Origin of the sequence: Brevibacillus jepli, from assembly GCF_047229145.1 — a bacterium.
Taxonomy (GTDB): Bacteria; Bacillota; Bacilli; order Brevibacillales; family Brevibacillaceae; genus Brevibacillus.
On record NZ_JBFEFW010000020.1, the window covers coordinates 57,672 to 112,874 of the forward strand.

The following is a 55,203-nucleotide window of genomic DNA, read 5'->3' on the forward strand; positions in this document are numbered from 1 at the left end:
CGTGGCTCTGGATAATTTTCATTTCATGCGTCAGTAAATCGTCGATGCGCTCTGTTTCATACAGCGGCACGTTGATGACAGGTTCCATCTATCGTTCGTACTCCCTTTTGTTCTTGTCTTATGAATTCCGAAAAAAGCGACCTGACACGTGGCCCAGGTCGCTTTTTCTATGGTGCTGGTTACTCACCGTTTATTTTTGAGGGCCGCCGCTCAGGAATGAGAGACAGAACAGGCAATCCCCTTCTTTTCGCAGGCTGCCGAAATGCACATTGCAGATATGAAACCCTTCCGCGTACAAACGAGCGAGGTTGTCATACCCTTCTCCGACCACTGCCTTTGCCTTTTTGGCTTTCTCCTTCGCGACAGGGCTTGTTCCCTTCTGTTTTGCCTGGGAGTCGCTCTTTTTCCTGTCTAGTCGGTTGCGAAGGTGCTGGTTTTCAACGAGTAATTGGGCGTTTTCCTCCATCACAACGACGATGACGTCTTTCAATTCACCAATCTCTTTATAAAGGTCCCCAATACGTTCTTCAAGGCTCGTCATCTTGACGAAGATTTCCCGTTTGTCCACTAGCTCACCTCTCCCCTACCCCCACGCTTTATTCAAAGGTGGGGAGCCCTATCGCAATCTCATCCAAACCGAATTCAGTGACGCGCTTGTCGATCGAAAGCTCCACTTGGACAGATTGGTCAAGTACATTTACGGAAACTACTCGTCCATTCCCCATAGGGGTCGTGACCAGTTTGCCGACATCCGGCATTTCATCCCGCGAGCTTTCATAGTTGTCGTTCTCGTATTTTAAACAGCACATCAACCGGCCGCAAAGACCGGAGATTTTGGCTGGATTCAACGAAAGATTTTGGTCCTTGGCCATTTTGATCGAGACGGGCTCGAAATCGCCGAGGAACGTCGAACAGCAAAGCAACCTGCCACAAGGCCCGATCCCGCCGAGCATTTTGGCTTCGTCACGCACACCGATCTGGCGAAGCTCAATCCGGGTACGGAATACGGAGGCGAGGTCTTTTACCAGCTCGCGGAAGTCAACCCTGCCGTCAGCGGTAAAATAAAAGATGATCTTGTTGCGGTCAAATGTGTATTCCACATCGACCAGCTTCATATCGAGCTTGTGCTCCTTGATCTTCGTCTGGCATACAGCAAAAGCATTCTTGGCGGCTTGCTTGTTTTCATCCACCTGCTTTGCATCTCGCTCGTCTGCCATTCGAATGACCTTTTTCAGCGGCAATACAACATCAGACTCCGCTACTTCTTTCTTGCCAATGACGACCTTGCCAAATTCGACCCCTCGCGCCGTTTCAACGATGACGGTGCAATCTTGCTCAATCGGCAGTCGGTCAGGGTCGAAGTAATATATTTTGCCCGCTTTCTTGAAGCGGACCCCAACAACCTCGTACAAGGGTTATCCCTCCTGGAATTGAAGAACCAACCGCTCAAGAGCCAACTGTGCGTTGGCATTTCGCTCTATCCGATTTTTCGTCTCCATGACCAAATCTATCCCACGCAAGAGCTCAGCTTTTGTCCATACCAGTGCTTGTCCTTGCAGCACATCCTGTTGGTCGCTGTTAATGAGATGGGCATGCCTGCCTACTTGCAAATACAGGATATCGCGCAGCCAAAGGATGAGCAAATCTAAAAAGAGGGGTAGTTCCTCTTTACTTTTGTCGCTCTTTTGCAACATATCATGGATCGTAAAGAGTGCAGATGAATTGCGCTGTTTGCACTCCTGCACCAATTGTATCACTAGATTTCTTAGCTGTGCAAACGATTCTGATTGGCTGAGTGCCATGGCTTCTTCCACATTTGTCGTAATGTGGGAAGCAACCTGCGCCATTCCCGCCAAAACGCCCTCTGCACGCAGCTTTTCAGCTATCGCATCTGCAGAAAGTGGCGAAAATTGAACGATTTGGCATCGGGATAAAATCGTGGGAAGAATCGCATGGCTGTGCTCTGTCAAAAGCAACGCCAGTACACCAGCGGGCGGTTCCTCCAGAAATTTGAGAAGACTGTTGGCAGCCTGCGTCGTCATTTTATCAACGTGCTCAATGATGTATACCTTGCGTGACGACTCTACAGCTCGCATCGCCATTTCTTTTTGCAGCGAACGGATCTGGTCGATTTTGATAGAAGCCCCGTCAGGCGTGATAAACAGCACGTCCGGGTGATTACCACCCTCTATGCGCCTGCATGTAACACAGGCCCCGCAGGCGTCTGCCTCCCTTTCCGGACAAAAAAGGGACTTCGCCAGATGCAGGGCCATCTGCTTTTTACCTGAGCCTTTGGGACCCGCCAGCAAGTAGGCGTGTGCCAGTCGTTCATTGCGCAAACTATGATACAGCAGTTCCTGTGCTCGTGGCTGCTGAGAAAAACGGGTCCATGTCATGATGGTTTCACACCCACTAAAAATACAAATTGATCAGCATACCGCGGATTTCTCCAATCCTGGCTAACAAATCAATCGTGGGTGCCTGCTCGCTCAAGAGCTCATCTGTCAGTCTGAGCAGCTCTGCATCCACCTCTTTGACGATTTTGTACAGCCTGCTGCGGCCTCGCCGATTCATTCCTCGTCTGTCGTCCAAGGCAATACCGAACTTCACTGCCTCTTCCATGAACTGCTTGACGAGATTTTTATAAGCATAGAAGTCGCGAACGGCGCGGGAACGAGCAAGAATCTGTCCCTGCCTGTCTATGTCTGTCAGTAGCCGGGTTAGCCGTTCCTGCGACATACGTTCGTCTTCTCCTTGAATCATCGTGCCAAAATTCAGCTTTTCTAGCTGAGGATTCTTGCGTGAATCCGTCGTTTTTACCAAGTCCAGTTTAGGCCGTAACCCATCACTGATTTTCATATCGCCACCTCCGTTGCCCGATCCATTACAGGTTTAACCCCGTGAGATCAAGTATATACGAAAGTTGCGAAAAAAGAGAGCAGGAACCAAGGTTAAAATGAGTGGAACTCTCCGACATCGAGTACGAATACTGCCGCACCACCCACTTGTACTTCCAGCGGATATGGCATGAACGAGTCTACGGCATTACTAAGAGGAGAGACGGGAGTGACCATTTGTTTGCGGGATTTGCAATTATGCGCAATGATGTCGATTACTTCCGGCACGCTTTCGTCAGACGTACCGATCAAAAAAGTTGTGTTACCGGCTCGTAAAAAGCTACCCGTACTGGCAAGCTTCGTAGCACGAAAGCCTTTTTTCACCAGTTGTTGAGACAGACGACCACTATCTTTATCTTGGACGACCGCAACTACCATTTTCATCGGCTATCACCCTTTCTCCCATGATCAGATCCCACTTTGATTTCTTCATTGTATGAAAAATACGTAGGCTTGGTACGATATTTTGCTTAAACATATTATACAGCATGTACATCTTCCTGGGGTACTGGGAACCTATAATCGGTCTAGCAGTGCCTGGAGGGCAGATTGATATACTTGTTCCATCGGCTGCTCGGCATCAATCACGACAAAGCGCTCTGGGTCGCTTTCCATCACCAGCTGATATCCTTCTCGAACCAGCTCGTGGAAACGCATCCCCTCCAGATCGAGACGATTGACTTCCCGACCGCGGGAGGCGTTGATCCGCGCTAATCCAGTTGCCGGCGCAACATCAAAGAACAATGTCAATTCCGGTATGCAATCACCAACAGCGAATCGGTTGATTTGGTAAACGGCATCAATGCCCAGACCTCTCGCATGCCCTTGGTAAGCAAGACTGCTGTCGATAAAGCGGTCGCATAGTACCAGCTTGCCCTCTGCCAAAGCCGGTAGTACTTTTTCCGCCAAATGCTGCCCACGTGCTGCCGCATACAAGAGAGCCTCTGTTCTTTCATCCATCTGCGTGTGGGCCGGATTCAAAATAATTTCCCGAATCTTTTCGGCGATATCAATTCCGCCGGGCTCTCGAGTCAAAAGTACATCGACTCCCCGCGCTTTCAATTCTTCGTATAATTTGGCGATGACGGTGGATTTCCCTGCCCCTTCTCCGCCTTCTATCGTAATAAACCGGCCTTTGTTTCCTGTTGCCACTTCCATGCTCCTTCCACCCCTGTTGTAGCAGGCCAATTGCTTGATTATCGTAAAACCTGTATCGTCTGCAGCTGGTCGTCTTGTACGCCATGGAATCGCGTCTGCCCTCTCGACAGCTCTTTTAACATCGCCAAGCTCTCTGCATCGATCCGCTCGCCTGGCACCAGTACCGGAATCCCTGGCGGATACGGAATCACCATCTCTGCCACAATTCGCCCCAGAGCCTGCTCCAAAGGAATGGACTCCCGCGCGCAATCAACGGCTTCGTGCATCGGTAATGCCTGCTCGCGCAAATAATGAGAAGATACGACTCCCGTCAAAAGAATGCGCTCCTCTCCCGGTTCTACTTGCGGCGCCATCGATTCCAGCAGTCGCCACAGAGCATCCAAATCACGAGAAGATGTCCCTGTTGAAGCTGCGAGGAGAACATGAGAGTCATCAGCCAGCTCCGAGAAAATCCCGTGCTTCTCCATCCTCTTCTGCAGCTCAAATCCACTGAATTGTCCCGTTCGCAAATGGAAAAACAGCTTCAATGGATCGAGCGTAGCGTAAACGCTATTCGACGACAAGCGCGGCCAGTCCAGCCAGTCCAATCGATCAAGCCGCTCCCGTAGCTTGTCCAAGAGTGGCAACAATCGATTCCACTCTTCCGCAGCCTCCAACGCTATATGTCGCCTGGCTAAATCGAGCGAAGCCATCAGCACATACGAAGGACTGGAAGACTGGAGCATGGCGAGATGCCGGAATAGCCGCTCACGATCAATCCGCTCCCCCTGTACGTGCAGCATGGAGGACATCGTCATCGCAGTCGCCATTTTATGTGTAGATTGCACTGAAGCATCGGCGCCTTCCTGCATAGCTGAATGTGGAAAGGCAGGATGGAACCCGTAATGTGCACCGTGTGCCTCGTCTATCAAAAGCGGTACGTCAAACTTATGCACAGTAGCCGCCATCTTCGCTAAATCGATACCCATTCCATAATAAGTGGGATTCGTCAAAAAAACTGCCTTGGCATCGGGATGGGCGTGCAGAGCTCGCTCGACATCTTCGCGCCTTACACCTGCAGCGACTCCTGTTGCCAGATCGACAGCAGGAACGAGGAATATCGGTGTTGCTCTCGCCATCATAATGCCGTTAAAAACGGACTTATGGCAATTGCGTTGTACGAGAATTTTGTCGCCTGGCCGACATACGGTCATGATCAGGGCGATATTCCCAACCGTACTGCCTCCGATTAAAAACTTAGTCTGTTCCGCATGGAAGGCTTGCGCTGCCAAAGCCTGCGCTTCTGCAATAACACCCTGTGGCTGATGCAGATCATCTGTCCCGCTAATTTCCGTCACGTCCAGCTCCAGTATGTCTTGGAACCGCTTTGTGGCATGGCTGTCAAAGCTGTGGCCCATTTTATGTCCTGGAACATGAAACGAATGCGGCCGATGCTTGGCGTGCCGTTCAAGCTGTTCATAAAGGGGCGCACGCTTTTGTCGCTCCCGAAATTCAGCATCTCTCTCCAACACGCGCGACTCACGTCCTTTATTTTAATACCACTATTCTAGCATGTTTTGGGTCTGTCGTGAGTCCAAGAAAACGGTCATGACCGTTTTCTTGACCGCAAGCGGTTGCATCCACTTTTATGAAAAACGTCGAGACGTTTTTCACAGAAAAAAGACACCGGAATGCACCGATGCCTTTTTTCCTTCATGCATCTTTTCGCAACCAAATGCGTCTCATCTGATGAATAAAAAACGGATACTTTTCATCCTGTACATCGGTATTCACCATTTCCTGTTCACACCTTTGACAGATAAACTGCTCACAAATGGCGATTCCGTCATTCTGCTCCTGTTCACAGACGATACATCGCTGAGCAACTTTTTCCATAGTGAAAACGCCTGCCCTTTTCCTCAATATACCAACCATTATACCCCATTATAATCAGCATCATTCCCAAACGTTCGTGTTTTCGCCGATAGCTCGGTAACCTTGGAAATAGGACTGGGCTTCCTGTATAGGGAAGCAAGCTGCTGCATCAATGACGTAGGACTGCCTCATTCCGTAAACGAGCTCGGGCAACGGAAGCTCAGCGATGACCGTTCCGGCGCTATTGCCAATCACGAGCAAATCTGCATCCTTTACAGCTTCCTGCCACGAATCGCATAACGTCCAACGTGCCATTCCTTCGTTCGGAATTGGCTTGTCCTCCCCCGTATAGACCGTCACATCTTTTTCATCCAACCAATCAGCCGGCATCTGCTCCCATAGCGCATACGCTCCCCATAGAACAATCCGTTGTATATTCGCTTTTTGCAGAGAGACTCTACATTCTTTTTCTAACCACCTGCATATGAGCGACGAGTCTGGCCGAGAGGGGAATAGCCAACCCTGACCGACTCGTTTGTCCATCCCAAGTGCGCGACTGACCTGCTGCAAGGAAACACCTCTCTCGTCGCATCTGTTACCCAGCTCGATATAAAACTGCTCCTTCCACGCCAAATATAGGGGCAATTGTCGAAGCGCTTCATCTACTTCGCGCATCCCGCATACCATGGACACCAGGGAGTAGCGACCGAGCAATCGGCAGAGGAAACGCATCCATCTACCATTTGGGTCACCTCCAAGCAACACACGCTCAGGGGTGAATAAAGCCATCCGAACGAGCTCATATCCCTCAGCCTTCCCGAATTGTGAAAGCAAAATATTCGCCCAGTCGTATGGAACCTCGCTTCCGTAGACGAGCGTGAGCCACGAACCCGTACCCGGCTGCTGTTTTCTTTCCCTTAACAGCTTGCCGTCACTTTCTTTTGTCAGTAGAAACCCATCGACAACTTCTTGCGTGGCATCTGTACTGCAAACAACCAGCTCAATTCCACATGCTCCGAGCTCATTGCCGAATCTGGTTACGACCTCCTCAGAAATGACCCACAGCCTCATGCTTTCCTTACACAAGCGACCTCCTCCTCATCATGATCAAACAATTCATATTCCATTTCATTCCTTTTATCCTGCCCATAAATATAAGAAAAAGCCGTCAGTCCCCATGCCAGACGAACGGCTTGTTTCATTTGTTGTACGAGCTTTCTCAAGATTTGCGACTGTGCGATAATGGAAATGCAGACTTTCACTCACCTAGACCGTCGTAAAAGGAAGTGACTTCTTTGAAGGAAACCGCAGCCCATACGATCTATAGCTACAAGCTTCTCTATCGTTTTCGCTGGCAACTCGTCGGGTATTTATTTCAACTGTTGTTAATAGGCTTGTCCCTTATCTCGCACTCTTTCTTGCTCCAAGTTCCAGCTTATAAGCTAATTGTTACTCTGGCGATCCTACCTGTAATACCGATCTGTCACCTTGTCTTATTTCGACTGTATGCTCATCTGCGTGGCCATAAGCCAAAGACTACGGCTAACATGCTCGTCTCTCCATGGTGGGGAGCAGGCTATCCGCTTCCCGTGCCGCTATCTGTTTATCGTGCCAGTGAGCTGACGGTAATCGGCGGAAGCGTTGCTGTGGCGGCCGGGGCTTACGTGTGGCTTTCCCAAGGATACGGGCTCACCTTAGTCAGCGGAACGTTGATTGTCGCATTGCCACGACTCTTCGCCCTACTTGCTTCCTTTCGTCAGCCTAGCCACAGTCGGGTGAAATACGAGGATCGAGGTGTTGCCTTTTTGCTTACAGATGGGTAATCGAAGCCACATACGTTTACATAATCCATAGCTTGATCACTACTAACGCAGCCAATCCAGGCAAACGGAGAAGTCCAACGAGCAAAGCCGTTACCGGGTTGATCGGAATGTGAAAGTTAGCCAGCTCTCCAACCAGATTGGTGAAAAACAGCAGTAGTGCGCCAATCACGACTTGCATGATCCCGAATCCAATCCACCTGATCGGGCCCGTGACAGATTTGCTGGCGGCGATCACCAGCAAAACTCCAACTACAATCAGAGCTATAATCCACCCTGTAGTCATCGGCTTTCCTCCTATGCATGCCTACGATTCAGCTCGCGTTTTGCTTGCGCCAACAAATACATATAACGCTTTTCGGTCACATGCAAATAATAAATGGCATCATCTATGCCGCCATCCGGTTCACTGATCTCCACGAGATGGCGGGCATGCTGCCAGTCCATTCGCGCCTGATTGACGGCTACATCCAAGCTATCTTCATTCCACTCCACCACGTACCGCGCTTTTTTTCTCCACCTACTCACCTGCATCCCCCTCAGTTGAAGTAGTAAAGTACGCCTGTCATGTTGTTCACCGCATGCAGCAAAACGGCTCCCCAAATGGATTGATACCGATGCCGGACAAACCCGAGTAAAAGTCCAATGACAAAAAGAGGAGCGAACAGAGCAACATCCATATGCAGAAGACCAAACCAGAGACTGCTCAGGATGATGCCCAAGATTGACCCAATTCTCTGAACCAGATAAGTCTGAATGACACCGCGAAACAAAATCTCCTCCGCAATCGGTACCAATATGCCAATGACCAGAAGTGAAGTGAGAGCCGCCAGAATATCCGTTTCCTTCGCTTGCACGATCTCTTTTTCGATCTGTTGCTCCCGCTCCGATGAGAGTGAGAGTCCAAACCAGTCTGCGATCGGATTGGTCACCACTGCATCCAACACCAGTGCAATCAAAAGAAACAACACAGCGAGCATCACAAGCATCCGGCCCAGTCGTACCGGTCGGCAAACGCCGATTTCCCCCAATCGTCCACGGAACCACAGTGGGATCAAAATCAAGAGGAACAATTGAAAAATAGCTGATTCCAACACGCCTCCGATCGTGCCTGTGGAAAAAATGGTACCTTCCAGCACGAGCCCGTACAACAGCAGTACCCCCGTTTGAAACATATGCAACCATGCCACAATATGCAGCACGTCATTACCCGTAAGCTCATGATATCCCCATAGCCATAACGTCTGCCTTCTCTCTTTGAGCAGGCTTACAATGAAACCAACGGTCGCAATTACGCTGAGTACGGTCACTGCAAAAACAAGTAATCCTAGCCATACTTCCGGTTGCCCGACGGTGGAAGCGACCCACTTTCCGTCTTCTCCCTTCTGAAAACGAATCATGGAAAACTCCGCAGCAAACATGAGCCAATACCCAATAAACAGCATGATTGCCCACGGAGTGGACTTTTGTCGCTGAACTCCACTCGCAAGCGACAGCCCTGGTCCTGTCAGCATCTCCTCACGCTCCTATTTCACTGTATGTCTCGTCCATTCAAAAAAGTCCGCCATTTCCTATCATTGTTGCAAAGCTTTTGCCTCTGCTTCGGCTACTTGCTTGATATATTCATTGCGCGTCCGCAAAAACCGCCTCATATACGCCTCCAAGAACAGCCAATCTGCGAGTTTTCCCAAGATACCCAATGGGGATGTGTAATCAAAGATATCAATCATCCTCGTCAGATTGTCCGTTACAGGAATGAACTCATGCCTATGATGAAAGCGTTTGAATGCCCCAGCGACCATCTCATCCACGAAATAACGCGGCTCGTCCATCTCTGTTATTTTCGCCGTCAAATTCTGCTTAATGCCGAAGTGAACAGCTTCCCAGGTAACAGACTCTCCCAGGTTAATCAGTCCGCTCGTTACTCCACCAATCGCCTTCTCCCTCGTACTGGCAGTCGATTCCATGTGCAAATCGATGCTTCTCGCTGCATCGAAGCAAGCTTGTTGCGGAGCATGTATCAGAAACTCCATGCGAATAACCGGCATGCTGCCTCCTCCTAAAAAGAAAAAAAGACAGGCAGACCCCGTCTTCTTCTCTATGTTTATCTTACTATTATCTAGGATGTAAACAATCGTCCTTTATAGATCGCGTCTGCCTTCCAATGCTTTGGTCAACGTGACTTCATCGGCATACTCCAAATCTCCACCGACTGGCAGGCCGTGAGCAATACGTGTCACGCGAATGCCAAAAGGCTTAATCAAACGGGAAATGTACATCGCTGTCGCTTCCCCTTCGATATTCGGATTGGTCGCCAAAATGACTTCCTTCACCTGTTCGTCACCGAGGCGCTTCAACAGGTCCGGAATGCGAATATCCTCCGGTCCGATCCCATCCATAGGAGAGATCGCCCCGTGCAGGACGTGATAGTACCCTTCGAACTCCCGCGTTTTCTCCATTGCCACAACATCTCGCGGCTCTTGCACCACACAAATAATAGAGCCATCGCGACGTTTGTCCCGACAAATATGGCATGGGTCCAAATCGGTAATATTGTTGCACACTGAGCAGTAGTGAAGCTGACGCTTGGCATTGACCAATGCCTTTGCCAAGTCCAATACGTCATCCTCTTTCATATTGAGCACAAAAAAGGCAAGTCGCCCAGCCGTTTTGGGACCAATGCCGGGCAGCTTCATAAAACCTTCAATTAGCTTTGAGACCGGTTCTGGATAAAACATCGCCTATTCCTCTTTTCCTGCCCATTTTTAGAACAGGCCTGGGATGTTCATGCCTCCGGTAAATTTGCCCATTTCTTTCCCCATCATTTCATCTGCTTTGCGCAATGCATCATTCACTGCAGTCAACACCAGGTCTTGCAGCATTTCTACATCTTCAGGATCAACTACTTCTGGTTTGATCACGATGTCTTTGATTTGCTTATGTCCATCCACTTTTACAGTGACAGCACCGCCACCTGCAGAGCCTTCCACAAATTTATCCTTCAAGCCTTCTTGCGCTTTTTGCATTTCTTCCTGCATTTTTTTCACTTGCTTCATCATTTGTTGCATTTGTTGCATGTTTTTCATTGGGGTATCCTCCCTAAATGGTTATGGTTTATGGATTAATCTTTTACTTCAACAAGGCCTTCACCCACGAGCTTGATAGCTTCCGCTAAAAACGGGTCCTCTTCGGGCTCATCAGAAGCATCCTTTTGCCCAACCTGCTGGTCCACACTTTGCCATTCTTCCTCCATGACGGACAATAGCTGCATCGGCCTTCCCAGCACAGTTGACATTACACGCTCAACGACGCTCCTCAGCTCTGGCTCCATCGTCTTATCGCAATGGATGGCACTTGAGAAGGTAACAACTACAGCTTCATTGCTGGCAGCTATTGGTTGACCATTGACTAGCCATGCTTGGTACTGGATTTTGATTTTTTTCAGTTCGGTCAAAATCTGGCTCCACTGCCCACGCACCTGTCTAGTCAAGTTCTCATCCTGCGCCTTGGCTACTTCCCTGACTCTACCCAGTGGGGTTCGCGAGCCACCTGAAGCCGCAGCTATACGCCTAGGCTCAGGCTTGCGAGTTTCCTCGGCCGCTTGCTGACCCGGTATACTAACCTGTCCTTGCATCACTTGAACGAGACGCTCTTCCAATACGCGAATACGATTGGACATGGCCGTCAGTTCTTCACTGTTGATCGGTGAGGTTCCGACTGACTCTGTTGCATTCGTATTTGGTTGGCACATTTTCACGAGGGTGAGCTCGACCAGTACTCTCGCGTAGGTCGACCATTTTAATTGCGATAAAGCCTGATTGCAAGTCTCAATCGCTGCGTAAAGCACCGGAAACGAGTACAGCTTCGCGACTTCCGCGAACTGATCGTCAATCATGGTCCGCTCCACAATCTCTTCCAGCTGCGGTGCTGTCTTCAATAACAGCATATCGCGATAGTAGTAGAGGAAATCGTGCAGGAACTGTTCCGGATCCTTACCTTGCACCATCACTCGATCAAATTGCTCCATGACCTGTGCGACATCGTTTTCGGCAATATGTCGAGCAAGCACAGAAAAGTAAGATTGGGCAACAGTGCCCGTAATCTGCATAATATCACTAGCACGAACCTCGTCCTTGCTATAGCTAATCGCTTGGTCCAACAAGCTAAGCGCATCACGGGCTCCACCTTCAGCCATCTTTGCTACGAGCTGCAGAGCCTGTTCCTCCACCCGCACCCCTTGTGATTGGCAAATCCTTTGCAAGAGATCAACCATCACTTTCAGCGGGATTCGGTGAAAATCAAATCGCTGACAACGAGAGATAATCGTCGCTGGCAGCTTGTGCGGCTCTGTCGTCGCCAAAATAAAAATGACGTGGGACGGCGGCTCTTCGAGGGTTTTTAACAAAGCGTTAAATGCCTCTGTCGTCAGCATATGCACCTCATCAATGATGTACACTTTATACCTGACGTCGCTAGGGGCGAATTTCACTTTGTCGCGAATGTCGCGGATCTCTTCAACACCACGGTTGGACGCAGCGTCGATTTCCAGCACATCCGTTACAGAACCGTTGGAGATGGCTCTACACGTTTCGCATTGATTGCATGGCTCGCCATCGATTGGCTGCTCGCAGTTCACTGCTTTCGCCATAATTTTGGCTGCACTTGTTTTTCCCGTACCTCGGGGACCGTTGAATAAATAGGCATGGGACAGCCTATTTTCGCGTAAAGCATTACGCAAGGTTGTCGTAACATGCTCTTGTCCGACTACATCTTGAAAAGTTTGTGGTCGGTATACGCGGTATAGCGCGGTATAAGCCATGTTCGTGTGACACTCCCCATCTGCACAGTCCTCTTCTATATCCTATACAGTATACACGATTGCCACCGTTCGTACAAAGTGAACGGCCATGTCTCACAGAAAAAAACGCCCCGTTCACAATTGTCCGGGACGCACTCTACGCTTAATACGGCAGCATGATATGGAAGGTCGTCCCAAAGCCTTTGGAGGAGACACGGATTTGTCCACCAACATCGTGAATGATTTTTTGGCAGACAGATAATCCGAGTCCTGTCCCTTCCTCTTTTGTCGTAAAAAACGGATCAAAAATCTTATCGATAATGTAAAGCGGGATACCTGGCCCTGTATCGTGGATGTCTATGCTCACTTTGTCGCCATCCTGATCGATATGATGAGAAATCCGAAGTGTCCCTTGCTCTCCCATTGCTTCTATTCCATTTTTGCAAATATTAATGAACACCTGCTTCAAAAGCTCGGTATCGCCGACAACCATCGGAAGCTTGCCGCGAGAGACAAACTGGACATCGATTCCGTACAGATTCGCCTGCGACTCGACAATCGGCAAAATTTCTTCGAAAACGGTATTTAAGTCAATCATGGAATATTGAATGTTACGTGGCTTGCTCAACAACAGGAATTCACTAACTAATGAATTGATTCGATTGATTTCGGTGAGCATGATCTCGGTGTACGTTTTTTCCCTGTCCATGCCGCTGTCACTGAATGACTTGAGGAACATCTGCAGAAACCCTTTAATGGAGGTAAGTGGATTGCGGATTTCGTGCGCGGTACCGGCTGCAATCTGCCCGATCATTGCCAAGCGTTCATTCCGCTCGAGCTTTTGTGCAAAGGATCGCAGATTTGTAATGTCTTTAAAAAGGATAAACGCCCCCACTATCTTCCCTGACTCGTCTTGGAGCGTGTTGGCATCGACAATCAGCTCATAGCGTTGGTTGTCATTTGTCCAGGAAGTCGCGACATTTTGCAGCTTTACGCCTTCTAGCAGTTCTTTTTTTATGAACCGATGCGGTTCCGGGATGCCGCTAAATACTTGATCGACGTGCTTATTGATGACATCCATTCTCTCCATACCCAGCAGCTTGCACGCCGTCTGACTGGCTTCGATGATGATCGATTTTTCATCGAGGAGAAATAACCCCATACTCGTATCATAGGTCAGTTTCGTCAGCAATCGTTGCGACAAAAGCTGATCACTTTCTTTTATCAGGTGGGGAAAATGAATCATGTAAAAAAGTTCTTCAGCTTGCTGAGCCATTATCATGACAGGTGTGTTCCTACATCTTCCTTGTTGATCACACCATTCTAGTTCTACCTCGCCTTTGGTTCCCACCTCTTCTTCCTTTTGCAAATACTCTTGATAAAGGTGTTCCATGGAACCTCGATGGGGAAGAAGTGTTCTGATAGGCTGATTGACAAGTTGATCGCGTGAATATCCGGTTACACGAAGCAGTTGTTCGTTGACCTCCATGATACTACCCGCTTGATTCACCAGTAAAACGGCAGTAGGCAGTTGATGCATGAACCGCTGCAATCGTCCGGACGAGCCAACGAGATGTAACGAAGAAAGTGCACTCATAGCTTGTCCCTCCTGGCCTATGACGTATTTGAAAGGAAAGAAATTCAATCACTTTCCGTTCTATTAAGAAAATTCGTGAAAGCACTCTCAAAACCTGCATCTATCCACCTGGAATGGATAGAAATGTTTCGCTAGTTATCGTCAAATTCCAACAAAAAATAATTGGATCGTAAAATAAAAATAGCATGCTTCCCTTAGGAAACATGCTATCTGTACATGCGTGATAAGTACCGTGCACCTATCTTCGATAATTCTCATCCAAGCGTTACTTATGGTAGCAGCTCAGAGCAGGCTACCCTGCGGCACACGCGATGATCCACTTATGGCTGCTTCCTTCCGGACCTGACCAGGTTCATGGGTTCGCGTTGCACAGGACCCGCTCCTCAACACCGCCGCCATAAGGCAGCCTCACATAAGAAAACCTAGGATAGGAATTCAACCCTGCTATTGCGGATTGCAGGTTACAGGGCACCGCAACCTCCCCGTCTAGCACGGTAGAATTAGAATACCAAAGTTAGTAGCCGATAGCAAGGAGTAAAGCTATCCAGTGCTAGGAAATCTCCCTATCCTTGCTAACTCTTCCCTTACAATCCGTCGGTTGTGTAATCTGGACAGCCCCATCCTCAAAAGCCTTCTTAAAAACCGCAACGATGGAGGGATCGAACTGCGTTCCTTGGCATCGCATGATTTCTTCGTACGCCTCCTTTGCAGACATGGCTTTGCGATAGGAACGTGTAGAAGTCATCGCATCAAACGTATCTGCTACGGCTAGAATACGCCCAATCAATGGGATCTCTTCCCCTTTGAGCTGATCAGGGTAACCATTGCCATCCCATCGCTCGTGATGATGCCTTACCCCTGGACTGACATGTGACAGGTTTTCGATCTGCTCCACAATTTCTGCACCGATCATGGAATGTCTTTTCATGCACTCATACTCGTCCGGCAATAGCTTACCGGTTTTTAAAAGGACGTGATCGGGTATGGCTACTTTTCCGATATCATGCATTAAACCAGCATAGCGTAAATCATCGCGCGAAAACGCAAGCTGCTCGTGCTCTTGTAAATAATCGTGAATGATAAGTGCGTAGTGCGTAACCCTTTCTGTGTGTCCTGCTGTATAGGGGTCCTTCATCTCTACTGCCAAATAAAAGCTGCGAACGATTTGATCCAGGCTCTTTTGCGAATGTTCCAGCTCTCGGGCAATTAATGCATGCATCTGTTCTGCCATGGTGTTGAATTTATTTTCAAGCAACGTGATTTCTTTCATGCCCTTTATCGGAACACGTATGGAAAAATCGCCTTGCAACAACGAGTCAGTGGCAGACACCAGGTTATAGATCGGCTCACCAATCCATTTTGATAATCGATGAGACACATAACAGGAAAATAAAACAATCAAGAAGAGGGTGAAAAAAAAGATAAGATTTAATCGTTCTAAACGTTCATTAATACCCTCTCTGGGCAACCACTCAAAATAAACACCACCGCTTTTTTCTGATACGCTGCGATATGCGTAAATGTCCTTGCCTTCGATAAGCAAAGACAAGACCCCATCTTCTTCTGAATGCTCCGACTGACTGTGTACCATTTCATAATGAGGAAGCACCGAAACATGGTTGCCGAGCATGGTTTTATCCGTATGAATCAAAATGGTTCGGGAGGGTGAAAGGACCATCATGTCATACTCTTTGGGCACAACGTACGTACGAATCCAGTCTGTCAGCTTATCCAGTTTTATTTCCACTAATAAAAGCCCCGCAGATAGATGATTCGAATCATCCAGGCGCTTCCCGACAAAAAATGATTTTCGGCTCCCCGCATGCCCTTTCATGGCAAGCAAATCTACCTTGTTTTCTCCGATCCCCCATTGTTCCCGTTCTAGCAAAGGCAAATGGTTTTCTTCACTCCACCTTTTGTCCTCGCTTAAGGATAGAACATTCCCATCGTCACCCAGAAAAACAATATCTCCTACTACTTTTTGGTTGCGAGCGAAACGTTTGAATAGATTCTGTACGGATTGTTGCGTTGTCCATTCACGCCTGAAGCCATTCCTCTTTACATTTACAGAAGATGGTTCCTCTGACATACGCAAGGCTAGTTTATTTGCCAATTCGTCGGTATCCTTTTGGATAGACTGAAAAAGAGACATAAGTCGTTCATCGACAAGCCCCATATTGGCATCCATGTTCGTCTCGTACAGTTCAAATACTGCCTCTTGGGCTTCTGCATAAAAAAGGAAGCAGATAAGAAGAGTAGGGGTAAGAATTAACAATAAAAATGTGGAAAATAATCGATCCCTCCACTTCAGGTACACAAGCCTCCTCCTTTTTTCTGAGCTGTTCACTTCACTATTTCCCGCTAGGATCAAACGTAAAACTTTGTTCGAATCAAAATGGCAATCTTCTTCCTCCATAGACAAACGGACGCCTTCGTAATATCCTAGCTAAGAATTACAATCAAATGTAAGGAGATACTTCATATGAGATACATCCTCCTGGTTTTTCTCGGGGCATGTAGCTACGGCATACTATCCACCATAGTAAAACTTGCCTACAAACAAGGATATTCGCCCGCAGAAGTAATCGGTGGTCAAATGTTCTTGGGCTTTGTACTCACGTGGATACCCGCACTTTTCTTCATGCGGACCAAGCCTACCATTCGCCAGCTGTTATTATTGGTCGCAGTTGGTCTTGCTGTCGGTTCCACGGGAATTATGTACTACAACGCCCTGCAGTATATCCCTGCCTCCATCGCCATCGTCCTCTTGTTCCAATTCACGTGGATGGGAGTACTCGTTGAAGCTGTGATGGCTCGGCGGCTGCCTGGAAAAGAGACGATTTTTTCTCTCGTATTGCTGTTGATAGGAACCCTTCTTGCAGGAGGACTCTTTGAAAGCGGCGGATTGGCCCAGTTTCATATCCTGGGTGTCGTATTCGGTCTTCTCTCGGCCGTTTCTTTTACGTTGTTTATTTTGTTCAGCGGGAAAACCGCCATTGCTGTCAATCCGTGGATTCGTAGCTCCAGCATGGCGACTGGCTCTTTTCTGTTGGCCAGCCTGATTTACCCACCCGTTTTTCTCTTCAATGGGGCATTGTTTGACGGGTTATTTCCATACATATTTTTGCTCGCCTTTTTCGGTATTTTGATCCCGACGGTTTTTTTCAATTATGGTATGCCCCACATAGGACCGGGAATGGGAGCTATATTAGGAGCAGCTGAGCTGCCTATGGCTGTGCTCTCCTCGTATATCATTTTGAATGAATCTGTTTCGATGCTCCAAGTAAGTGGTGTCGTGATCATTTTACTCGGAATCATCTTGCCGGAATGGCTGCGCCAGCGTAACCTTCGCAAAAACACAGCATAATCGTTGCCCGTAACCCATCCACTGTGCCAAAGCTACTGCATGGGGGTGGGTTTTTCTATCATAAAAAGCAAAAAACCTCTGCTGCACACAGAGGATAGCTGACTCCTTTATTCTTTTATGAAAGATTACTCTTGTCGATCACGATCGATCATCAGAGGCTGCGGCGCAGCTGCCATGCTTTTTTGTTTTCTCCAAACGGTAAATCCATAATAAGCAGCAGCAATAAGAACCAGTACACCTAAGACAGAGAAAATCACGGTTCGATTATTCAACAAGGCCACATAGGAAGTAAGCATCTCCACCTTATTTCCCATGAAATGACCGACCAAAAACAAGACCAGCGTCCAGACAAATCCGGTTGTATACGAAAACAGGGCATACCGTGGAAACGTCATTTTCCCGATCCCGACCAAGTAAGGAACCACATGCCTGACGACAGGAAAGAAATAGCTGATACATAGGGCATAGCTTCCGTACCGATCGAGCAGCGACTGCGCTTGATCTACGTATTTGTTCATTCCTTTTTTCCGACTAATCCAATTCAGTGCTGGTGCACCTAACCATCTTCCCAGCACATATCCCAATGAAAGCCCAGAAACGACACCCAGATAGGTCGCGATAAATGCAGGAATAACATGCAGAAGCCCCATCGAGGTCAGCACTCCCGCAGACAGCACGATCACCTCGTCAGGAATCGGCATACCGACAATCCCTAGCCATAACATAAAGAAAAGTGCAAAATAGCCAAACTGACCCACAGACTCGGACAGCATATCGACAATCATCTTGAAATCCTCCTATCCGACACCCTTGCCATCATCCTTCCGACAGATGTAAACAAACGCAGGTGGCAGATTAAATGGAACCATCTTCACAGAAACTTGCTCAAACACAGTGGAAAGCTGCTTCTTCATTTGCAGCGAGTATTGAAAGGCGACAAATACTCCGCCTGGTTTTAGCGCATGATATACCTGTTCCATGATCTGATCTCGCAGCTCTTGCGGAAAGTTGGCAAATGGCAATCCGGACAAAATACAGTCGGCCTTGCCCAATCCCGCTTCCGTAAGAACCCGATTTAAATCTACCGCATCCTCGTGGAATCGTACATCGGGAAATAGTGGCTCCAGCCTTTTGCGCATTTTGGTCTCTTTTTCAAAGGAAACCAGGACGGCTTCCGGTCGTTTCATTTGCTCTATCCATTTTGTAAAAATACCAGTTCCTGCTCCTAATTCCACAATCGTATGTGCCTGGTCCCAATCGATGGGCGCAACCATTTGTTTGCAAAGCGCACGGGAGCTAGGAGTGATACTGCCAACTTGACCTGGTGACTGCAAAAAATTAAAGAAGAACATCAACCGATCCTTCATGCTGGATGGATGATGACAATCGATCATCATGTCTATATGCTCCCTTCTTTCGCTTGTTTAATCTCCATCATATCCAAAAAACATTACGAATTATCAACCAAAAACGAAAGATTTTCTTACTACTATAACAGTAAACCATTGGAAATTAAAATTCCTCCGTCTATAGTCGGATGAAAGATCACGCTCATGATGGTTTTTGACACCCTAGCATTGCGCTACAATGACAGTAGATCGAGTTTACCATCTCATCAAGGAGGACTTATCTATGGATTATAAAGGTGTAAAAGTCATAACGCACGCTAGTACTTTTTTTGCACCTATTCTTGTGCCCATTCTGGTCTGGCTGCTCGTACAAAATCGTGAAGCCAAGAACATGGCGTTGCAAGCTTTGCTGTTCCACATCATCATGACGGTGCTCATCAGCATTTCCTGGTTTTTCACATTCTTGCTGATCGGAATTCCGTTCTTGATTGTATTTGGACTGATGGCGATTTACTACCCGATTAAAGGGATCATTTACTCCATAAATGGCCGACCGTTCTACTACCCGTTTGTTGGTCGGATTGGCAGATAAGCCTGTTACAGATCAAAGACCAGCTTCCTAATTAAAAGGATAGCTGGTCTTTTGATATCGTAGTGTCTTTCTTCGATTCGGGATTAGGAGCCTACAGTGAGGCGCTCATTGCAATGCTTCGGACTTTCGATTTCATCGAGCATGGCTACAGCGTAATCGGCATAGCTCACATAGCTCTGTCCGCTAGCGTTTACTAACAGATGATCTTTTCCAAGTCGGTACGTACCTGTTCTCTCCCCTGCTGGGTCAAAAAAGGCAGATGGACTGATATAGGTCCATTGAATATCGTTTGACTCTTCCAATACACGCAAGTATTCTCCATGCTTTTGGGCAGTTGCCAAGTAAGCTTTAGGGAAATCAGGAGTTTCCACTAGACGCAGTGTTTTCGCCTCGTCTACGAACAAACTACCTGCACCACCTACGACGAGCAAACGTGTAGAAGGAGCCCCCTTCAACGCTTCAATCAAAACCTTCCCAGATTCTACGTGCAAATGTTCTTGACCTGCTGGAGCACCAAAAGCATTCACTACTACGTCAAAGCCGTTCAAATCTGCAGCAGTCAGGGCAAACACATCTTTCTCAATCACGGCTACGTCAGTATTCTCCATTTTGGATGCATCACGCACAATCGCTGTCACTTGATGTCCACGATCCAGCGCTTCTTTCATAATCATCTTTCCTGCTTTACCGGTTGCTCCTACAATTGCCATTTTCATGATTACATTCCCTCCGTTTTGTATGTGTTATTGGTTAATTGGTTTTATATAGTTGTAACAACATTAGTTACAACTGTTTTAAAAAGAATAGGCGTTACATTGCACCGCCTTGTTGTAATCATTTTAGTTACAACGAAACAAAATGTCAACCCTGTTTATTCATCCCACGAAAAAAGCACCCGCATATCCAACAATACGCAGGTGCTAGATGTTACTTCTTTTTCGTTGGACCATTCCAGGTAATGAACCCGCCTTGTAGATGGGCCATCTGAGGAACGCCGTGTTTCTTCAATATTTTTGCCGCTTGCTTACTGCGCATCCCGCTGCGGCAGTATAGCAACACATCGTTTTTGGCCGAAATTTCTTTTACGCGATTACTGAGCTGAGACAACGGGATGTTCACCGCTGTTGGAATATGACCACCTTTAAATTCGTGTGGCTCACGTACGTCGATGAGCAGTACCCTGCTTTTTTGATTGACGCGTTCCTTGAACTGATCTGGCTTAAGATTCTCTAATCCCTTCACAGGAAGGAAGCGAGAGACCAAGTACCAAATAATGATCGCGTAGGCTAACAGCAAAAGAATCGTAGTGAAACTCATAGGAAACTCCTCCCCAAAATCGGTTTAACGGCTCTTCACCAGCAGTTCTACCGCTTCTTTCACCAGCTTGCTCGTATCTCCTCCTGCAGCCTGCTCTTCTAACAAACAACGTTGAAGGTTTTCAGCCACAATCTGAGCAATGGCCTTGTCTGAAGCATTGCGGACGGCGGAGAGCTGCGCTACGACATCTTTGCAGTTTTTCTGCTCGTCCATCATTTTCAGCACACCGCGAACCTGTCCTTCGATTCGGCGTAAACGTCTTTTGATATCGTCACTGTAGTTGTAATCCATATGAATTCCTCCTGTTTCAACACAAGGCATACGTATACAGGTATCTTATGCGAAATACAGGCATTGTCAAGCCAAGCGCCTGTTTACTTTAAATGAACAGATTCACTTTTGCCTGTGTCGCATCCCCCAAATAAGCGGCTACGCCTGCATACTCCATTCCGTCGAGTAATTCCTCTTGCTTGAGTCCGAGCAAGTCCATCGTCATCGTACAAGCGACCAGCTTAACTCCCTGCTCCTGCGCAAGCTCGATGAGCTGCGGTAGCGTGAGTGCATTGTGCTTTTTCATGACGTGCTTGATCATCGCAGGTCCCATGCCCATCATGTTCATTTTAGACAGTCCGAGCTTCTTGGCACCTCTTGGCATCATCCAGCCAAACGCTTTTTCAAGCCAGCCCTTCTCTACCTTTACGATCTTGTCCTTACGCATCGTGTTCAGTCCCCAGAAGGTGAAGAAAATCGTGACATCGTGATCATATGCCGCAGCACCGTTCGCGATAATAAAGGCTGCTATCGCTTTATCCAAGTCACCGCTGAACAGAACAATCGTCGTTTTTTCTTTTTGCTTTTCCATGATAAGAACACTCCTTCTATATACATATACTTGTATAGGTATAAAAATAGGCGAAAGAAGCTTTTGCAACGAAAAGCATCTTTCCTTACAGAATATCGCTCCAAATCTTGATAGCCGTTCCACAGATCAGAACAATCAGTCCATATCGCAAATACTTCACATCACTCTTCGCGCTGACCATGCTGCCCACCGGCGCCCCCAAAACACTTCCGATAACTGTATACAAAACGGGCAGAAGCGGAATTTGCCCACCTGACAGCTTCCCGATCACACCACCAATTGCGGAGATGAATACAATGGCCAAAGAAGAGGCAATAGTCACCCGCGTAGGAATTTTCAGCACGGTCAGCATGATCGGAATGAGGATAAATGCTCCTCCTGCACCTACGATCCCAGATACAATCCCCACTGCAAATGCAGCTCCGGCAGCAAGGAAGCGGTTGTAGCTAACTTCTCCTGTTACCCCTTCCGATCCCTTGTTTTTCACCAGCATCAAAATCACGGCGATGATCGCCAGTATCCCGTACACCAAATTAATGCTGTCGTTCGACAAGTATTGAGAGAGTGCCGCACCGATCAGACTTCCTCCCAAGATGCTTACACCCATATCTCTAATGAGTCCTTTATGAATCAGGGGAGAGTTTTTCCCGTTTCTTTTGCGGAAAGCCAATACCCCAGACAGCGACGCGAAAAATACTTGAAACATGGATATCACAGAAACTTCCTGGGCGGTAAACTGCGCGACACCTAATGCCGGTGGTATAAACAGGAGCATCGGATAGCTGATAATCGCCCCGCCAATCCCGAGCAATCCGGAAAAAAAGGAGCCGACAAAACCGAGTGAGACCATAAGCAAAAGCAGCAAAACGTCCATATATCCTCCTTGTATTCCTACCTAACACATCGGAATGCTCAACCCACTTTTCAAATGAATCATCTTCAGGTAAAATCAATACCAAGTAAATAACTATGAATAAGGTGATTTAAATGGTTCGCTTTTGGAAATCCATTTTTCAGCATCGCTGCCCTACCTGCAAAGAGCCGTTACACTCGCAGCAAAATGCCTTGTTCAATGAAAAACAATGCCCCAACGGCCACTACAAAGAAGAAATTTATACGCACCTCGGCGTACGGATTGTCTATGAAAATCAGGAGTAAGCGAACACTGTAAATTGTGCCCGCTTACGTCCCCCTTACAGCTTTTTCACAATAAATTTATACACACCGTTCTCAACCTCATGTGAAACCAGTTCATTTCCGGTTTGCTTGACCCAAGCCGTGAAATCATTCAAAGAACCTTTGTCAGTCGAGAGTACCTCCATGGTTTGACCCGCCTGCATTCCGTCTATTGCTTTTTTGGCTTTTACGATCGGCATTGGGCAAGCCAGCCCTTTTGTATCTACTACAATATCCGCCATGTTTCATTCCTCCTGTTATATAAGTGAGCGTTCAAAAAGTCGACTTTTCTCCATTATTTATCGTGAATGGCGCAGCGATTTGGCCCTACTTCCATCTCTTGCTGTTCCTCTTCGCTCGGTTGTAATTTTCCCATGTTCACTTGACGAATTTCTTGATACGCATTCGGCTGCGGCGGTAAATGATGCGTAACGATATGCCGGAATTCAGCTTCATCCGCAATCGTGAGCCCTGGATTATTGCGATACAAATCTCCCAAGCGAGCAGATACGACACCCATTGGTCCAATTTCGGTATAGCTGCCAAAATGAGCAGGCAACACGACTAAATGCTCAGGAAGCTCTTTATATCGATTATACAAGGTGTTGTGCAGGTCTCCTACCCAATCTTCTGCCTTCCCAGCCAAATCCGGCCGCCCGATCGAGGCTACGAACAGACTGTCTCCCGTGAGAAAATACGTATCATCGACAATCAGTGACGTACTCCCTATGGTATGTCCGGGGGAATAGACCGGCAGGATCGCGATATTGGTTGTGCCCACCTGGATTTCCTGCCCTTCCTCTAGCTTACGATAGGAGTACGTAACTTCTTCCGCATCTTTTTCTGGAAGCCAATACGCTGCATCCAAACGATCTGCCAGCTTCTTTCCACCGGAAATATGGTCGGCATGCAGATGGGTATCAATCGTGTGCTTGATCGACCATTGATGCTTTGCGGCAAAGGCTTCGTACGTATCTGTCATCCGTAGTGTATCAACGACAGCAGCTTCTTCCCCAGATACAATCATGTAAGACAAGCAGCCTTTTCCAATGCGGACAAACTGATAGATTGCACCGCCATCACGGAGGTCACCCACCTTCACTGGCTCCAGATGCTCACTCCACGCCTTCATTCCTCCTTGCAGGTAAGAAACATCCGTAAAACCAGCTTCTGCTAGCATCTCTGCGACAAAAATGGACGAGCCCTCTTTCGCACAGACGACCAACACTTTCTGTTTCACGGGGATTTTCTCGCGTACAGCGTCGACCCCGTCCAGCAAATCAAAGTAAGGGATGTTCATGCTTACTACACGATGCCCTTCGATTTGCCAAGCCTCGTAATCGCTTGTATTGCGTACGTCGAGAATAAACAATTCCTCCTGTGCAAAAAGAAGCTGCGTTAGCTCGTGTGCTGTCATCGCCTTCACGCTTGTTTTTTGTTCCATCATCTTTATCTCCCCCTTATTGTTTTTCTGCCGGGCCATTCCAGCCGGACATACCGGGTACCACATTAGTGATTTTCGTAAAACCTTTTTCGGCCAGCAACTGACAAGCCATGTCGCTGCGTTTGCCGGATCGGCAGATGATATAGATGTCGTCATCGGGCTGTAATTCATCTAAGCGCTTTTCTAATACTCCCAGGGGTATTGAAATGGCTACAGAAATGCGGTGAAAAGCATATTCTGCCGGTTCTCGTACATCAATGAGCGTCAGCTTCTCTTTCGCTTCCAGCTTTTTCTGCAGTTCTTCATTGGAAATGGTCCGCATGAAGTTCGTCTCCTCCTTCACCTCATGGATACTTGCTTTTCGCAGGAAGTGCTTTAATACTTCCCCCTCCTGAATCGTGCCTAAATAATCATGTCCCGTATTGTTTGCCCAGCTCTTCAAGTCCGCTATGGACCCTTTATCTGTCGCTTGTACCTCCATCACTTGGCCAGAAAGCATCTCTTCCATCGCTTTTTTCGTGCGTACGACCGGCATCGGACATGCCAAGCCTTTGCAATCTATCGTTTTATCAGCTGTAAAAGTCGGTTGTGCAGACATTTTGTCTACCTCCTACGTTTTTGGTGAAAAGATGATGAGGTAATCATATACGTATACCCCTATGGGTATTATAATATGTGCCGACATTATCTTTGTCAATAGGGTAGGCGTGACCGACCTATTCCTTGATACGTATTTTCTTAGAAATGATCTTGTATCGACATGGAGGGGCCCAATGAAACTAGCTGAACGGATAAAGGAAAAGAACATGAAGTCAACAGAGCTGTCTATTTGGGGACCGTATTTACGGGAAGAATGGGAGAAGCATTTCGCAAGCCATCTTACCGAAGAAGATAAAGACAAGATTTATCTCAAATATAAAGACGGCTACCAGGGGTACCTGTGGCATTTATTTAGCAATAAACAGAGAGACTGTCTTGAACGCGAGGAAGCGAATGAAGCCTTTCAAAAAGTAGCCCCTGAGTCGTACTATGTGTTTTACCAGCTTTCTAACGAAGTGTTGATCTTGGAAAATGCCGCGGAGTTTATGGTGGAGGACTTGGAAGAGGAATACGATGTTTACGTAGTTGATAAGGATTTTACGTGGACGTATGTGAAAACCCATGAAACTGAGTGGTGTGGGCCTTATTTTTGCAGGAAGTAGATTAATTAAAAGTAAGAAAGGAAGCATTCTAGATACCCTTATGGGTATCAATGCTTCCTTTTTTGATTCATGGGTTGATCATCATTGATGAAGATACTGCAAACTTTTTTCCATGATCTCTTTAAATGGAGGAGCAACTACCTTGCTTACCCCAAATAAACCAGGTAGTTCTGTCTTCGGGTCATCAACAGCTACGTAAACCAACAGCTTTGGATCATCACTGGGGGCAAATCCGATAAAGGATAGGGTATATTTCCCTTCGATGACTTTCCCTTGTTCGTCGCGTTTTTTTACTACCCCTGTTCGCCCAGCCACTGAATGTCCTTCTATGGAAAATGCTTTACTCGATCCCGCTGTGCGGCTAACAACCGATTCCAAAATCTCTCGAACCTGTTCAGCTGTTTTCTCTGATATGATTTGACGGCCCTTTTCCTTGTTTGCATGAACCTGCTTAGCCATGTGTGGTCTCAACAACTCGCCACCGTTGGCAATGGCGCCGACTGCTGCTACCTGCTGAATCGCCGTTGCAGAACCAGCCTGTCCCGTAGCAGCCATTGCAACATTGTATGGGGTGTCCATTTTTGGCAGTTCGCCAGCCTCTTCCCCAAAAATATCGGTGTCCGTATCGGCTCCAAAGCCAAATCGTTTTAAATATTCCTGAAGCGAATCCTTTGGTAAACGTTCATAGCCGAGCTTGGCGAATGCGACATGGGAGGAGCGCTGGATTCCCTCTTCATACGTAATCTTGCCCCACCCGATCCCATTGTTGTGGTCTTTTATGAGCTTTCCTGGAGTGATCTCGTACGTTCCAGAGTCATACGTCTCATAGCCATTATACTTGCCCTCTTCAATAGCCGCCGCCAGCGTCACGATTGGGAACGCGACAACCGGGTCAGGATTCGCTCGAACTGCTTCTGCCAACCTGTCAGTGTCTTCATCATTACTTCGATTCCCCATAGCCAGTATCTCACCGGTATTCGGATCGGTTACGATGATCGTCATGTTTTCTGGAGAATAGACTGCGTTTGTTTTATCTAGTGCTTCATCGACATACGCACCAATTTGGCGATCGAGTGTCAGGACAGTTCCTGAAGGCATTATGATTTCCGAAGCGCTTGTCTTCTGACTCGCATCTGTATTCCCTTGCTGTACGATTGGTTCGGATCGACTTAGCTGGGAAGGAATCATCTGATATCCGATCAACAAAAATGCACATGATGCGACGATGCCTCCGATCACCCTTCGATACATTTTTCGGCGTTTCAATCGGGTGAGCAGCTCCTTCTCTTGACGGATATGTCGCGCGATGTCACGTCGTTTGTCCTCATCCATCCGTAGTGTCGGAAATGACTGAAGGATTGTGCCTATCTCATTTTCTTTAGAAGATTGCGTCATGCAGATAGACCTCCCTGCCACTATTGCTGATTTGTTTTTGCAGCTCCTTGATCGCGCGATGCAGTGTCGTACTGACTTTTGCTTCGCTCCATCCCAAAATGATTGCTGCCTCTTCTGTAGATACGCCCTCGATCAAACGCAGAATCAAAACTTCCCGATACGTCCTTTTGAGCTGATTCATTACTTCATATACCTCCTGCAATTGTTCCTTCAGCACCAATGCTCTCTCAGGCGTACGCTCTTTGGAACGGAGGAATCGGAGGACGTTTTCTGGGAACCAGTCCAACATTTTTTGCTTTCGCCTATAATCGATTGCTGTATGGCGTGCGATAGTCAAAAGCCACGTCTTGGGCTGTGCTCGCCCCTCGTAATCGGGTAGCGCTCTGAGTGCCTTCGCAAAAACTTCCTGAACCAAATCCTCTACATCTCTTCGCCCGGTAAAATATGCGATGTAGCTGTAAATATCATGGCCATATTGCTCGAACCATCGCTCTATTCGATCATCTGCATCCATTGGTCCGCTCCTTTTTTTGATTTCGTATACTTATTAGACGAAAAAAATTGATTTGCTTACAGTTTTTGTTATACAAAAATAAAAAAGAAGCATATCTCTGCCGCTGTGGCAAAAATATGCTTCCTTTCGTTCTCTTCAATCGAAGAATATAAGCGGAGAGAGTGGGATTCGAACCCACGCACGCCTCACGACGCCTAACGCATTTCGAGTGCGTCCCCTTATGACCACTTGGGTATCTCTCCATATTTGGTTTGTCAGAAACATTATTTACTATAGCAAAATACAGTCAAAAATGCAAGACTCATTCCCCTTGATTTGCACGGCTCATTAGGCCAAACTAAGAACAGCACACACGATTGGTATTCGATCAGAAGAAAAGCGAGGAACATAAATGAAACGAGAACGTTTGGACAAAGTGCTGGCTAATATGGCGATTGGCACGCGCAAGGAAGTGAAAGCACTGGTGAAGCAGCGACTGATCGTTGTGGACGGTGTTGTCGCTACTGACCCGGGGATGCATGTGATCGCCGAGGAGCAGGAGATCCTTGTGGATGGAGAACCACTTAATTTCAAGCGCTGGGTATACGTTTTGCTGAACAAGCCACCAGGGGTAGTTTCTGCAACAGAAGACAATGTACACGAGACCGTAGTCGATTTGCTCCCGTACGAATGGGCAATCAAAGTGCATCCGGTAGGCAGACTGGACATCGATACAGAGGGACTGTTGCTTTTGACCAATGACGGTCAGCTCTCCCATAGCCTCTTGTCTCCGAAAAAGAAAGTAGACAAGGAGTACTTCGCTCGCATCGATGGCCGGGTAACGGAGCATCATGTGAACGAGTTTGCCAAAGGTGTGGAATTAGAGGACTTTACTACACTGCCTGCCAAGCTGGAGATTATCTCTTCGGGAGAATCCTCGGAGATTCGCGTTACGATTATGGAAGGAAAGTTCCATCAGGTCAAACGGATGTTTGCTGCTTTCGACCTGCATGTCACGTATCTGCAACGAATTCGTATGGGCCCGCTTCATCTTGACCCGGCACTTGCCCCTGGTGAGTATCGTGAACTGACCGAAGAAGAGCTGACCATGCTGCAAAATGTTAACAAATAAACGGTCATGACCGTTTATTTGCAGACCGCAAGCGGTCACATCCTATTTAATGAAAAACCGCCTGGTTTCAGACGGTTTGTCTAGACAGCCCGGTCATTCCTGTACCGGCTGTCTTTTTTTTCGCAATCCACGAAAGAAGTCCTTGAGCATTTGCCCGCATTCGTCTGCCAGAACTCCCTCTACTACTGGCACCTGATGATTGAAACGCGGCTCTTCCAGCAGGTTCATTAATGTCCCGGCACAGCCCGCCTTTGGATCGCGAGCGCCGTACACCACCTGTTCGATACGGCTCTGAACGATTGCGCCCGCACACATTGGACACGGCTCCAACGTCACGTATAGCGTACATCCGATCAAGCGCCATCCTCCCAGGCGTTCACTTGCCTCCCGTATCGCGATCATTTCCGCGTGCAGCGTAGGGTCTTTTTGTGTTTCCCGCAGGTTGTAGCCGCGACCTACAATTTCCCCGTCGCGCACGATGACTGCACCGATCGGAACCTCGCCAATTGCGGCCGCTTTCTCTGCCTCTTCCATTGCTTGTTTCATATAAAATTCATGTTCATGTAATGGCATCACGATTCCCTAAAGCTCCTTCAAAAGCAGTCTTATATCCCGAACAAACACACCATTTTGCCCAAAAAAGTTGATTCAAGAAGTTTTTGTCCCTACCCGTTCACATACTATCTGAGAGATTACATACATTAATGATGTAAGGAAGAAGTATACAAATGATCGTTAGCCTCTTTCTGGAGGGATGTGAGTGGGCTTAACCTCTGCAAATACGTTGTTTGATCGCTTTCACAGTCCGACTAGAGGGCTACTGGCAAAAGAAGAAGTGTTTTCCCACATCGAACATACCATCTCGTCAATGAGTGGTCCATTTGAAATTATTGTGGGGGCCGACTCTCAGTTAAAAAGCCGCGGGACATTTTTTGCTCTTGTCATCACGGTAATCCGTCCCGGCCATGGGGGCACCTTCTTTTATCACAAATTTCAGGAACGCCGGTACTCATCCCTGCAGCAGCGTATATTCCAGGAAGCGATGTACGCGGTCGGACTGGCCACAGAAGTACGCCAATACTTGCGGGACCACCACTTAGATACTCCCATCCGCTTGCATTTTGATATCGGCATGAATGGTCCTACCCGTAAGTTTATCCAGTCTTTGTTGAGCTTAGCAGAAACCAATCATTTCCGTGCCGAGATCAAACCGAACTCCTTCTGTGCATCCACGATCGCTGACAAGTACACCAAGTAACAACTCCTTTTCAACAAAGCACACTGGCGGATTGCTATACGGCATCCGCTGGGCTTTGTTTGCCCTTATCCTACTCGGTTCAAACTATTCGGGACAAGCTTTTTCTTCTCCTGCACAGAGCCATTTCGGTGATTGACAATGTACGAGACGTGAGCTATTATAAGCTTTAATTGAAGCGTTTTCACAAGGCGTGTTACTGGTAATGCAGGCATGAGCCGAGAAGATCTTTTTCTTGCTAAAAAGGTTTTTTCGGCTCTTTTTTCTGATTAACGTCATGGTTCATCGGCGTTTGTCATTAAATTGGATGTGACCGCTTGCGGTAAGCAAATACGGTCATGGACCGTTTTTTGTCTATCAAAAGGTGGTGGAATGGATTGTCCCGTGAAAAGGAAAAAACATACGCAATTACGCGTGTGTTGAACCATAACGTCGTACTCGTGGAAGAACCCGGATCCGGACAAGAAATTGTCCTGTTCGGAAAAGGAATCGGATTTGGCGCAAAGCCCGGGATTACCATCCCTGCCCATGACTCGCGTGTGGAAAAGCGCTTCAGGCTCGAGAATGAAAATCACCAGAAGCAATATCAGAACATCCTGAGCCAAGTAGATCCTGCTGTCGTAGGAATTGCGGAAGAAATCATCGCTCTCATTGCGATTGAGATTACGCCAGAATTAAATGAACACGTCCACGTCGCCTTACCTGACCATATTCAATTTGCCATCTATCGGCTCAATAACGGGATGGAGATCGTGAATCCCTTCCTGTTTGAGATCCAGACGCTGTACACGAAAGAGTACGCGCTGGCGAATCGGGCAGCGGACATGATCAAAAAGGCATTCGACCTGGACATTCCAGATAGTGAAATTGGATTTCTGGCCTTGCACATTCACTCCGCAATCAGCTACGTACCTGTAAAAAAGGCAGTCCAATTCACCAACATCATCACTGAATTGGTGAGCTTGATCGAAGAGCGAACAGCCATCACGATCGAACGCAGTACCATTGATTATGTTCGACTCATTACCCATTTACGTTTTGCCGTTGAGCGCATCCGTCAGCAAAAGTTCATCAAAAACCCACTTCTGGACAGAGTCAAAATCACCATGCCAGAAGCCTATCAATTGGCAGCGGAGCTCGCTCAGTATATCTCGACCCGTCTCGAAATTTCTGTACCAGAAGACGAGGTTGGCTACATGGCTCTGCACCTTTATCGCTTATTAGAGCACAATTAAATAATAATCCTGCGTGTTACTAGCTCGACTAGGCATGAGCGGTGAGATCATACGGACATAGTAAGTATGTCGTCGTATGAATTCAACCGTCTCATGCCTTTTTTGGTTCAGACGCAAAAGGAGGATATTATGCTACGTAGTCTTTTTTCCCGCAAAAAACAACAACAAGAGGTAACCTTTCTCGCCCCATTAACAGGTACCGTATTACCATTATCCGAAGTTCCCGATCCTGTATTCGCAGGCAAAGTCGTTGGCGATGGTGTAGCGATTCTTCCAAGTGCAGACACGCTCGTCTCCCCGGTCGATGGCAAGGTCACGCATCTTTTCCCTACCCACCATGCGATTGGCTTGTCGACTGAGGATGGACTTGAGATTTTGATGCATATCGGGATCGATACGGTTAAATTAAATGGCCAAGGCTTTACCCCATTTGTCGCTGTAGGCGATCAAGTGAAAGCAGGCGATAAGCTCATCAAGTTTGACAAGGCCGTTCTCGAAGATGCAGGCTGTCCGATCGTAACACCAATCGTCATTACGAACGGTGATCGGGTAGCTGAACAAAATGTGGTGGCAAAAGCAACTGTGCAAGCAGGCCAAGAGCCACTCATGACTGTCGTCTTAAAATAACGCGAAGCACATGGTTTAAGGAGGTACATCATGGTTCAATTTGAAGTAACCGTCAATGTCGAGGGCGGGCTCCACGCGAGGCCAGCAGCTCTACTCGTGAATTGTTCATCTCAATCTCAGTCAAAGATTACGCTGAGCAAAGGAACGAAGCACGCAGATGGCAAAAGCATTCTTGGCATCATGACTCTAGGTGTCTCCCAAGGCGACACACTGACCGTCCAGATCGACGGGGCGGATGAACAAAACATGGCGACTGCCATCCAGCAACTATTGGAGCAATCCAAGTAAAACATATAGTGTAAACGACGGACAGGAAGGTGAAGGATGTATGTTAAAAGGAATCCCGGTTTCCGCTGGCATTTCGATTGCCCCTGTTTTACGCCTAACACACGAAACAGCCATCACGCAGGCAGAGTTAACCACTCCATTGGATACAATCCAGGAGCTAGAACTTCTTAACCAGAGCGTAGACCAGGCACGCGAACAACTAGAAAAGCTAAAGGAACAGACGGAGGAACAATTAGGCCCAGAAAAAGCGGCTATCCTCTCTGCTCATATCGCTTTTTTGGATGACCCGGCATTTGTCGGGGAGATGAGTGCGCTCATCGAAAATCAACAGCTGCAAGCATCTGCCGCGGTCTCGCAAGTAGCCGATCAGTTCATCGCTCTCTTCGAAAGCATGGATGATGCCTACATGAAGGAGCGAGCTGATGATATTCGAGATGTAAGTCGTCGTCTGGTCAGAAACATCACGGGCGGTGACACTGCCGTCTCCTACCCGGAAGAACCTTTTATCCTGGTTGCTTGGGATGTTACGCCATCAGAGACACTTCAGCTCCCGCTCCAGCATGTACGAGGAATTGTCACGGCAAAAGGCGGCGCTACCTCTCATGCAGCAATATTGGCACGCTCCCTGGGAATTCCCGCTGTAATGGGCGCAGGCGATACCTTGATGGAAAAGGTGGAGTCTGGAAGCATGCTGATCATTGACGGAACATCAGGACAGCTGATCGTTTCGCCTGACACAGATACACTTGCCGCCTATCAGGAAAAGGCCGCCGAGGAAGAAAAGGAACGTCAATTGTACGAGGCCATCAAGGAGCTTCCTGCTGAAACAACGGATGGTCACCGCGTTCACCTGATGGCAAACATGGCTGTACCGGAGGAATCCGATGCACTGATCGCATCCGGTGTCGAAGGAATTGGGTTGTTCCGCTCCGAGTTTTTGTTTATGGACCGCAGTACCCTACCGGATGAGGATGAACAATTCGCTGCATACAAGCATGTAGCCTCTGCTTTTGGCGATAAACCTGTGATCATTCGCACCTTGGATGTTGGTGGCGACAAGCACTTGCCGGCACTCGCGCTTCCACAAGAGGAAAACCCGTTCCTTGGCTTCCGTGCCGTACGCATCTCGCTTGCCAGACCGGAATTGTTCCTGGTGCAATTACGCGCACTTCTGCGTGCCAGTGCATTTGGTCGCTTGCTGATCATGTTCCCGATGATTTCCCATATGGAACAGCTGCGTGAAGCCAAACGACTGCTTGCGCAAGCCAAATCTGAGCTGCGGGCAGACGGAATTGCTTTTGACGAAAAGATCGAAGTAGGCATGATGATGGAGATTCCTGGCGCATGCCTGCAAGCAGATGCATTCGCCAAAGAGGTAGACTTCTTCAGCATCGGCACGAATGATCTCGTCCAATACACGCTTGCCGTAGACCGGATGAATGCCAATATCGCAGAGCTGTACAGCTACTACCATCCAGCCGTTTTACGACTGATTTCTAACGTCATCGACGCTTCCCACCGTGCTGGTATCTGGACCGGACTGTGTGGAGAAATGGCGGGAGATCCATTAGCTACCAAGCTGTTACTCGGATTGGGACTCGATGAGTTCAGCGGTGCTGCTTCCGTCATGCCAAAAGTCAAGGAGCGTATCCGTTCTACCAGCCTAGAGGAAGCAAAACAACTGGCTGAACACGTTCTTACGCTTTCCACTGTCGATGAAGTTGTTCAATATTTGAAAGACAAAACCTTATAACAGGTTTTGTCCCCCGTGTCATGTAAACGCTTTCATTTAAGTTGATCAGTATGGTCTCTCTCCGGCTTATTCCTTGTGCCCTCATCATTTTGCCTTTCATCCGGAGAGCGGCTTCCCTGATAAATTCATCTCATTCCAAGGAGGTTTTATCCTATGCTCGCTTTTCTGCAAAAGATTGGGAGAGCCCTCATGCTCCCGGTCGCCACGTTGCCAGCCGCAGCGATTTTGCAAAGCTTTGGTCTTCTCAAATTCGAGAAGGACCTCAATCTCGGCGCCTTTGGTGCATTTATGGACTCGTACATCGCTCCACTTTTGGCTGCTGGCGGTGCTGCCATTTTTGACAACCTGGCATTAATCTTTGCTGTCGGTGTAGCCATTGGCTTGGCTGGAGATGCTGTTGCTGCTTTGGCTGCTGTCATCGCCTACGTCGTATTGACTAAAGTACTTGCAGCTGTTCCTGCTGCCATGCCTTTCATCGCGGACGATTTAAAACTGAACATGGGTGTCATCGGCGGTATTATGGCGGGTGGTATTGCAGCATTTTTCTACAACCGCTACCATTCGATCAAGCTGCCAGAATGGCTAGGCTTCTTTGGCGGAAAGCGTTTCGTCCCTATTGTCACTTCCCTTTCCATGGTTGTCATCGGCTTGATTTTCGGGATCATTTGGGGGCCCATCCAGATTGCCCTTGACTCATTGGGATCTTGGATCGTAGGTCTCGGGGCAACCGGTTCTGCCCTCTTCGGATTCTTCAACCGATTGCTCGTTCCTTTTGGTCTGCACCACGTACTCAATGCCATTGCCTGGTTCCAAATCGGTGATTTTACCGATGCGACTGGAAAAGTAGTACACGGCGACTTGCATCGTTTCTTCGCGGGAGACCCATCAGCTGGTATGTTTATGACCGGTTTCTATCCGATCATGATGTTCGCACTTCCTGGAGCTGCTTTCGCTATTATTCACTCAGCGCGTCCTGAAAAACGCAAAGCCGTTGCTTCTATGTTTATCGGCGCTGCACTCGCTTCGTTCCTGACCGGGATTACCGAGGTCGTTGAATTTGCGTTTATGTTTGCCGCTCCTCTGCTGTATTTCGTTCACGCTATATTGACAGGTGTATCTGGGTATATTGTGACCTCTCTGGGTATCAAGCACGGCTTTGGTTTCTCAGCGGGGCTGATCGACTACGGCATCAACTTCCATCTCTCTACCAATGCATGGATGCTTATCCCAATTGGTCTGGCATTCGCTGTCGTCTACTACTTCCTGTTCCGTTTTATGATCGTGAAATTCAACCTCAAGACGCCAGGACGTGAAGATGACGAAGATATCGCATCAACAACTACTGGAAGGAACAATTCCATGCAGGAAAAAGCAATCCAAGTACTTGCCCAAATTGGCGGTAAAGAAAACATCGTCAGTGTAGACGCTTGCATTACTCGCCTGCGCCTCGTCGTAAAGGATGACAAGAAAGTAAACGACAAGGCCTTGAAGGACCTCGGGGCAGCAGGTGTTATGCGTCTGGGTCAGGGCAGCGTACAGGTTGTATTTGGAACCCATTCCGAGCTGTTAAAAGAAGAGATCAGCAAGCTGTAAGGAATAAAAAGAATGCCCGGTCACGGTGAAGTCCGTACCGGGCTTTTCTCTGTTTCCTGAATGGGTAACGTGCGCGACCCGGTATCATTCCCATTATGTGTTGTCCTGTATGGGTATCGCTCATTGTTTTCCAGCTCTTTTTCAAACATCACCAAGCGCTCGAGAAATCCCTCGCAAGCAGCCATGCTCTGCGGCGCCATCATTTCGATTTCGTAAGCAACGGTTCTTCTCCATATCTCCAGCTGCCTTCTATTTGCCTCCCAAGCATTCAATCGATTCCACCCCTTTGTTAAATCAACAAACCAACCGTATAAAAAGGTCATGTATCTCACATCTTAGTTTCTTGGCCAAAACAGGTAGATGGTTGGCCTTGAAGTCATAGGCTCCCTTCTCGTACTTCAAGTATGTCGAAGCATTCCGAAAACCGAGTGCTTCCGCCATTTCTTGCAAGGTCAGCTTACACTCATTCCGTCTTTTCGCGATAAACGGGAGGTTGAGTCGTTCCATTCGTTTTCTCCTCCTGATTTGCAGAAATGGCAAATATTTATAGTTACATCATATCCTTTCAATTTTAGCAAAGTCAATACGGTTTTTGTCATATTAGCAATCTTGTTTTTTCCGTTTTGGAAAATTGTTAGAATAGAATTGCCAAAACGATAAAGGTGGTCTCACGATGTCCATAGTTGGTCAACGCATAAAATGGCTGCGCGAGAAAAAACAATGGTCACAAATTCAATTAGCTGAGATGCTAGGCATACATAATACGGTACTTTCGCGAATCGAATCGGGCGAAAAGAAGGGCGTAGATTTTCACCTGATTTCTAAAGTCGCTGATCTATTTGAAGTATCCACCGATTATCTCCACGGACGTACAGAGGAACTGCGCCCCACTGGGCAGCACGGATCGGTCCGGGAAACACCAGCGACCTTTTTAGATATCGATGGCCTGTCAGAGGATGAGCTGGTTGAGGTCAAGCGCCATATTCAATTTATAAAGTGGAAAGCTAAGCAAGAAAAGAACGAAGACCAATAGTAAAAACCCCTGTCTCCAGGGGTTTTTAACGTTGATGCTTTTTCTCGTATATAGGCTGTTTTATGCCTCGCTGTCGTTTGCCATTTCGTCTGCATCCAGCTCAATCCAGCTCTGCGACCAGGACTCAATCCCTTTGATCACCGGAGTCAGAGCGTGCCCCATCTCCGTTAAGGAATACTCTACGCGGACAGGAGCAGAATCTGTAAACACCTGTCGATGCACGAGTCCCTCCTTCTCCAAATCCTTCAAACGCTCAGAAAGTAGCCTTCCGCTTATGGGAAGAGCCCCTTCCAACGCACAAAATCGCTGTGGTCCCGATAACAACTGGTATAGGATTAGACCTGTCCATCGCTTCCCCAACAACTGCATACCTTTTTCGAACTTCGGACAGAGGGAAGACTGTTTCATAGGTATCACCTCATTCTTCTTCCAGTATAACGCTCTTTCTTCCATCCATCAAAACCAATGATGCCTATCAACCATGAAAATTGCACTTGCCAACTGTTGGTATTTTTTCGAATGACTTGACTTCTGATGTTATTATTGTATACTTACTAACGAAAAGTAACTTTGTTACTGAATTATATTTATTCGGAGGGAACGATACATGTCAAATCGTTTTGAATGGAGCGCACTTATTCTACGCGTTATTGCTGGTCTCACTTTTGCTATTCACGGAGTCGCCAAATTCCAAATGGGGCTGGAAAATGTTGCAGGTTTCTTTGGTACAATGGGACTCCCTGCATTCATCGCCTATCTCGTCGCATTCTTGGAGGTAGTCGGCGGTATTGCCTTGATTCTGGGTCTGGGCACTCGCGTGTTCGCAGGTGCGCTGTCTGTCGTCATGCTTGGTGCTATTTTTAAAGCCAAGCTCGCTGCTGGCTTCTTGGGCGGCGAAGGTGGTGCTGGTTATGAATTGGATCTTGCCTTGCTCGCGATGCTGGTTTCTCTCGGTATCAGCGGCAGCTCCAAGTTCGCATTGGACGCTATCCTGTTTGGCAAAAGATCAGTTGAGTAATTGCTTGATTACACGTATAAAAGCCAGTGTGAAGGTCCATTTCGAGCCTTCTCGCTGGCTTTTTCTCTTTATTCCTTCTGCGGTGATTCCTCGATCATTTTCTTATTGATGATTCTAATTTTGTCTGCTGGTGATTTCTCGTCTTTTGCACTAATAAATACGGAGTTATCTCCCGCTTCATAAAGCATGACATAATCCTCGTCGGCCATGCTTTTGTCTTCACTGACAGGCGCTCCCAGATTTTTTCGGATCGTCTCCAGATTCGTTTCGTTTAGGTGAAGACCCGCCAAATCAATTCCATACACACGATCTTGCCCGTCAAAATAAATAAGAGCACTCTCTAGCTTCTCAAAGACTTCGTACCGTCCGCCATCCCAATAATCTTGTTTCGTTACCTTGCCGTATAGCGCAGATATCTCATCGCGCTTCATTCCGATGTGGATATCGAAGCCACTGATTTCGTTTTTGGCGAGCAGCTGCAAAAATTGCTCATCCAGAATAATTTGTCGCACGGTAGCGGTTTGCTTCTCTTGTTTTTGTTCGCCTCCGCTATTTCCCGCCTCTTGCTGCTGCTCTGCTACAGGCTGTTGTTTAGAATCTGTTGGTACGCTCGTGTCGGGTGAACAGCCTCCCACAATCAAACCTGCTACTACGGTCATACACACCCATTTTCTCATCCAACTTCACTCCTTCTTTTGCTCTTGAATGGTTCCCATCGCAACTTTGTCACTGGCAAGACGTATGTTTTAGTAAAAGTGAGGTGTTGTATCTATGCCACTTTGGCTACTCGTCGTTCTTATTTTCACGGGTCTCCTGCTGATTGGAGTCCTCATAGAGCGTAACAACCGTGATTCTCATTCCCTTGATGAAGGATACGATCCGAGAAATAAAGACGAATATCTCAATTGATAGACGCAGCTTACCATCATTTGGTTACGAAACCGTCCCTAACAAAAAAGACCCCGAAAAGGGTCCTCTTCACACCACAATGCTGATGATAATTCCTGACAAAATGCTGACGAGTGTTGCTCCATACAACAGCTTCAGTCCAAACCGGGCGACGACATTTCCTTGCCTTTCATTCAAGCCTTTTACTGCACCTACAATTGTCCCGATGGAGCCAAAGTTCGCAAATGAAATCAAAAACACAGACAGGATGGCTACCGTTCTTTCGCTTAACTGACCTTGTATCTTCGTAAAATCGAGGATGGCGACAAATTCATTTGCCACGATCTTCGTAGCCATGATGCTTCCTGCTTGTACCGCTTCATGCCAAGGAACCCCCATTAGAAAAGCGAGGGGAGCAAAGACATACCCTAGTAACGCTTGGAACGAGATACCGAATACCGCACTGAATAACCCGTTCACCATCGCAATGAGTGCAATAAATCCGAGCAACATCGCGGCAACGACCACGGCAACTTTAAACCCATCCAAAATGTACTCCCCGAGCATTTCAAAGAAGGCTTGCTTTTCTTCTTTTTCTTGATCGAGCAAATCATCTTCCGGCTTCACTTCATACGGTGTGATAATAGAAGCAATGATAAAACCACCAAATAAGTTGAGTACCAACGCAGCTACTACATACTCCGGCTTGAGCATGGTCATGAAGGAACCGACAATCGACATAGACACAGTGGACATCGCAGAGGCGCACAGCGTGTACAGCCTGTTTTCGGGTATGGCACCTAGCTGTTTTTTCACGGTAATAAACACTTCAGACTGCCCGACGATCGCCGAGGCAATGGCATTATACGATTCCAATTTTCCCATGCCATTCACTTTGCTCAATACGAGTCCTGCATAATGAATAAATAAAGGCAGGATCCTCGTGTATTGCAGAATGCCTATCAGAGCGGATATGAATACAATTGGCAGCAAAACCTGCAAGAAAAACGGAGACGCATCCAGATTCGCAATGCCACCAAAAACAAAATTGATCCCCTCATAGGCATACTCCAGGAGCACAGAAAAACTATTGGCAATCCCTGATATTAAAATGAGTCCAATATTGGTTCGCAACAGCAGCAAGCCAAACACAATCTGAATCACAATCATGATGAGGATATGGCGATACCGAATGTGCTTTTTATTACTGCTTACCAGCCAAGCAAGCAAAAATACCGTGATCAAACCTATACCTGCGATGATATAATTCATGCTACCAACTCCAATAGCAAAAGATTTAGAGCCTACACGTTCCTTTGCCGATCCGTTTATCTCGCTCCATAATCTTCCCAAAAGAGCACAAAAAAACCCCCCTGTACGATGAATAATCGAACAGAAGGGGGATGGAACAACTATGCATCTGCAACGGCGATGGCTTCAATCTCAATCAACAGCTCGTCTCTGATGAGCTTGCTCACTTCAACGGCAGAGCTGGCTGGCGGGGTTTCTGTATTCACGTACTGATCTCGAATCTCACGGACAATGTGCATCTTGGATATATCGGTCACAAAAAAAGTCAATTTGACTACATGATCAAAGCTGACTCCCGACGCTTCTAACGCGAATCGGATATTTTCGAAAACTTGCTTCGTTTGTGCAGCTAAATCACCTGTGCCGACCACTTGACCTTCCTTGTTTAGAGCTACTTGACCCGATACATAAATCGTCCGTGCGTTCCGAACCTCCACCGCATGGGTGTAACCAAAAGTGGGCGGCATTGTTTCAGGGTTTATGAATTTGATTCGCTTATCATTCTGCATCAGACATGCTCCCTCCGATTCACAGTTATTGGTAATCCATTCTACCATACGCACAAAATTCTGACCATTTATTGCTATCAAAGAAAGAGAGTGAATCCCTATGATCATTACATGCGATGCCAAATGCAGTATGGGCTATATTTACTTGCAGGAACCAAGTAAGGAAATCATAGATTATCAAAGGGAAAAGGATAACAAGATTAGCCGTTATGTCGACCCTTCCTTGGTGCACATTCCTCTCGTCGTTGATTGGAATAAAGGAAAGCTGTTACATGACATGCATTCTTCCACGAAAACGTACAAGATGGCGGTTGGAGATGAGATCGACGAGGAGTATCACAACGATCTCGATGAGCAAGGCTACATGGTCGGGATTGAACTGAATTTATCCAAAGACGAGTTGGTTCACCTGCTAGAAAATCAAGCCTTTGTGGTTTATCAGACAAAGTGGAGAGGGCTCACCTATCATCTGGTAACGTTGGATGTTGATCATAAAGTGTTTGATTCGAACAATGTGATTTATCCTCTGAATGAAAAGCAGGATGCCTTCGTGATCATTGAAATAACAGGAGAGTATCAAATTGGGTTAGTGAAGGCGTTACTAACGCGAAGAGATGATGTATACCCTGTCGAGTATTTGTTAGCTCCACAGTTTATTTTAAGTGAGTAAATGGAGAAACCCCGTCGCCGGTTACGCTGGGAACGGGGTTTCTCTTTTTACCATTAAATATATATTGTATAATTTTTGGAAAATAGGCGATTAGAAAGAGAGGATTCGGGAGTGGAAACCGTATACGACAAAGCAAAATACCATTACGAAAACTTCGAGGAAGATCTGCCCCATAAACAGGCGTATGTACATACAGGCTTTTTCATTGGCTGGTTGATTGAAAATGATATGGTTAGCAAGGATTTTAAAAAGAGTTTCGAAAGCATTATCCATGATTTCAAACAAAGAAAAATGACTGGCCCTGAAGTCTATCAGAAGACCGGTGGGGTATTTGCAAAAGACATGCTGAATGAAGAAGGAAACCAGTTCGCGACGTTTTACTATGATTTGGATACTGGGGAGTATCGCTATCATTATCTAGAAGCTTTTGATTGTGAACCGAGTGTGTATCACGTAGCAGATACGTGGGAGAATTACGACCATATCAAAGATTGGATCGACAATGAGTACGAGTACTGGTTGGAGAAAAATGAATAAGACCGCGTAACTGCACGGCCCCACAATGGCGTACCCGAGATAACATCTCTTTGGAAGAGGAAAAAAATGAAAACACTTTTGAAGCTTTGTGTGAACGGTGCTATTGCTAGTTGGTTCACTATTCTTTGGCTCCACATGATGCTACTTTCCAGTGATATTCCTATCTCCATTTCTCCCAATGAAATGCAAGATATGGTTATCACATTGCTCGTCTCCACAATTGCAGTCCTGCTCTATGTTAAACTTACGTCTAACACTAGATTGCTTTATTTCCTTCTGATCCCTTCTTTTCTTTGGGGCAGTTCAATGGTTCAATCTATAGTCAAGGACTACCATGAATACGATACTATCATTAGTATTACTGGATTTATTAGTAGTATGTTAATTGTTACCATTTCCATTTTAAAGGATAGACGTTTCTTCAAATCCTCTTAAACAAACATAACTACCCTTTCCCATTGGATTCCTTTTCGATTCACATTGGTGTAAACACCATAAAAAAAGAAAAAACCTTGATACAAGGCTTTTTCCTGTGATGGCGTCCCCGAGAGGATTCGAACCTCCGACCTACAGTTTAGGAAACCGTTGCTCTATCCTGCTGAGCTACGGGGACACGGTTAGACCTTGTTATATCAACGATTATTCAGTTTGACCAAGAACGACAGACTGCGTTTCGACTGACAGTCTCAAGTTATTTGACAACACAGTTATTATTCAAAAATAATACGAAAAAGTCAATCGAGTCGTTGATCTGTGCTGATGATTAGAATCTTGAGTTTCTCCACAGTTACCAAAGGTTTCCTATGTATCATTCTGTGACAGTTGCTACACAGCATTGCAATATCTTCAACTCTAGTCTTTTCGCCTTCTTTCATTTCAGAGACAAGTCTTGTATGATGCCCTTCTATGAAATCAATTCCCCTTGAACCATACACCTTTTGAAAGTCAAATTTACAAGCTTCGCAGTATAGTCGACCATGCTTACTGATAAACAGTTTTTTGGCTTCCTTAATTAGCTTAGGATTCCGTTCGCGTTTCTTATGAAGTACGAATGCAATTTTCCCCTCGGGATACTCTTTCCCCTCGTCAGTTTGAACATCACCAATAGAATCATCATCCTGATGCTCACTAACTTTGATTCCACTCAGTGATGAGATGATCGGCGCATATAACTTACGATCATCTGGATGCTCGACACATTCCTGCTCGATCAAATCAATAGCTTCAGCTACTGAAACCCCCTTAAAAAGACCCTTATAGGCATTCTTCAACCCTAAGTGATGAAGGATTCCCATTGCTTGATAGCCCCGACTCCATTCAGGGTCAAGTTCAAGTGTATGTTCATCAATCCATCGGTGTGTATTACCGTTGAAAAGATACTCATATACCACTTCATTTCTCTTTTCTTCACTGTACGATAAGAACTCTCTGTTACGGGATACAGGATCAGGAAGTGGGATTTCTCTTTCTCTTTGTAGCACATTGTTATTCCATTGTTGTAACAATTCCTCTGCCTGCGCATTAGAAAGCAAGTAATTTGTATTATTGCTCACCTTGAGGATTAACAGATTAGACAATGTTGGATTCTTCTTCAAAAATTCTCTGCTAAGATGATTACCTTCAAGTGCCAATTCCTTTACATGCAATGAAACTCTAGGCAAAACTTCATTGGCATCGCTTGGAGTTACCCAATACTCGGAAGTCACATCTTTTCTGGATTCAGGTAAGCCTGTAACTGTCGCCCTTGCAACAATACCACCATAACCTTGTTTACCAGCTTCAGAACGCCATATATAAACTGTATCTCCGACTTGTACATTTTTTACGTAATGTTCCTGCCTAATCGACCACACAATGTCTTGATTTTCTTTCAAATAATCATCTACTTTGAAGCGATTAGGATTGCCTTGAAAGATCCATGTTTTCATAATAGCCACCCTATTTCCATTTAAGTATTTATAACTTACCAAAACCAAGATATTGCATGCACATATAGGTTCTCTCATTACAAATGGGGGCTTCTAAAGTGTTTACCCAACCAAATAATTCTTGGACACAGCTATGACCAAAACGCTTAAGTTTATATTTAGGGTCATAAATACAATCTGCCATTCTCTTGACATGATTTCCATTACCATGAAGAAGGTAAATAAACGTATCCTTAATCCTACTTATGCTATTGATTCTAATAAACTCATTAGTAAAGTAATGCCTTCCACCTTTATGGTGACGAATTTGCCCATTGAAAGCATTAATTGAAATAAGACAACGTGATAAATCTTCTTCAGTTAGCGACACTATAGCCTTCGTTGAAGATAAGCATCTATTCATTAATTTGTAATTATCAATAATGATTTCAAGAACATCATTAAAGTCACTATTAAAGAAATCCTGAATATTCGATTCTATAAACTTTTTCAATTCAATCCCTTTTAATATTGGTGTTTTTTTATATTGATCTTGATATGCTTTTTCATCTCTAAGCCAATTAAAGAACTGATCTATCTCAATTCTAATTGGAAGGCTTGGTACTTTTCTAAAATTTAGTCCAGAATAAATACTCTTTACTTCCTCAAACAAATTAGAATAAGTTTGATACCTTTTTAGTAAGTTCGCTTCAAATTCTGACCTTTCTGATCTTTTTACATCATCTACTCTTACAATATTGCTATAGTTTACCTTCCCTACCTTATCAAAAATCTCTTTTTGAACATCTAAATGTTGTTGTTTTAATTTTGAAACAATTGAAATATAGTTTTGTATTACTTCCTCCGTAAGGACAGATGCTTGAACCCAGTAATCTTCAAATATTTCGAAGAGTTGCCCATAATAAGCATCATCTGAGTCTATAGCGATATTTAATTCTTGATTCGACATTAGACCACTATCAGTCAAATTGGAAGAACCTAAAAAAGCAATATCGTGTCCAAACATATATAACTTAGGATGAAATTCAGTAGATGTATAGTATCGTACTTGAACCTTTCCTTTGTAATTCAATATATTTTTCAAACTTCTTCCATCTGTTGGATAACCTAGACGAACAATTAACTTAACTGTACAACCGTTATCAACTAGTTTCTTGATAAACATTTCATTCGTAAAGAAAGCAACAGCAATCAATACATCGTTGTTGTGAGAGTATTTTTCCATCTCAAATCTTAGAAAGTCTGATCTTTGATTAGAGTTTGTAAAATATCTATTCATTTGGATCACTCACACTTTCCAAAAACAACTTTTCTTTAAACCCACCTCGTTCTTCTCTTTTAGTAATTCTCACCTTCTCAAAAACCTCAACACTAATACCCTTACTCTCCAATACCCCATATACTACCTCTATAAGATCAGCTAACTCAGCTATTTTTTCTTCCTCACTAGCAGTCAGATATTCACTCAATTCTTCATGCAGTTTCTGATCTAGCATTGCTTTGTATTCAACATCACAAAGTACTCTATACTCTGCTTTTTTACCCTGTGATTCAATAATCTGAGGAATCTTGTCACGAACAAGCTTGTTATATATCTTCATTCCGTTTCACTCCTTGCTTTTTTTGCTAACCCTGACATGCTACCCAAAACTCCTTTACCAAATTGCTTTCGATAGCCATTTCCAACTCCGAAACATGCTTATCCTTAATACCACTCTCTTTTAGCAAAGCACATAAATGCTTATTTCTATCCTCCAACCGATGAATAATCTCCTCACTTGGTATCATCACATTATTTTATAAATCAAATGTAGCAGGTAAAACCACTGATTCCAATTAAAAACCGAATAATAAGAGAATCGGTTTGTTAGATGTGATTTCGCTCAAAACCGTTCATATATTAGACACATTTTAGCATTCAAATGTTTATTGGGCAAAAAAATACGTAATTATAGATGCCGTAGACACTTCTAGGTATGAGACGTATTTTTTTCAAATAGGTTTTCTGAACAAGACATAAATAACCCTTGCCATTCGCGGCAAGGGTTATTTGCTTTTCGTAAAAATTGAAACAACTAGGAGATGATCGGCATGAAATTGTGTACAGCAACTGAAAGTCAGCAAGACGAGGTTTGGAAAGATGTTGTGGGATATGAAGGAATTTATCGAGTTAGTAGTTTCGGTAGAGTCAAAAGCTTAGCCAATGGTTCTTCTCGTAAAGAAAAAATTTTAAAATCGCATGTCGATAGAAATGGTTATGTGAAACTTGATTTAAGTAAAAAAGGTCAATCAAAGAAGTTTTATGTTCATCGTTTAGTGGCTCAAGCATTCATACCGAACTCTTTGAACAAGTCGCAAGTTAATCATCGTGACGGAGTAAAGACAATGAACCATGCTTCTAACCTCGAATGGTGTACTCCCTCAGAGAATGTTAAACATGCTTATTCGATTGGGCTAACAGACAGGGTAAAACCTGTACTAGCAGTCAATCTTGATACAAATGAGCGATTAGAGTTTGTATCAAGATCAGATGCTTCAAGGCATCTTGGTGTGAGTACAGGCAATATCTACGATGTGCTAAAAGGCAAGTCCAACCACGCTAATGGGTGGAAGTTCGAACAATGCTCTTAGGAAGTCATCAGGGAAATAATGCTCAGACAAATTACTTAAAAAAGAGATGATAGCATGAACTATTACTATTGCTATTCAACGAACCTGCAAACGTACTTGAAGAATAAAGGTTTCGCGTACATTTGTACTGCATTCCATCACAGAACTATGAAACAGTTTTGGCTTTACGAAAAAAGTCTAGCGTTGCATGATGCGTTAGATGAGTGGAGAGTTTCAAGAATCAATCTACAGAGGACTTAACAAGGCGACTTGTTGAGTCCCTTTTAATGTACATGCTGATAATTTAAAAAGACAATTGATAATTCAAAGGGGCGTTCACTAATGCAAAAGGATATAATCAAAAAACTCGATGATCTGTATATCGTACAGACAGGCAGATATTTAAGGCAGTCTAAGCAAGGTTACATTACATGTATTGCAGGGCGAACAAATAATCAAGGAAAGAAGACGCCAAAATTGAATGATTGGCACTTTGAACAACATCTCACTGGTAAATTTACTGTTGGCACGTTCAGCGGCGAACAAACAACAAGGTTCATGACATTTGACGTAGATTTTCATTATCCACCCAAAGCAAAATGGGTTACAGGTAAGGTTGCAAATACATTGAACGAATTGAATATCGAACATCACATCAGCTTTAGTGGTAATAAGGGCTATCACATCGATATATTCTTCGAAGACCTGATAAAAGTTGACAATGCAAAAAGATTCTTCAATTATGTGATTCAAATGTCAGATGTTGTTGAACACTCTGACACTGGTAACAAGGTTGAGTTTAGGGTTACTAGCAGTCAAGGTGTCAAGTTACCGCTAGGCATTCATCAGAAGACAGGAAAGTATTGTGGATTCATTGACGATGATTTTAATGTGATGGGCAAGCAACAATCAGAAGCGTATCTGCTAACGATTAACAAGATAGATAGTCAGCAAGTGTTAGACCTACTTGAGATCAATGACACAGATAAACAGAAGATTGATACGAAAAATTTGATTAAAGCAGAAGATGCAATCAGTCCATTTGTGCCGCTGACGAATCATGAACAGTCAGAAGATTATTCGATTGAGCGAGCGAAGAAGCTTCTAACCGAAGGATTACAAGTACAAGGTAGCCGACACAACTCAACATTCTTGATCTGTAGGTATCTCAAATACTGTGGATACGAACGAGACGAATGCAAAACCGAATTGTATGGTTGGATGGACTCGCAAAATCCTGGTTCATATACAACAAAGCTAAGCGATTGTTACAAGGACATTGACTTAATTGTTCGAGACGTTTATGAGAAGGACTATAATTTATGCGGCGGCAACAAGGACTTAACAGTTACTCTAAACGAATTGAAATGGATTATTGAAAAGTGTCCTGAGAAAAATCAGAAACTAATCACATATGCACTGCTGAAGCACTCTAAACGCCATGCGAATATGCAGGGCGTTTTTTATATGCCGTTTTCAATGATTGCATCAGCCACAGGCGTAACTGAAAAAACAGCAAGAAACCAAGTAATCAAGTTGATTGATTTAGGTGTTATTGAAGCTGTTGCACGTAACAGGAAGCCAGTAGGCGGAAAAGGGTTGCAACGTCATAAACCTAATCTGTATCGCTTAAATATTGATATTACTGTTGACGTTTCAAATGTTTTGACGATTAATGAGTCTCATGATTTTAAGTCTTGTATATTGTACTTCTTTGAAAAAAAGGAATTGAATGATATGTTGCCAAGGAAACAGTATGAGAGTTTAGTCAGCTAACTTGATATATTGTTTGCGCGTTGACGTTGTTGATGTGATTGACGCGTAAGCTCACTGCTCGATCACTCATTGGTTGATACTTGTACTGATTAAGTAAATAGTTGAATGGCTGATTGTGCTTAAAACCCATTGAGTTCCAGAGAGTAAAGAGATAAATAATCTATTGTAGGTAATATCGTACATTAGTCCAGAAGTTTAGACTTCTGCCATAGCCCAAAAACAGTCTATAAGTCTATAAGATTAAGACTTGAATATGTCCAAAAGATAGTCTAAAATTAATGGTGTAGAAGTTTGTTAACATTTGTACTAAATGGAGTGATTGACGATGACTATGTACGGCTATGCTAGAACTTCAACAGTGGGTCAAGACAACGGAATAGAGACTCAGAAACACCTCCTTAAAGAAGCGGGCTGTATTAACATCTATCATGAGCAGATGACTGGAACATCTACAGAGAAGCGTTCTGCACTAAAAGAATTATTAGAAGTAATGTCAGAAGGCGATACGCTTGTTGTAACCAAGATAGACCGTCTAGCTCGTTCCATTATCGACCTTAACAACATCGTCAATGACTTGTTAACAAGAGGTGTCAATGTGAAGTTCTTGAAGGACAATCTACACTTTGTAGCCTTAGATAAAGCTACTCCCATGCAGTCACTGATGTTTAACATGTTAGGCTCTTTCGCACAATTTGAGCGCGACTTAATCGTAGACCGTACTACAGAGGGCAGAGAACGCGCCAAGGCTAAGGGAACTCATATGGGGCGTCCTGCACAGGATGCAAGTATCATCAAACGTGCATTGAAACTGTACGCCGAGAGAGGGTCTAACAGACTGACAGTAAGCGAGATCATTAAGTCCACTGGGATACCAAAGGCTACATTGTACGCTGAATTAAAGAAACTAGAAAGTGACAAGTGAGTTCAAAAAAGCTGATGGGGGCTGAGTTAACAGACAGACCGCCCTTAGTCCCCATAACAGCATTTATAACACTCCTACACCGAAATCCGATCTTATTTTTAATACCGATACGAAAGGTAATCTTCGAATTACGCCGAAGTATCCTCCATCAAAGCATCACTCAATTGAATCTGAATTTTATTGAGAACTAAAAAGAAGACCTCTTTTAACATGAGAGGTCTTCAATGCCATTTAATCAAATCGTAATTACCCTCTGTTTGAACATTCGCTTATTAGCCAATCTACTTCTTCATCTGTCAATTCGCGATGAGTTCTTGTTGAATCAGATATAGTCTTCAGTTCTGATTGTTCCCCACGATCAACCTTACTCAGATCAATATTTAACGATTGGAGTCTTTCCACAACCCTCTTATCAAAGGGAAGTGGATAGGATAGAATCTTCGAAAAATCCCTGTTACCAATAATTACAACTTCATCATTCTTTGCATCGGATTTTAAATTTGCAATCTCAGCTTGATTTACCCCTATTTCAAGAACCTTTTCAATGTAGAAATACGCAGTAATATACTCTTTGTTGTTGTATGAAGTGTGAAAAAATACATATGAGCCTTGTGTGGTTTTCTTTGAGATTAATGAACCTCTCGCTCCGCTATCACCGTATGTAAGGTAAGTAAAGTTAGGGTCAACATGGTTATTGATTTCTTGTGGTTGAACATATTTGATAAGCAAATGCTTCATTTTCTCTTCCCCTCCCTTAGAAACTAATTTGATTCACCCTTCGACACCCTGCAAGAAAATCCTTTGTTGAAACCCGCCGCGTTCTACATACTTTTCCTGACGAATACGCTCAAGTTCCTCCAATCCTACTCCTTTGTTCTGCACGAAGGCATACACTACCTCTAACAGATCGGCTAGTTCCTCCATCTGTTGTCCTGGCTCTGTCGCTTCAAGAAACTCATTAAGTTCTTCCTGCATCTTTATCTTTAACGCAGCATCATTTTTAGCATCATCAAGCACTCTAACAGAACATTGCTTTCCGTTACTCTCGATAATCTGAGGAATCTTATCGCGAACTAACTTGTTGTATACCTTCAACCTGCTTCCTCCGCTCTATTACATCTATCCCTGACAAGCTATCCAAAATTTACGCACAAGATTTTTTTCTATAGCTAGTTCGAGTTCGGAAACATGCTTATCCAGCATCTCATTTTGCTTTAATCGTTGATGTAGAACAATGTTTCTCGCTTCGAGTAGTTGAATCATTTCTTCATTTGGTATCACGTTGGACTTACTGCTATTGCATGTTTGGTGAGAATAGACCAAATTCCATAAGTCATCCGAATACAAGTAACTCCAAGGTATCACATGATCGATAGCAGGCGTCTCCCCCTCAACTTTTAATCCACACAAGAAGCACAGAAACTCTGGATTTTCGGCTTCAAGATAACGTGAAAATTTGCCAAGGGGTTTCCGCTGTACTTGATCTTCGTCGATTATCCTAACCTTCTTTGAAAGCCTTGGTGAATGGTTAAAATTCTCCAGCATCTGAGTCCAACGATAATTTATCGCATCGAGTACAATCAGCTTATTTTGCCTAAGTGCATATAAATTTTCTGCATCTATGAATAGACTATCTGCTTTTTGCTCATATTCGTAAACGCCATCGACTTCTTTGCCTTCAATCCGTAAGAAACGGTAGCTAACATCTGCCTTTAACGCTCTCACAGCCGCGCTGACGGATTTCTCATATTCCTTTAGGCAAAGTGACTCAATATTAGCCCTAAACCATTTAACGGGCTTTGTAGAGTCTGAATGCGCCTTAAACGAAGCAATCAAACCTTTCGCTATCGATACCATCATTGGTGGTTTATTAGGATTTCCGCTTTGTTGAAGATCAAAAAAGATCGTCTGCTCGAAATAATAACGAAGAACGTTCTTAGCAATATCTCGAAGTTGGATTTCTACTTTCTCATTGGATTCGTAAGATGCTTCATGTTCAATAGCAATTTCAGTAATTGCCTTTGCCCAAGCCATTTTATATGTGTTGTCAAAGTTACAATTTCTGATAATGTGAAGCCATTTTTCTATAAAGTTCATTTTATACTCCGATTCGTTCGTTTTTCAGTTACATAGAGTAATACTTTCGACAATATTGTCAAGCCACCTTCAAAAAGAGTTCGCGATACTTCGCGAACTCTTGCCACTGCCTTTGCTTATCTTATGATTCTTCTCTTGGTAATAGCCTTGACCTCACTTAAATCGATTGATATGTTCATTTATAATTTTTGGCTCGAATAACGTTTGCGAGCGGACTAAATTGATTGTGCTGAGTGATTAAGTCGTCTTTACCCAATTGAACGTATCGTCGTGTCGTCGTAATGTCGGCATGACCAAGAACCCGCTGTAAAGTGAATATATCCATACCGTTTAGTGCGGAATGCTTGGCATAGAATCTGCGGAAAGCATGTGGGGTGACTGAGCGAGTGATTCCCGCTTTCTTTGCGTATTTGGTTAAGTTCGTTCGTATACCGTCTGCGGTCAACCGTTCACCGAAATTGCTAACAAATACGACTTTGGTATCAAAGTACCGCTGGGTATCGCTACACAATTCTTGGAGTAAGCGGCTCATTTGATTTGATAAAGGAATAATACGGTTTTTACGATTTTTATTCTTTACTGCTGGCAAGTTGATGCAACGAGAGGCAAAATCAATATCTTCTATGTCCAGAGAACAAACCTCTTGTACTCTCATCCCACTGTCAATGAATAGCATAATCATCACGAAGTCTCTAAATTGAGCAAATGATTTTTGATTTGGCTGTTGCAATAGAAGACGAACTTCTTCCTCGCTCAAAGACTGCTTTGTGTCTATTTCGACCTTCATCAGTTTGATACTATTTGCTGGATTCTTAATGAGCATCTGTTCTTTTACCAGTACATTAAACCATGCTTTTAGGAATCGTATGCGAATGTTAACAGAGTACGGAGACAACCCGCGCACATCATTGATCACTCTGTGGTCAACACCTTCATAACGAATCTTTTCATATGCCAAGTAATTGATGTATGAGCGAATAATTGAGGAGCTAATATCTTGTACGTTTAGAGGTTCGGAGTAGTTTGAGTTCAACCATTCTCGAAAATACCCAAACTGAACATGGTATTCCGCTTTTGTTCGAGGTTTTACGTTTTCAGATTCTTTTACGCTTACGAATAGCTTGAACGCTTCTGCGATGCTCATTTGACACAGATTAGTTGTCGGATAGTCAGTGAACGATTGGTTTCGTTCAAGTACAATACGTTTTCCCTTCCGTTTTTCTGTTCCTTTTTCAGTCACCATCTTAATAGCCTCCTGAGTTCGACTGTCGGAGGAAGCGGGTCTGTTGGATTAGTCAAATGTAACAACAGTTTCGCAAGGTATGGAGCAACAGTCTATCCATTTTTAAAGGATGAACTGTGAGTCCATTTTAACCCCACTAAAAGCAAAAAAACCTTGATACAAGGCTTTTTCCTGTGATGGCGTCCCCGAGAGGATTCGAACCTCCGACCTACAGTTTAGGAAACCGTTGCTCTATCCTGCTGAGCTACGGGGACATTCATTCTTTGGTTCCATTATAAAAAGAATCACCTTATTTGGCAAATAAAGGACTAGGGAAAACAAGCCCTAGTCCTTCTCTTTTCCTGTTTAGTTATGAGCAAACTGCTCCTCTTCCGTCGACCCGCTGAGGGCAGTCGTAGAGGAATTGCCCCCGGAGATAACCTGTGCCACCTCATCGAAATAGCCAGTACCCACTTCACGCTGATGGCGTGTCGCCGTATAGCCATACACTTCACTGCCGAACTCAGCCTGCTGCAATTCGGAATAGGCAGCCATTCCGCGATCACGATAGCCACGCGCCAGTTCAAACATGCTGTAATTTAGGGAGTGGAAGCCTGCGAGTGTGACGAATTGGAACTTGTAGCCCATCTCGCCAAGCTCTTCTTGGAAGCGCGCAATGGACTTTTCATCCAGCTTCTTTTTCCAGTTAAACGAAGGAGAGCAATTGTACGCCAACAGCTTGCCCGGATATTTGGCATGAATCGCTTCGGCAAAACGACGTGCTTCCTCCAGATTTGGCTCAGAAGTCTCGCACCAGATCAAATCTGCGTAAGGAGCGTACGCAAGACCACGGGCGATTGCTGCATCCAAGCCGCCGCGTAGACGGAAGAATCCTTCTGCTGTACGTTCTCCTGTCAGGAATGGTTTATCCTGCTCGTCGATGTCACTGGTAATCAGGAAAGCGCCATTGGCATCGGTACGTGCCACGATAAGGGTCGGTACTCCCATCACATCCGCCGCAAATCTGGCGGAAATCAGATTACGCACAGCTGCTTGCGTTGGAATGAGTACCTTTCCGCCCATATGGCCGCATTTTTTCTCAGAAGCCAGCTGGTCTTCAAAATGTACACCTGCTGCTCCCGCTTCAATCATACCCTTCATCAATTCGAAGACGTTCAGTGGCCCACCAAAGCCCGCTTCTGCGTCTGCTACGATCGGAGCAAACCAATGCGTGTCAGTACCACCCTCTGATTGATCGATCTGATCAGCGCGCTGCAATGCCTGATTAATTCTTTTCACGACCTGTGGAACACTGTTTGCCGGGTAGAGGCTTTGATCAGGATACATCTGACCCGACAGATTGGCATCAGCGGCTACCTGCCAGCCACTCAAATAAATTGCTTTTAATCCTGCCTTTACCTGCTGAATCGCTTGATTCCCGGTCAAAGCCCCCAACGCTTTAATATGATGCTCGGTATGCAACAGGTTCCACAGACGCTCTGCCCCTAGACGAGCCAGCGTATGCTCGATCTGCACGGAACCGCGCAAGCGCACGACATCCTCTGCCGCATACGGGCGTGTAATCCCTTGAAAACGCTCCCCCTGCCAGCTTTGCTCCACCTGTTGAATCGCTTCCTGCTTGTTTTGTTTGGTCATTTTCATTTCCCCCACTCTTTTTTATTTTTACAAATAGCGATAGCCCGGTACGGTTAGGAAATCTTCAAAATCGTCTGTGGTTACCAATTGCAGGAACAGCTCTCCAGCAATCTGATATTTGCTGTTCTCGTACTTCTCTTGGCCAATTGCTTGTTTGATCGCTTGCAGTTCCTCACTCAGCAACTGTTTCACTAATCCTTCCGTCACCTTTCTACCATCCTGCAAAACTCCGTGACGATGGCGAATCCATTGCCAAACTTGTGCTCGCGAAATTTCCGCAGTAGCCGCATCCTCCATCAGATTGTTGATCGGGACAGCCCCAGAGCCTCGCAGCCACGCCTCGATGTACTGCAAGCCTACGCTAATGTTCGTACGGACACCCGCTTCAGTAATCGTGCCCTCGGGAACTGCCAGCAGATGACTAGCCGATACGTCTACGTCTTCGCGTTTATACCAGATTTGGTTCGGCTCTCTCATCAACCTATCGAATACCTCCATGGCTACGGGCACCAGCCCAGGATGAGCAACCCAAGTTCCATCATGTCCGTCGTACGCTTCCCGTTCTTTGTCAGCGCGCACTTTGGCGATGGCTTCAGCATTTTGTACAGGATCATTTTTTACTGGTATTTGTGCGGCCATTCCGCCAATGCAGGGTGCCATCCGCTTATGGCATGTCTTCACCGCCAGCGTGGTGTATGCTTTCATGAATGGGACGGTCATCGTTACCTGCGCACGATCCGGCGTGACGACATCCGGCTGACTCCGCAGCTTTTTGATATAGCTGAAAATGTAGTCCCAACGCCCGCAATTCAGTCCCGCACTATGCTCGCGCAGCTCGTACAGGATTTCATCCATCTCAAAAGCTGCGAGAATCGTTTCGATCAGTACTGTCGCACGAATCGTTCCCCGTGGAATATTTAATTCATCCTGCGCGAAAAGAAAGACGTCGTTCCAAAGGCGAGCTTCTAGGTGGCTCTCCAGTTTCGGTAAGTAGAAATACGGTGCTGTCTGATTAGCAATAAGAGCATCTACGTTGTGGTAAAAGTAAAGTCCGAAGTCAAACAAGCTGCCAGAGATCGGCTTTTGATCGAGGAGGATGTGTTTTTCATCAAGATGCCAGCCACGAGGACGCACGATCAAAACCGCTGTCTTTTCATTGAGGGTGTATGATTTGCCTTCTGGACTGATGTAAGAGATATTGCGGCGCACCGCATCCTTCATATTGATTTGGCCTTGTATCGTGTTCTCCCAGGTCGGCGAGTTCGCGTCCTCAAAGTCCGCCATGAAAAGCCGAGCACCTGAGTTCAGTGCATTGATGACCATTTTCCGATCTCCAGAAGGTCCCGTAATCTCCACCCGTCTGTCCTGCAAATCTTGCGGCAATGGGGCAACAGTCCAATCTCCTTTGCGAATGTCCGCTGTCTCCTGTAGAAAATCGGGCAGTTGACCCGCATCGATCTGCAATTGACGCTCCACGCGTTTGGCCAGCAATTGTTTGCGTCTGTCTCCAAACCTTTGCTCCAGCTTCATTACAAATTGAATCGCTTCTGGTGTCAGGATATCTTGATAACCCGGGTGCATCTCGCCGGAAATCTGAACCTCCAGCGGATATGGATTCGTTGGTACAGTAGTCAAAACAGCTCCTCCTCCCTCAATCAAAAGTTAAAGTTATTATGGTACAGATTAATAAAAATAATTTTATTATATAACAGAAGTTACAAAAAAAATGCTCTTACTCCTGATACCCGCTGCCACTGCAATGGCTGCAGCATACATGCCCGTCTCCCAAGCAATTGTGGCAAGCCGTTCCGTTGGCATCCAG

At 45.6% G+C, this 55,203-nt stretch carries 68 protein-coding genes, 3 tRNA genes and 1 other RNA gene (2 of these 72 running past the window's edge); 19 read left to right on the forward strand and 53 right to left on the reverse strand.

The window, feature by feature from the left end; genetic code table 11:
- The 11 genes from AB1L17_RS20675 to AB1L17_RS20725 all read right to left on the reverse strand — a co-directional run.
- On the reverse strand, positions 1-88 hold the 5' portion of the coding sequence (locus AB1L17_RS20675) for a tRNA1(Val) (adenine(37)-N6)-methyltransferase (RefSeq protein ID WP_412847017.1). 680 nt of this gene lie to the left of the window's left edge; only the first 88 of its 768 coding nucleotides appear in the window; the start codon lies at positions 86-88; the stop codon falls past the left edge of the window.
- Between the two features lie 102 nt (positions 89-190).
- Entirely contained in the window at positions 191-568 is a 378-nt protein-coding gene (gene yabA, locus AB1L17_RS20680) for a DNA replication initiation control protein YabA (protein WP_412847016.1), read from the reverse strand.
- 28 nt (positions 569-596) lie between these two features.
- Positions 597-1,412, reverse strand: coding sequence for a PSP1 domain-containing protein (locus AB1L17_RS20685; RefSeq protein WP_412847015.1), 816 nt, complete (start codon positions 1,410-1,412; stop codon positions 597-599).
- Between the two features lie 3 nt (positions 1,413-1,415).
- Positions 1,416-2,396 (reverse strand): DNA polymerase III subunit delta', encoded by a 981-nt coding sequence (gene holB, locus AB1L17_RS20690; protein ID WP_412847014.1) that lies wholly within the window; start codon positions 2,394-2,396, stop codon positions 1,416-1,418.
- 16 nt (positions 2,397-2,412) lie between these two features.
- Entirely contained in the window at positions 2,413-2,859 is a 447-nt protein-coding gene (locus tag AB1L17_RS20695; RefSeq protein ID WP_412847013.1) for a YaaR family protein, read from the reverse strand.
- Between the two features lie 92 nt (positions 2,860-2,951).
- Positions 2,952-3,281, reverse strand: coding sequence for a cyclic di-AMP receptor DarA (locus AB1L17_RS20700; protein WP_007719896.1), 330 nt, complete (start codon positions 3,279-3,281; stop codon positions 2,952-2,954).
- A 132-nt stretch (positions 3,282-3,413) separates the two neighbouring features.
- Complete coding sequence (gene tmk / locus AB1L17_RS20705) at positions 3,414-4,055, reverse strand: dTMP kinase (RefSeq protein WP_412847011.1); 642 nt, start codon at positions 4,053-4,055, stop codon at positions 3,414-3,416.
- 38 nt (positions 4,056-4,093) lie between these two features.
- On the reverse strand, positions 4,094-5,566 hold the full coding sequence (locus AB1L17_RS20710) for an aminotransferase class I/II-fold pyridoxal phosphate-dependent enzyme (RefSeq protein WP_412847010.1): 1,473 nt from the start codon (positions 5,564-5,566) through the stop codon (positions 4,094-4,096).
- 181 nt (positions 5,567-5,747) lie between these two features.
- Positions 5,748-5,930: a sigma factor G inhibitor Gin gene (locus AB1L17_RS20715; protein ID WP_007719893.1), complete on the reverse strand. Its 183-nt coding sequence runs from the start codon at positions 5,928-5,930 to the stop codon at positions 5,748-5,750.
- Positions 5,931-5,990: 60 nt separating this feature from the next.
- The gene (locus AB1L17_RS20720; protein WP_412847008.1) at positions 5,991-6,995 is read right to left on the reverse strand and encodes a hypothetical protein; all 1,005 of its coding nucleotides are present in this window, start codon (positions 6,993-6,995) and stop codon (positions 5,991-5,993) included.
- Positions 6,977-7,171 (reverse strand): hypothetical protein, encoded by a 195-nt coding sequence (locus AB1L17_RS20725; RefSeq protein ID WP_412847007.1) that lies wholly within the window; start codon positions 7,169-7,171, stop codon positions 6,977-6,979. The genes AB1L17_RS20720 and AB1L17_RS20725 overlap by 19 nt, the downstream gene beginning before the upstream one ends.
- Positions 7,172-7,195: 24 nt before the next feature.
- Between AB1L17_RS20725 and AB1L17_RS20730 the strand changes: the two genes are divergently transcribed.
- Positions 7,196-7,732: a hypothetical protein gene (locus AB1L17_RS20730; RefSeq protein WP_412848882.1), complete on the forward strand. Its 537-nt coding sequence runs from the start codon at positions 7,196-7,198 to the stop codon at positions 7,730-7,732.
- Positions 7,733-7,748: 16 nt separating this feature from the next.
- On the opposite strand, the gene AB1L17_RS20735 is transcribed toward AB1L17_RS20730, so the two are convergent.
- The 10 genes from AB1L17_RS20735 to AB1L17_RS20780 all read right to left on the reverse strand — a co-directional run bounded on the left by AB1L17_RS20735 (position 7,749) and on the right by AB1L17_RS20780 (position 16,441).
- Entirely contained in the window at positions 7,749-8,015 is a 267-nt protein-coding gene (locus AB1L17_RS20735; protein ID WP_412847005.1) for a pro-sigmaK processing inhibitor BofA family protein, read from the reverse strand.
- Positions 8,016-8,026: 11 nt separating this feature from the next.
- Positions 8,027-8,257 (reverse strand): DUF2508 family protein, encoded by a 231-nt coding sequence (locus tag AB1L17_RS20740; protein WP_412848883.1) that lies wholly within the window; start codon positions 8,255-8,257, stop codon positions 8,027-8,029.
- Positions 8,258-8,268: 11 nt separating this feature from the next.
- Positions 8,269-9,243, reverse strand: a complete 975-nt coding sequence (locus tag AB1L17_RS20745) for a CPBP family intramembrane glutamic endopeptidase (protein ID WP_412847003.1) — start codon at positions 9,241-9,243, stop codon at positions 8,269-8,271.
- Positions 9,244-9,303: 60 nt separating this feature from the next.
- Positions 9,304-9,777: an SRPBCC family protein gene (locus AB1L17_RS20750; RefSeq protein WP_412847002.1), complete on the reverse strand. Its 474-nt coding sequence runs from the start codon at positions 9,775-9,777 to the stop codon at positions 9,304-9,306.
- 93 nt (positions 9,778-9,870) lie between these two features.
- On the reverse strand, positions 9,871-10,467 hold the full coding sequence (gene recR / locus AB1L17_RS20755; RefSeq protein WP_049742884.1) for a recombination mediator RecR: 597 nt from the start codon (positions 10,465-10,467) through the stop codon (positions 9,871-9,873).
- 27 nt (positions 10,468-10,494) lie between these two features.
- On the reverse strand, positions 10,495-10,806 hold the full coding sequence (locus AB1L17_RS20760; RefSeq protein WP_412847064.1) for a YbaB/EbfC family nucleoid-associated protein: 312 nt from the start codon (positions 10,804-10,806) through the stop codon (positions 10,495-10,497).
- Between the two features lie 44 nt (positions 10,807-10,850).
- Positions 10,851-12,548 carry a DNA polymerase III subunit gamma/tau gene (dnaX, locus tag AB1L17_RS20765; protein WP_412847001.1) on the reverse strand — a complete coding sequence of 566 codons (1,698 nt, stop codon included), beginning with the start codon at positions 12,546-12,548 and terminating at the stop codon, positions 10,851-10,853.
- Between the two features lie 142 nt (positions 12,549-12,690).
- The gene (locus AB1L17_RS20770) at positions 12,691-14,124 is read right to left on the reverse strand and encodes a PAS domain-containing sensor histidine kinase (protein WP_412847000.1); all 1,434 of its coding nucleotides are present in this window, start codon (positions 14,122-14,124) and stop codon (positions 12,691-12,693) included.
- Between the two features lie 230 nt (positions 14,125-14,354).
- Positions 14,355-14,619: signal recognition particle sRNA large type (ffs, locus tag AB1L17_RS20775), an RNA gene on the reverse strand.
- Positions 14,620-14,674: 55 nt separating this feature from the next.
- Entirely contained in the window at positions 14,675-16,441 is a 1,767-nt protein-coding gene (locus AB1L17_RS20780) for an HD-GYP domain-containing protein (protein WP_412846999.1), read from the reverse strand.
- 165 nt (positions 16,442-16,606) lie between these two features.
- Here AB1L17_RS20780 and AB1L17_RS20785 point away from each other — a divergent pair, with 165 nt between their 5' ends.
- The gene (locus AB1L17_RS20785; protein ID WP_412846998.1) at positions 16,607-17,491 is read left to right on the forward strand and encodes an EamA family transporter; all 885 of its coding nucleotides are present in this window, start codon (positions 16,607-16,609) and stop codon (positions 17,489-17,491) included.
- Between the two features lie 125 nt (positions 17,492-17,616).
- Here the strand turns inward: AB1L17_RS20785 and AB1L17_RS20790 are convergent, their stop codons facing one another.
- Positions 17,617-18,276 carry a DedA family protein gene (locus tag AB1L17_RS20790; RefSeq protein ID WP_412846997.1) on the reverse strand — a complete coding sequence of 220 codons (660 nt, stop codon included), beginning with the start codon at positions 18,274-18,276 and terminating at the stop codon, positions 17,617-17,619.
- Between the two features lie 12 nt (positions 18,277-18,288).
- Positions 18,289-18,888: a class I SAM-dependent methyltransferase gene (locus tag AB1L17_RS20795; protein ID WP_412846996.1), complete on the reverse strand. Its 600-nt coding sequence runs from the start codon at positions 18,886-18,888 to the stop codon at positions 18,289-18,291.
- Positions 18,889-19,123: 235 nt separating this feature from the next.
- Here AB1L17_RS20795 and AB1L17_RS20800 point away from each other — a divergent pair, with 235 nt between their 5' ends.
- Positions 19,124-19,432: a magnetosome magnetite crystal formation protein family gene (locus AB1L17_RS20800; protein WP_412846995.1), complete on the forward strand. Its 309-nt coding sequence runs from the start codon at positions 19,124-19,126 to the stop codon at positions 19,430-19,432.
- 83 nt (positions 19,433-19,515) lie between these two features.
- On the opposite strand, the gene AB1L17_RS20805 is transcribed toward AB1L17_RS20800, so the two are convergent.
- From AB1L17_RS20805 to AB1L17_RS20825, 5 genes are all read right to left on the reverse strand, one after another.
- Positions 19,516-20,148 carry an NAD(P)-dependent oxidoreductase gene (locus AB1L17_RS20805; protein ID WP_412846994.1) on the reverse strand — a complete coding sequence of 211 codons (633 nt, stop codon included), beginning with the start codon at positions 20,146-20,148 and terminating at the stop codon, positions 19,516-19,518.
- A 211-nt stretch (positions 20,149-20,359) separates the two neighbouring features.
- Positions 20,360-20,749, reverse strand: a complete 390-nt coding sequence (locus tag AB1L17_RS20810) for a rhodanese-like domain-containing protein (protein ID WP_412846993.1) — start codon at positions 20,747-20,749, stop codon at positions 20,360-20,362.
- A gap of 24 nt (positions 20,750-20,773) precedes the next feature.
- Positions 20,774-21,040: a metal-sensitive transcriptional regulator gene (locus tag AB1L17_RS20815; RefSeq protein WP_412846992.1), complete on the reverse strand. Its 267-nt coding sequence runs from the start codon at positions 21,038-21,040 to the stop codon at positions 20,774-20,776.
- 88 nt (positions 21,041-21,128) lie between these two features.
- A complete protein-coding gene (locus AB1L17_RS20820) occupies positions 21,129-21,611 on the reverse strand; it encodes a DsrE/DsrF/DrsH-like family protein (RefSeq protein ID WP_412846991.1) in 483 nt (160 codons plus the stop codon).
- 85 nt (positions 21,612-21,696) lie between these two features.
- Positions 21,697-22,485 (reverse strand): sulfite exporter TauE/SafE family protein, encoded by a 789-nt coding sequence (locus AB1L17_RS20825; protein ID WP_412846990.1) that lies wholly within the window; start codon positions 22,483-22,485, stop codon positions 21,697-21,699.
- Between the two features lie 113 nt (positions 22,486-22,598).
- Here AB1L17_RS20825 and AB1L17_RS20830 point away from each other — a divergent pair, with 113 nt between their 5' ends.
- Entirely contained in the window at positions 22,599-22,769 is a 171-nt protein-coding gene (locus AB1L17_RS20830; RefSeq protein WP_412846989.1) for a hypothetical protein, read from the forward strand.
- A 35-nt stretch (positions 22,770-22,804) separates the two neighbouring features.
- Here the strand turns inward: AB1L17_RS20830 and AB1L17_RS20835 are convergent, their stop codons facing one another.
- The 3 genes from AB1L17_RS20835 to AB1L17_RS20845 are packed head-to-tail and all read right to left on the reverse strand — an operon-like array spanning position 22,805 to position 24,829.
- A complete protein-coding gene (locus AB1L17_RS20835) occupies positions 22,805-23,029 on the reverse strand; it encodes a sulfurtransferase TusA family protein (protein WP_412846988.1) in 225 nt (74 codons plus the stop codon).
- Between the two features lie 53 nt (positions 23,030-23,082).
- Positions 23,083-24,234 carry an MBL fold metallo-hydrolase gene (locus AB1L17_RS20840; RefSeq protein WP_412846987.1) on the reverse strand — a complete coding sequence of 384 codons (1,152 nt, stop codon included), beginning with the start codon at positions 24,232-24,234 and terminating at the stop codon, positions 23,083-23,085.
- A 13-nt stretch (positions 24,235-24,247) separates the two neighbouring features.
- Positions 24,248-24,829: a sulfurtransferase TusA family protein gene (locus tag AB1L17_RS20845; protein ID WP_412846986.1), complete on the reverse strand. Its 582-nt coding sequence runs from the start codon at positions 24,827-24,829 to the stop codon at positions 24,248-24,250.
- Positions 24,830-25,004: 175 nt separating this feature from the next.
- Here AB1L17_RS20845 and AB1L17_RS20850 point away from each other — a divergent pair, with 175 nt between their 5' ends.
- On the forward strand, positions 25,005-25,433 hold the full coding sequence (locus AB1L17_RS20850) for a DUF4275 family protein (protein WP_412846985.1): 429 nt from the start codon (positions 25,005-25,007) through the stop codon (positions 25,431-25,433).
- A gap of 81 nt (positions 25,434-25,514) precedes the next feature.
- Here the strand turns inward: AB1L17_RS20850 and AB1L17_RS20855 are convergent, their stop codons facing one another.
- From AB1L17_RS20855 to AB1L17_RS20865, 3 genes are all read right to left on the reverse strand, one after another.
- Entirely contained in the window at positions 25,515-26,828 is a 1,314-nt protein-coding gene (locus AB1L17_RS20855; protein WP_412846983.1) for a peptidoglycan D,D-transpeptidase FtsI family protein, read from the reverse strand.
- The gene (locus tag AB1L17_RS20860) at positions 26,812-27,342 is read right to left on the reverse strand and encodes an RNA polymerase sigma factor (RefSeq protein WP_412846982.1); all 531 of its coding nucleotides are present in this window, start codon (positions 27,340-27,342) and stop codon (positions 26,812-26,814) included. The genes AB1L17_RS20855 and AB1L17_RS20860 overlap by 17 nt, the downstream gene beginning before the upstream one ends.
- A gap of 153 nt (positions 27,343-27,495) precedes the next feature.
- A tRNA-Ser gene (locus AB1L17_RS20865) sits at positions 27,496-27,584 on the reverse strand.
- Between the two features lie 149 nt (positions 27,585-27,733).
- Here AB1L17_RS20865 and AB1L17_RS20870 point away from each other — a divergent pair.
- Positions 27,734-28,453, forward strand: coding sequence for a pseudouridine synthase (locus AB1L17_RS20870; protein WP_412846981.1), 720 nt, complete (start codon positions 27,734-27,736; stop codon positions 28,451-28,453).
- 93 nt (positions 28,454-28,546) lie between these two features.
- Here AB1L17_RS20870 and tadA read toward each other — a convergent pair whose 3' ends face one another.
- Positions 28,547-29,026, reverse strand: a complete 480-nt coding sequence (tadA, locus tag AB1L17_RS20875; protein ID WP_412847063.1) for a tRNA adenosine(34) deaminase TadA — start codon at positions 29,024-29,026, stop codon at positions 28,547-28,549.
- A gap of 187 nt (positions 29,027-29,213) precedes the next feature.
- On the opposite strand from tadA, the gene AB1L17_RS20880 reads away from it, so the two are divergent.
- The 6 genes from AB1L17_RS20880 (at position 29,214) to nagE (ending at position 35,204) form a co-directional block, all read left to right on the forward strand.
- The gene (locus AB1L17_RS20880) at positions 29,214-29,711 is read left to right on the forward strand and encodes a ribonuclease H-like YkuK family protein (RefSeq protein ID WP_412846980.1); all 498 of its coding nucleotides are present in this window, start codon (positions 29,214-29,216) and stop codon (positions 29,709-29,711) included.
- 374 nt (positions 29,712-30,085) lie between these two features.
- Positions 30,086-30,943, forward strand: coding sequence for a glucose PTS transporter transcription antiterminator GlcT (gene glcT / locus AB1L17_RS20885; protein WP_412846979.1), 858 nt, complete (start codon positions 30,086-30,088; stop codon positions 30,941-30,943).
- 129 nt (positions 30,944-31,072) lie between these two features.
- The gene (locus tag AB1L17_RS20890; protein WP_412846978.1) at positions 31,073-31,570 is read left to right on the forward strand and encodes a PTS sugar transporter subunit IIA; all 498 of its coding nucleotides are present in this window, start codon (positions 31,073-31,075) and stop codon (positions 31,568-31,570) included.
- 30 nt (positions 31,571-31,600) lie between these two features.
- Positions 31,601-31,858, forward strand: a complete 258-nt coding sequence (locus AB1L17_RS20895) for an HPr family phosphocarrier protein (protein WP_412846977.1) — start codon at positions 31,601-31,603, stop codon at positions 31,856-31,858.
- Positions 31,859-31,898: 40 nt separating this feature from the next.
- Positions 31,899-33,611, forward strand: coding sequence for a phosphoenolpyruvate--protein phosphotransferase (ptsP, locus tag AB1L17_RS20900; RefSeq protein ID WP_412846976.1), 1,713 nt, complete (start codon positions 31,899-31,901; stop codon positions 33,609-33,611).
- A gap of 153 nt (positions 33,612-33,764) precedes the next feature.
- Positions 33,765-35,204 carry an N-acetylglucosamine-specific PTS transporter subunit IIBC gene (gene nagE / locus AB1L17_RS20905; RefSeq protein WP_412846975.1) on the forward strand — a complete coding sequence of 480 codons (1,440 nt, stop codon included), beginning with the start codon at positions 33,765-33,767 and terminating at the stop codon, positions 35,202-35,204.
- A gap of 20 nt (positions 35,205-35,224) precedes the next feature.
- Here nagE and AB1L17_RS20910 read toward each other — a convergent pair whose 3' ends face one another.
- Both AB1L17_RS20910 and AB1L17_RS20915 read right to left on the reverse strand, forming a co-directional pair.
- The gene (locus AB1L17_RS20910) at positions 35,225-35,476 is read right to left on the reverse strand and encodes a hypothetical protein (protein ID WP_412846974.1); all 252 of its coding nucleotides are present in this window, start codon (positions 35,474-35,476) and stop codon (positions 35,225-35,227) included.
- A gap of 22 nt (positions 35,477-35,498) precedes the next feature.
- Entirely contained in the window at positions 35,499-35,711 is a 213-nt protein-coding gene (locus AB1L17_RS20915) for a helix-turn-helix domain-containing protein (RefSeq protein WP_412846973.1), read from the reverse strand.
- A gap of 166 nt (positions 35,712-35,877) precedes the next feature.
- Between AB1L17_RS20915 and AB1L17_RS20920 the strand changes: the two genes are divergently transcribed.
- A complete protein-coding gene (locus AB1L17_RS20920) occupies positions 35,878-36,237 on the forward strand; it encodes a helix-turn-helix domain-containing protein (RefSeq protein ID WP_412846972.1) in 360 nt (119 codons plus the stop codon).
- 60 nt (positions 36,238-36,297) lie between these two features.
- Here the strand turns inward: AB1L17_RS20920 and AB1L17_RS20925 are convergent, their stop codons facing one another.
- Positions 36,298-36,645: a winged helix-turn-helix transcriptional regulator gene (locus tag AB1L17_RS20925; protein WP_412846971.1), complete on the reverse strand. Its 348-nt coding sequence runs from the start codon at positions 36,643-36,645 to the stop codon at positions 36,298-36,300.
- 199 nt (positions 36,646-36,844) lie between these two features.
- On the opposite strand from AB1L17_RS20925, the gene AB1L17_RS20930 reads away from it, so the two are divergent.
- Entirely contained in the window at positions 36,845-37,255 is a 411-nt protein-coding gene (locus tag AB1L17_RS20930; RefSeq protein ID WP_007719798.1) for a DoxX family protein, read from the forward strand.
- A gap of 68 nt (positions 37,256-37,323) precedes the next feature.
- On the opposite strand, the gene AB1L17_RS20935 is transcribed toward AB1L17_RS20930, so the two are convergent.
- The 3 genes from AB1L17_RS20935 to AB1L17_RS20945 form a co-directional block, all read right to left on the reverse strand.
- Positions 37,324-37,932, reverse strand: coding sequence for a hypothetical protein (locus AB1L17_RS20935; RefSeq protein ID WP_412846970.1), 609 nt, complete (start codon positions 37,930-37,932; stop codon positions 37,324-37,326).
- Between the two features lie 301 nt (positions 37,933-38,233).
- The gene (locus AB1L17_RS20940) at positions 38,234-39,415 is read right to left on the reverse strand and encodes a NupC/NupG family nucleoside CNT transporter (protein WP_412846969.1); all 1,182 of its coding nucleotides are present in this window, start codon (positions 39,413-39,415) and stop codon (positions 38,234-38,236) included.
- Between the two features lie 140 nt (positions 39,416-39,555).
- Entirely contained in the window at positions 39,556-39,963 is a 408-nt protein-coding gene (locus tag AB1L17_RS20945; RefSeq protein WP_412846967.1) for a RidA family protein, read from the reverse strand.
- Positions 39,964-40,063: 100 nt separating this feature from the next.
- Here AB1L17_RS20945 and AB1L17_RS20950 point away from each other — a divergent pair, with 100 nt between their 5' ends.
- Positions 40,064-40,633 carry a hypothetical protein gene (locus AB1L17_RS20950; protein ID WP_412846966.1) on the forward strand — a complete coding sequence of 190 codons (570 nt, stop codon included), beginning with the start codon at positions 40,064-40,066 and terminating at the stop codon, positions 40,631-40,633.
- Between the two features lie 111 nt (positions 40,634-40,744).
- The gene (locus AB1L17_RS20955) at positions 40,745-41,170 is read left to right on the forward strand and encodes a DUF7832 domain-containing protein (protein WP_412846965.1); all 426 of its coding nucleotides are present in this window, start codon (positions 40,745-40,747) and stop codon (positions 41,168-41,170) included.
- Positions 41,171-41,706: 536 nt separating this feature from the next.
- On the opposite strand, the gene AB1L17_RS20960 is transcribed toward AB1L17_RS20955, so the two are convergent.
- The 4 genes from AB1L17_RS20960 to AB1L17_RS20975 all read right to left on the reverse strand — a co-directional run bounded on the left by AB1L17_RS20960 (position 41,707) and on the right by AB1L17_RS20975 (position 44,699).
- A tRNA-Arg gene (locus tag AB1L17_RS20960) sits at positions 41,707-41,783 on the reverse strand.
- Between the two features lie 121 nt (positions 41,784-41,904).
- A complete protein-coding gene (locus tag AB1L17_RS20965; protein WP_412846964.1) occupies positions 41,905-43,098 on the reverse strand; it encodes an EVE domain-containing protein in 1,194 nt (397 codons plus the stop codon).
- A gap of 28 nt (positions 43,099-43,126) precedes the next feature.
- Entirely contained in the window at positions 43,127-44,377 is a 1,251-nt protein-coding gene (locus tag AB1L17_RS20970; RefSeq protein WP_412846963.1) for a phospholipase D-like domain-containing protein, read from the reverse strand.
- A complete protein-coding gene (locus AB1L17_RS20975; protein WP_412846962.1) occupies positions 44,370-44,699 on the reverse strand; it encodes a pyrophosphohydrolase domain-containing protein in 330 nt (109 codons plus the stop codon). The genes AB1L17_RS20970 and AB1L17_RS20975 overlap by 8 nt, the downstream gene beginning before the upstream one ends.
- Before the next feature lie 490 nt (positions 44,700-45,189).
- On the opposite strand from AB1L17_RS20975, the gene AB1L17_RS20980 reads away from it, so the two are divergent.
- From AB1L17_RS20980 to AB1L17_RS20990, 3 genes are all read left to right on the forward strand, one after another.
- Positions 45,190-45,729 (forward strand): NUMOD4 domain-containing protein, encoded by a 540-nt coding sequence (locus AB1L17_RS20980; protein WP_412846961.1) that lies wholly within the window; start codon positions 45,190-45,192, stop codon positions 45,727-45,729.
- Between the two features lie 321 nt (positions 45,730-46,050).
- Positions 46,051-47,484 (forward strand): TOTE conflict system archaeo-eukaryotic primase domain-containing protein, encoded by a 1,434-nt coding sequence (locus tag AB1L17_RS20985; protein WP_412846960.1) that lies wholly within the window; start codon positions 46,051-46,053, stop codon positions 47,482-47,484.
- A 325-nt stretch (positions 47,485-47,809) separates the two neighbouring features.
- A complete protein-coding gene (locus tag AB1L17_RS20990; RefSeq protein WP_412846959.1) occupies positions 47,810-48,406 on the forward strand; it encodes a recombinase family protein in 597 nt (198 codons plus the stop codon).
- A gap of 246 nt (positions 48,407-48,652) precedes the next feature.
- On the opposite strand, the gene AB1L17_RS20995 is transcribed toward AB1L17_RS20990, so the two are convergent.
- The 8 genes from AB1L17_RS20995 to AB1L17_RS21030 all read right to left on the reverse strand — a co-directional run.
- The gene (locus AB1L17_RS20995; RefSeq protein ID WP_412846958.1) at positions 48,653-49,144 is read right to left on the reverse strand and encodes a hypothetical protein; all 492 of its coding nucleotides are present in this window, start codon (positions 49,142-49,144) and stop codon (positions 48,653-48,655) included.
- A 33-nt stretch (positions 49,145-49,177) separates the two neighbouring features.
- A complete protein-coding gene (locus AB1L17_RS21000) occupies positions 49,178-49,501 on the reverse strand; it encodes a pyrophosphohydrolase domain-containing protein (RefSeq protein ID WP_412846957.1) in 324 nt (107 codons plus the stop codon).
- A 24-nt stretch (positions 49,502-49,525) separates the two neighbouring features.
- Positions 49,526-50,503: an HNH endonuclease gene (locus AB1L17_RS21005; protein ID WP_412846956.1), complete on the reverse strand. Its 978-nt coding sequence runs from the start codon at positions 50,501-50,503 to the stop codon at positions 49,526-49,528.
- A 175-nt stretch (positions 50,504-50,678) separates the two neighbouring features.
- On the reverse strand, positions 50,679-51,746 hold the full coding sequence (locus AB1L17_RS21010; protein ID WP_412846955.1) for a tyrosine-type recombinase/integrase: 1,068 nt from the start codon (positions 51,744-51,746) through the stop codon (positions 50,679-50,681).
- Between the two features lie 177 nt (positions 51,747-51,923).
- A tRNA-Arg gene (locus AB1L17_RS21015) sits at positions 51,924-52,000 on the reverse strand.
- Between the two features lie 91 nt (positions 52,001-52,091).
- Complete coding sequence (gene aceA, locus AB1L17_RS21020; RefSeq protein WP_412846954.1) at positions 52,092-53,381, reverse strand: isocitrate lyase; 1,290 nt, start codon at positions 53,379-53,381, stop codon at positions 52,092-52,094.
- Between the two features lie 27 nt (positions 53,382-53,408).
- Complete coding sequence (gene aceB, locus AB1L17_RS21025; protein WP_412846953.1) at positions 53,409-55,016, reverse strand: malate synthase A; 1,608 nt, start codon at positions 55,014-55,016, stop codon at positions 53,409-53,411.
- 97 nt (positions 55,017-55,113) lie between these two features.
- On the reverse strand, positions 55,114-55,203 hold the 3' portion of the coding sequence (locus AB1L17_RS21030) for a hypothetical protein (RefSeq protein ID WP_412846952.1). 63 nt of this gene lie beyond the right edge of the window; the window shows 90 of its 153 coding nt (coding positions 64-153); its start codon lies off the right edge, out of view — the gene reads right to left on this strand; its stop codon occupies positions 55,114-55,116.

Bases quoted from the DNA above. Each gene is read 5' to 3' on its own strand.
- recR (WP_049742884.1), bottom strand. From the start codon at position 10,467: ATGTTTTATCCAGAACCGGTCTCAAAGCTAATTGAAGGTTTTATGAAG.
- AB1L17_RS20975 (WP_412846962.1), bottom strand. From the start codon at position 44,699: ATGAAGATATATAACAAGCTTGTTCGTGACAAGATTCCTCAGATTATT.
- nagE (WP_412846975.1), top strand. From the start codon at position 33,765: ATGCTCGCTTTTCTGCAAAAGATTGGGAGAGCCCTCATGCTCCCGGTC.
- AB1L17_RS20940 (WP_412846969.1), bottom strand. From the start codon at position 39,415: ATGAATTATATCATCGCAGGTATAGGTTTGATCACGGTATTTTTGCTT.
- tmk (WP_412847011.1), bottom strand. From the start codon at position 4,055: ATGGAAGTGGCAACAGGAAACAAAGGCCGGTTTATTACGATAGAAGGC.
- AB1L17_RS21005 (WP_412846956.1), bottom strand. From the start codon at position 50,503: ATGAACTTTATAGAAAAATGGCTTCACATTATCAGAAATTGTAACTTT.
- AB1L17_RS20835 (WP_412846988.1), bottom strand. From the start codon at position 23,029: ATGGCGGATATTGTAGTAGATACAAAAGGGCTGGCTTGCCCAATGCCG.
- AB1L17_RS20860 (WP_412846982.1), bottom strand. From the start codon at position 27,342: ATGGATGCAGATGATCGAATAGAGCGATGGTTCGAGCAATATGGCCAT.
- AB1L17_RS20745 (WP_412847003.1), bottom strand. From the start codon at position 9,243: ATGCTGACAGGACCAGGGCTGTCGCTTGCGAGTGGAGTTCAGCGACAA.
- AB1L17_RS20800 (WP_412846995.1), top strand. From the start codon at position 19,124: ATGGATTATAAAGGTGTAAAAGTCATAACGCACGCTAGTACTTTTTTT.
- tadA (WP_412847063.1), bottom strand. From the start codon at position 29,026: ATGCCATTACATGAACATGAATTTTATATGAAACAAGCAATGGAAGAG.
- AB1L17_RS20915 (WP_412846973.1), bottom strand. From the start codon at position 35,711: ATGGAACGACTCAACCTCCCGTTTATCGCGAAAAGACGGAATGAGTGT.
- AB1L17_RS20980 (WP_412846961.1), top strand. From the start codon at position 45,190: ATGAAATTGTGTACAGCAACTGAAAGTCAGCAAGACGAGGTTTGGAAA.
- AB1L17_RS20815 (WP_412846992.1), bottom strand. From the start codon at position 21,040: ATGGATTACAACTACAGTGACGATATCAAAAGACGTTTACGCCGAATC.
- AB1L17_RS20820 (WP_412846991.1), bottom strand. From the start codon at position 21,611: ATGGAAAAGCAAAAAGAAAAAACGACGATTGTTCTGTTCAGCGGTGAC.
- AB1L17_RS20805 (WP_412846994.1), bottom strand. From the start codon at position 20,148: ATGAAAATGGCAATTGTAGGAGCAACCGGTAAAGCAGGAAAGATGATT.
- AB1L17_RS20695 (WP_412847013.1), bottom strand. From the start codon at position 2,859: ATGAAAATCAGTGATGGGTTACGGCCTAAACTGGACTTGGTAAAAACG.
- AB1L17_RS20990 (WP_412846959.1), top strand. From the start codon at position 47,810: ATGACTATGTACGGCTATGCTAGAACTTCAACAGTGGGTCAAGACAAC.
- AB1L17_RS20715 (WP_007719893.1), bottom strand. From the start codon at position 5,930: ATGGAAAAAGTTGCTCAGCGATGTATCGTCTGTGAACAGGAGCAGAAT.
- AB1L17_RS20890 (WP_412846978.1), top strand. From the start codon at position 31,073: ATGCTACGTAGTCTTTTTTCCCGCAAAAAACAACAACAAGAGGTAACC.
- holB (WP_412847014.1), bottom strand. From the start codon at position 2,396: ATGACATGGACCCGTTTTTCTCAGCAGCCACGAGCACAGGAACTGCTG.
- aceA (WP_412846954.1), bottom strand. From the start codon at position 53,381: ATGACCAAACAAAACAAGCAGGAAGCGATTCAACAGGTGGAGCAAAGC.
- AB1L17_RS20850 (WP_412846985.1), top strand. From the start codon at position 25,005: ATGAAACTAGCTGAACGGATAAAGGAAAAGAACATGAAGTCAACAGAG.
- dnaX (WP_412847001.1), bottom strand. From the start codon at position 12,548: ATGGCTTATACCGCGCTATACCGCGTATACCGACCACAAACTTTTCAA.
- AB1L17_RS20945 (WP_412846967.1), bottom strand. From the start codon at position 39,963: ATGCAGAATGATAAGCGAATCAAATTCATAAACCCTGAAACAATGCCG.
- AB1L17_RS20840 (WP_412846987.1), bottom strand. From the start codon at position 24,234: ATGATGGAACAAAAAACAAGCGTGAAGGCGATGACAGCACACGAGCTA.
- AB1L17_RS20810 (WP_412846993.1), bottom strand. From the start codon at position 20,749: ATGAGTTTCACTACGATTCTTTTGCTGTTAGCCTACGCGATCATTATT.
- AB1L17_RS20845 (WP_412846986.1), bottom strand. From the start codon at position 24,829: ATGTCTGCACAACCGACTTTTACAGCTGATAAAACGATAGATTGCAAA.
- AB1L17_RS20870 (WP_412846981.1), top strand. From the start codon at position 27,734: ATGAAACGAGAACGTTTGGACAAAGTGCTGGCTAATATGGCGATTGGC.
- AB1L17_RS20855 (WP_412846983.1), bottom strand. From the start codon at position 26,828: ATGACGCAATCTTCTAAAGAAAATGAGATAGGCACAATCCTTCAGTCA.
- ptsP (WP_412846976.1), top strand. From the start codon at position 31,899: ATGTTAAAAGGAATCCCGGTTTCCGCTGGCATTTCGATTGCCCCTGTT.
- AB1L17_RS20760 (WP_412847064.1), bottom strand. From the start codon at position 10,806: ATGCAACAAATGCAACAAATGATGAAGCAAGTGAAAAAAATGCAGGAA.
- AB1L17_RS20985 (WP_412846960.1), top strand. From the start codon at position 46,051: ATGCAAAAGGATATAATCAAAAAACTCGATGATCTGTATATCGTACAG.
- AB1L17_RS20825 (WP_412846990.1), bottom strand. From the start codon at position 22,485: ATGGACGTTTTGCTGCTTTTGCTTATGGTCTCACTCGGTTTTGTCGGC.
- AB1L17_RS20995 (WP_412846958.1), bottom strand. From the start codon at position 49,144: ATGAAGCATTTGCTTATCAAATATGTTCAACCACAAGAAATCAATAAC.
- AB1L17_RS20770 (WP_412847000.1), bottom strand. From the start codon at position 14,124: ATGAGTGCACTTTCTTCGTTACATCTCGTTGGCTCGTCCGGACGATTG.
- AB1L17_RS20830 (WP_412846989.1), top strand. From the start codon at position 22,599: ATGGTTCGCTTTTGGAAATCCATTTTTCAGCATCGCTGCCCTACCTGC.
- AB1L17_RS20935 (WP_412846970.1), bottom strand. From the start codon at position 37,932: ATGAGAAAATGGGTGTGTATGACCGTAGTAGCAGGTTTGATTGTGGGA.
- AB1L17_RS20920 (WP_412846972.1), top strand. From the start codon at position 35,878: ATGTCCATAGTTGGTCAACGCATAAAATGGCTGCGCGAGAAAAAACAA.
- AB1L17_RS20795 (WP_412846996.1), bottom strand. From the start codon at position 18,888: ATGATGATCGATTGTCATCATCCATCCAGCATGAAGGATCGGTTGATG.
- AB1L17_RS20895 (WP_412846977.1), top strand. From the start codon at position 31,601: ATGGTTCAATTTGAAGTAACCGTCAATGTCGAGGGCGGGCTCCACGCG.
- AB1L17_RS20735 (WP_412847005.1), bottom strand. From the start codon at position 8,015: ATGACTACAGGGTGGATTATAGCTCTGATTGTAGTTGGAGTTTTGCTG.
- AB1L17_RS20700 (WP_007719896.1), bottom strand. From the start codon at position 3,281: ATGAAAATGGTAGTTGCGGTCGTCCAAGATAAAGATAGTGGTCGTCTG.
- AB1L17_RS20925 (WP_412846971.1), bottom strand. From the start codon at position 36,645: ATGAAACAGTCTTCCCTCTGTCCGAAGTTCGAAAAAGGTATGCAGTTG.
- AB1L17_RS20950 (WP_412846966.1), top strand. From the start codon at position 40,064: ATGATCATTACATGCGATGCCAAATGCAGTATGGGCTATATTTACTTG.
- AB1L17_RS20970 (WP_412846963.1), bottom strand. From the start codon at position 44,377: ATGAATAGATATTTTACAAACTCTAATCAAAGATCAGACTTTCTAAGA.
- AB1L17_RS21010 (WP_412846955.1), bottom strand. From the start codon at position 51,746: ATGGTGACTGAAAAAGGAACAGAAAAACGGAAGGGAAAACGTATTGTA.
- AB1L17_RS20965 (WP_412846964.1), bottom strand. From the start codon at position 43,098: ATGAAAACATGGATCTTTCAAGGCAATCCTAATCGCTTCAAAGTAGAT.
- AB1L17_RS20790 (WP_412846997.1), bottom strand. From the start codon at position 18,276: ATGATTGTCGATATGCTGTCCGAGTCTGTGGGTCAGTTTGGCTATTTT.
- AB1L17_RS20785 (WP_412846998.1), top strand. From the start codon at position 16,607: ATGAGATACATCCTCCTGGTTTTTCTCGGGGCATGTAGCTACGGCATA.
- AB1L17_RS20750 (WP_412847002.1), bottom strand. From the start codon at position 9,777: ATGCCGGTTATTCGCATGGAGTTTCTGATACATGCTCCGCAACAAGCT.
- AB1L17_RS20930 (WP_007719798.1), top strand. From the start codon at position 36,845: ATGTCAAATCGTTTTGAATGGAGCGCACTTATTCTACGCGTTATTGCT.